A 40,694-nucleotide genomic window follows, 5' to 3' on the forward strand; every position below is an offset into this window, starting at 1 on the left:
TGAACGTCACCGTCGGGTATTTGTCGGCGTCGAGGAAGTCCGCCTCCTTCAGGTGCTTGTCCAGCGCCGGCACATGCGTGTCCAGATTGGCCAGCGGCAACGTCACCTCGACGCTGGACTGCGCCGGATGCTGCTCGTCGAACACCAGCGTGCCCTCGCCCAGGCCGAAATCGGCGGTGGGGTTGGAATAGCCGAAGTGGTTCCAGCTGAACAACACCATCGTATGGCTGGGATCGAGTTTGTAGGTGACCGGGGCGGCCTGCACCGACACGGCGGCGCCGAGGAGGCCGGCAAGAACGAGATACTTCAGTGCACGCATGGGATAGGTTCCTTGGAAAGTGGTGATGGGGGACACGGGTCAGGCGATCTTGCAGGCTTCGTCGAACGCAAGCCGGGGACTGCGCGGAAACAGGTTGCGACTGACATCGCCGTAACCGATGCTGATCACGAAATTCGACTTGATCGCGGTGCCTGCAAAGAACGCCGCGTCCACGCCGGCATTGTCGAAGCCGGACATCGGTCCGCAATCCAGCCCGAGCGCGCGCGCAGCCATCAGTACATAAGCGCCCTGTAGGGTGGCGTTGCGGAAGGCCGTGGTATCGATCAACGGCTGGTTGCCGACGAACCAGCTGCGCGCGTCGGCGTGCGGAAACAACTTCGGCAGCTGCTCGTAGAACTCATGGTCGGTGCCGATGATCGCGGTCACCGGCGCCTCCAGGGTCTTGGCCCGGTTGCCGTCGGACATCAGCGGCGCGAGCTTCGCTTTCGCTTCGGCGGATTTCACGAACACCACGCGCATCGGCGAGGAGTTCGCGCTGGTCGGGCCGAACTTGGCCAGCTCGTACAGCTGGTGCAGTTGCTCGTCGCTGACTTCCTTCGGCAACCAGGCATTGAGCGTGCGGGCACTGCGGAACAACTGATCCAGGGTGGCCTCGGAAAGCAACTCGCTCATGGGTATCCTTTGTTGAAAGACGCGCCGACGGTGGCGCCATAGTCCGCAAGTGTATAGGTGGGCGAACGCGAACAGACTCGGGCTGCGGAGAACGTACTGTGTTCATCTGGGAAACAATGCCGCGACGGCCGCGCTCATGTTGACGCCGCAGGGCGAATGCTGGGTCATCACCGATGCCGCCGCCGGCAACCAGCGGCAGGCGTTGGCGCTGGCCGAGCACCTACAGATGCCGATACGCCACCTGGTGCTGGAGCCGCGTGCGCCCTGGTCATGGTTTGCACCGCGCCTCACTCTCGGCGGTCGGCTCGCCCTGCCGGCCATCCAGCGCAAGCTGTTCTCTGCGCCGTGGCCTCGCGTCGCGATCGGTTGCGGCCGGGCGGCAGCGCTGTTCACCCGCATGCTGCGCGACCTGTCCGATGGCCAGTGCTACACCGTGCAGATCCTCGATCCGCGCATCGATCCTGCCTCTTGGGATACGGTGGTCGCGCCGCAGCACGACCGCGTCGCCGGCGCCAACGTGCTGCGACCGCTCGGTTCATTGAACACGGTCAACGACGAATGGCTGGCCGACGGCCGCGAAGCCTGCCCCGGTTTCGCCGAGCTGCCGCAGCCGCGCGTAGGTGTGCTGCTGGGCGGCCCGCGCCAGGGCATCGCACTGAATGCGGACTACGCCCGTCAACTGGCCACGCGCCTGCTGCAACGCCAGCGCCTTGAAGGCGGCAGCCTGCTGGTGCTGGCTTCGAGGCGCACCTCGCCGGCGTTGATCGAGGTTTTTCGCGATGCACTGAAAGGCGTGCCCGGCCTGCTATGGGCCGGTCGCGACGACGGCCGCAACCCCTACCCGGGCGTGCTCGGCTGGGCCGACCGCCTCGTGGTCACGCCCGATTCGGTCAACATGCTCAGCGAAGCCTGCGCGGTCGGCTGCCCGGTGCAGACCTTCGTCACCGCACCGTTGCCGGCGAAGATCGCGCGATTCCATCAGGCCTTGCGTGACGCAGACCGGTTGCATGATCTCGACAGCACGGCGACACCTTCATCCATGCCGCTGCGCGAGACCGCAACCATGGCCACCGAATTGCGCGCGCGAATCCTGCGGCGGCAATCGCAACAGGCGTTGAACTGAACCGCCTGCGCCGGACCCGCGGCGAAAGAACCGCGGTCAGTCGAATGCAAAACCCAGCGCCGCGGTGACCTCGCACACGCCGTCGCACAGCTGGTGCAATGCCGCGTCGCGCGGCGTGATGCGCGAGCGCAGGTCGAGCGTGCAGGCCAGGGCGCGTTGCAGCAGGTCGGCGTGCGCCACGGTCAGGATCGCTGCCTGATCGGCGTTGAGCAGGCCGGCGATGCGGCATGCCTCGATCAGGCCGGCGTTCGCGGTGACACCCAGAAGCTCCGGGCATCGCGCCGCATGCGCCAGCACCAGACCCTGCAGCGCGAATTCGATATCGAGCAGGCCGCCGCGGCCCTGCTTGAGATCGAGCTGGTGTTCGTCGGAGCGATCGCGCTCGGCGCGCCAGCGCTGGCGCATGCTGCTGACTTCGGCCAGCACGGCGAGGAGATTGCGCGGCACGGCAAGGATCTCGCGCCGCACTTCGGCCAGCTCGTGGTTGAGCGACGCGTCGCCGGCGACCGGCCGTGCGCGCAGCAGGGCCTGATGCTCCCACGTCCATGCGCGGCTTTTCTGATACGCGGCAAACGCGTCGAGGCTGCCGACCAGCAAACCCTTGGAGCCGTCCGGACGCAGTCGCGTATCGACCTCGTACATGCGCCCGGCCCGGGTCAGCACGGTGAGCCAGTTCATCACCCGCTGGGCGAGGCGCTGATACCAGCGTGCGCCTTCCAGCGGACGCGCGCCGTCACTCATCGCCTGCGCGCGGCGACCGTCGTAGACGAATACCAGATCCAGATCGGAAGCGAAGCCCAGCTCGCCGCCACCGAGACTGCCATAGCCAAGCACGGCGAAGCCGGAACCCACGCCGGGCAGCCGGCCGTGCTGGGCGATCAGTTCCCGTTCGGCCAGCGCCAGCACGGCACCGACCACCGACTCGGCCAGTGCGGCCAGTCGACGCGCCGTAGCCACCGCATCGGCGCGGCCATCATTGAAGGCCAGCCCCAGCCGGAACGCGGTGGAGGCGCGGAACTCGTTGATCCGCTCGAGCTCGGCTTCGGCTTCGCGCTCATCCAGCGTATTCAGCACGCGGGCGATTTCGGCGGTGATGTCGGCGCGCTTGAACGGCAATTGATCGATGCGTGGATCGAGCACATCGTCCAGCAGCAGCGGCTGCGTGATCACGCGCTCGGCCAGAAAGGCACTGTCGGCAAACAGCCGCACCAGGCGCTTGCGTGCAGCCGGCTGTTCCTCCAGCAGCGCCAGATACGACGAGCGCCGCGCCACCGCCTGCATCAGCCGGCACAGACGCAACAGGCTGGCTACCGGTGCAGCCGTGGCACGCGCGGCACTGAACAGCTGCGGCATCAGGTGATCGAGCCGTTCGCGCGAGCGGGCCGACATCGAGCGCACCGCCGCGGCCTGCGGCAGCTTCAGCAGCGTGTCGGCCAGTTCGGCAGCAGGCACGAAGCCGGATGCCTCGAGCGTGCCGGCATCGAGCGATTCGTCGCACGCCCGTTGCCACAACACCATGTCGGCCGCCGGCACGCTGGCGGCGCGACCACCTTGCGGCATCAGCACCGCGGCGAACTCCTCGCTGACGACGGCGCGATGTTTGCTCAGTGCCGATTCCAGGGCAGTCCAGTCGGGATAGTCCAGGCTCAGCGCGATGCGTTCGCGGCTCAGCGCATCGTCGGGGATGTCATGCGTCTGCGCGTCGCGCAGCATCTGCACGCGGTTCTCGACCCGGCGCAACAGCACGTAGGCCTCGCGCAGCATGCGTGCGCGCGCAGCGCCGATGTGACCACGCGCCTCGCACGCGGTCAGCGCCGGCAGCAGGCCGCGCACGCGCAGGCTCGGCTCGCGGCCGCCGCGGATCAACTGGGTCAGCTGCACGATGAACTCGATCTCACGGATGCCGCCGGGGCCGAGCTTGAGGTTGTCGGCCAGGTCCTTGCGCGCGACTTCCGCATCGATCAACGCCTTCATCTCGCGCAGGCCGGCGAACGCGGTGTAGTCGAGGTACTTGCGATAGACGAATGGCCGCAGCAATTCCTGCAGCTGCTTGCCGGCAGCGCGGTCGCCGGCCACCGGGCGCGCCTTGATCCAGGCGTAGCGCTCCCAGTCGCGCCCTTCGCTCTGGTAGTACTGCTCCATCGCGGCGAACGACAGCGCCAACCTACCCGCGTTGCCGAACGGGCGCAGGCGCAGGTCGACCCGTGCGCAGATGCCGTCCATGGTCGGCTCGTTCAGCAGCCGCACCAGCTGGCGACCGAGCCGGATGAAGTACTCGCTGTTGTCGAGCGGCCGCGCGCCATCGGTCTGGCCCGCGTGTGGGTACGCCAGCACCAGGTCGATGTCGGAGGAGAAGTTCAGCTCGCTGCCGCCGAGCTTGCCGAAGCCGATCACCAGCAGCCGTTGCAGCACACCGTCGTGGTCGCGGCTGTAGCCGTAGCGCGCGGCCAGCGCACGCTCGGACCAGCCCAATGCCACGCCGAGCAAGGCCTCGTACAACACGCTGGTGGCGGACAGGGTCTCGGGCAGTTCGTCCAGCCCGTTGACGTCGCGGAACACCAGTCGCAACGCCTCGGCGTGGCGAAACCGGCGCAGCGCGACCATGCACGCCGCTTCGTCGTCGGGCAGCTTGAGCGCTTCGATGCGCGCGCTGGCATCGCTGCCGGAACGCAACCGCTCCAGCCCGGCCGGCGCCAGCAGCTGCGGCTGGCGGCACCACACGTCGAACGCGAAGTCGCTGGCCAGCAGGGTGCGGCGAATCCGCTCGGCGACGCCGGCATCGTCATGCAGCGGCACGCCGGCGGCGCGACAACGGGCGGCAAGATCGCCGTAGCGATCGTCGATCAGCGCACGCAGCGCAGCGGATTCATGGGCAGGCATCGGCCCATTGTGCCGCAGCAGGGACAAACTGCCGACAAGGGTTTGCATCGGCAATCACCGTCGGTACACCGACACGGGTCGCATGCGTTTGATCAAGCTGTGAACAGGCCCGCCGCTCGCCGTTCGGCGCCTACCCACTGTTCATCTGCATCCCATTACATTTGAGTGTCTACACCATGACAGCGACCGCAGGACTGCCATGTCCCTGAATTCCGCAAACCCGCCCGGCCGCTGGCGCACGCTGGCGCCGCGCTTCGCACTGCTGCTGGTGCTGGCGCTGGCATTCGTGCTGCTGACCGGGCTGCTCGACGGCGGAGTCGGCGTCACCCCGCTGCGCATGCTCGACCAGCCACGCTATCCGCTGGCCAACGCGTGGCCGGGCCTGCTGCTGGCTGGCGTATTGCTGGCACTGAGCCGGCGTGCGCTGCTGTCATTCGGGCTGGCGTTCCTGTCACAGGGACTGGTCTACGGCGTCAATCTCTTGAAAGTCGCGAACCTCGGCACGCCGCTGTTGCCGGACGATTTCCGCATGGTCGGCCAGTTGCGCAAGGGCGGCATGCATCTGCTGGCTGGCTACCTGCCGCATAGCCCGTGGCCGTATCTTGGCCTGTTTGCCGCGCTGGCGCTGGTCGTGGTGGCGTGGCGGCTTGAGCCGCCGATATTCCCGCGGCGCACTCGCAGCCGGCGACTGCTGGCCGGCGGCGTGCTGGCGGTGGCGCTGGTCAGCATGCTGTTCGGTCTGCCCGCATGGGGGAAGATCTACAACGCGAAGGTGCTCTGGCTGGAGCCGTGGTCTGCCTCCACCACCACCGAACATTCCGGCCTGATCAGCTCGCTGATGCTGTTTCACCTGCAGTATGGCCGCAGCCAGCACAAGCCGGACCGCGCTGCGGCCGCCCAGTTGATCGAGCAGTCGACACCGGCCCTGCTGCAAACCATGCAGACATCGGTGGCCAGCGGCGACCTGCCGGACATCGTGGTGGTGCAGAGCGAGTCGTTGTTCGATCCGGCCATCATGCGCGGTTACGAACAAAGCGACTTCGCGCCGAACCTGCACCGGCTCGCCGCGCAGGGGGTCAGCGGCAAGCTGCACGTGCCCACGTTTGGCGGCGGCACCATCCGTACCGAATTCGAGGTACTCACCGGGCTGTCGTTGCGCTACTTCGACAACCTGCAATTTCCCTACCTGCAGATGAGCCACAAGGCCTTGCCGAGCCTGGTGCGCACACTGGGCGCGCACGGTTATTCGACGACCGCGCTGCACGGCAACGACCCGGCATTCTGGAACCGCATCACCGCATTCAAGGCGCTCGGCTTCGATCGCTTCGTCTCGCAATCGTCGTTCCCGGCAGGTGCGGCGATGGACGGCAAGTACATGGCCGACAGCGCGATGACGGACGAGATCATGGTGCAGTTGAAGGATGCCGGCCCGCCGCAGTTCATCTTCGCCATCAGCATCGAGGCACACGGTCCGTACGATGTGGAACCCGCCCACGTCGCCGAACGCGATGCCATCCCCGTACCCGACGGCATCACCGGCAGGGACAAGCTGGAGCTGCAGACCTATCTCTACCATCTGCAGCACGCCGACGCCGAACTGGGCCGGCTGGTAAAACTGCTGGCGCAGCGCAAGCGTCCCAGCCTGGTGCTGTTCTATGGCGACCACCTGCCCGCGTTGAGCAACAGCTATCAGACCACCGGTTTCGTCAACGGCGGCGACATGCTGAGCCAGGCCGGCACCTGGTTGCTGGTCGATCCGCAGCATCCGCGCAAGCCGACCCAGGCGGATACCGCCGCATGGCTGCTGCCTGGCAAGCTGCTGGCGCAAGCCGGCATTCACGACGATCCCTACTTCGCGTTGACCGAACTGGTCGGCCCGCAACTTGCCGCGCTGACCCAGGCACCCGGCGCGCCGCCGCCCGCCGAGGGTAGCGATCTGCAGAAACTCGACCAGGCCATGGCCAGCGTCAATCAACTGCGCATCAACGGCAAGCTGGACAAGCTGCTGCCGAGCCGGACGACGATGCCCAGCGGCATTGCCCATGGCGGCAGGGAGTCCGCGCCAGTACCGGCAGCCAACAAGCTGCCGTGATGAGTAGTGCGGACTTCGATTGGCCCGCTTGTGAACGCATCGTCATCGCCGCATGCCAGGCAATGTTGCGATTCAGCGAGCTGGCTGCCGGCTGAAGTGCGGATCGGTGTGTTCACGTCGCAGTGGGTTGTCGACACCTAGCTTCGACGATGCGTTGGAGCCGCGTGCTTCATGCACCCCGAAACTTCTGGAGATCCATAGCCATGCACAAGACCATGCTTGCCGCCCTCATCGTTGGCGCCAGCGCGCTCAGCATCCCTGCGTTCGCCCAGGTCAATCTCGGCGGTGCCGCACAGGTCGGCGCCGGGGCAAACGCCGGCACCGTCGTGCCCAGCACGATGCATACGGTCGGCCAAGCCGGTGCGCAGACCGTGCACCGCGCCGGCCACGAGACAAGACACCTGACCCACAAGGCCGTCGATAAAACCCGTTCGGCCGTAAACAATAACGGCAGAGCCAATGCCGGCGTCAATGCTGATGGCTCGGCCGGAGCTGGCGCAGGCAGTACGCACGCTGATGCGAACGCCAATGTCGATGCGGGCGCAGGCATCGATACCGCCAACACCGCCGGCCAGGCCGGTGCCGCTGGTCAGGGCGTGGGTGGCGACGTACGCGATGCCGCACATTCGGCGATCCAGGCCACCGACCGCAGCGCTGGCTCGGTCGGCGATGCAGTCAAGCAGACCGCCACCGGGCAATCGGTTGGCGCCGACGCCAAAGTGGTCGCCAGGGCGGCGCACGGGCACTGATCTTCCGCATTCCGCGCAATGTCGGGCCCCGGGAGGAAACTCCCGGGGCCTTTTGCTGGGCGACCCATCGCAAACCCTCCGTGGCACCTAAAAGAAAACCCCGCACGAGGCGGGGTTTTCTTCGATGCAGTTGCTGCGTGGGGACTTAGAAGTCCATACCGCCCATGCCGCCCATGCCGCCGCCCTGACCGCCGCCGTGGCTGTGGCCATCGTCCTTCTTCGGCAGCTCGGCGACGATCGCCTCGGTGGTGATCGCCAGGCCGGCAACCGACGCGGCGTGCTGCAGGGCCGAACGGGTCACCTTGGTCGGATCCAGGATGCCCATCTCGACCATGTCGCCGTACTCGCCGGTGGCCGCGTTGTAGCCGAAGTTGCCCTTGCCTTCCTTGACGCGCTGGACCACCACCGACGCTTCTTCACCAGCGTTGGTGACGATCGCACGCAGCGGGGATTCCAGTGCACGGCGGGTGATCGCGATGCCCAGATCCTGGTCGGTGTTGTCGCCCTTCAGGCCTTCGACGGCCTTCAGCGCGCGGATCAGCGCAACGCCGCCGCCGGGGACCACGCCTTCTTCGACGGCCGCACGGGTGGCATGCAGGGCGTCTTCGACGCGGGCCTTCTTTTCCTTCATCTCGATCTCGGTGCCGGCACCGACCTTGATCACCGCAACGCCGCCGGCCAGCTTGGCCACGCGCTCCTGCAGCTTCTCCTTGTCGTAGTCCGACGAGGTCTCCTCGATCTGCGCCTTGACCTGGCTGATGCGCGACTGGATCTTCTCCGCTTCGCCGGCACCGTCGATGATCGTGGTGTTTTCCTTGGTGATGACGATGCGCTTGGCGCGACCCAGATCGGCGATCGTGGTCTTCTCCAGCGACAGACCCACTTCCTCGGACACGACCTGGCCGTTGGTCAGGATCGCGATGTCTTCCAGGATCGCCTTGCGACGGTCACCGAAGCCCGGTGCCTTGACGGCGGCGACCTTGACGATGCCGCGGATGGTGTTGACCACCAGCGTGGCCAGCGCCTCGCCTTCGACTTCCTCGGCGACGATCAACAGCGGCTTGCCGGCCTTGGCAACGGCTTCCAGCACCGGCAGCAGCTCGCGCACGTTCGACACTTTCTTGTCGTGGATCAGGATGTACGGGTCGTCCAGCTCAACCTGCTGCGAAGCCTGGTTGTTGATGAAGTACGGCGACAGGTAGCCACGATCGAACTGCATGCCTTCGACCACGTCGAGCTCGTTCTCCAGACCCGAACCTTCCTCGACCGTGATCACGCCTTCCTTGCCGACTTTCTTCATCGCGGTGGCGATGATGTCGCCGATGTTGGTGTCGGAGTTCGCCGAGATCGTGCCGACCTGGGCAATTTCCTTGTCGTTCGCGGTCGGGTTGGAGAGCTTCTTCAGCTCGCCGACGGCGGCCGCGACGGCCTTGTCGATGCCGCGCTTCAGGTCCATCGGGTTGATGCCGGCGGCAACAGCCTTGAGGCCTTCCTGGATGAACGCCTGGGCCAGCACGGTCGCGGTGGTGGTGCCGTCACCGGCGACGTCGGAGGTCTTCGAAGCGGCTTCCTTGACGATCTGCGCGCCGAGGTTCTCGTAGCGGTCGGCCAGTTCGATCTCCTTCGCGACGGACACGCCGTCCTTGGTGATCGTCGGCGCGCCGAAGCTCTTCTCGAGCACGACATTGCGACCCTTCGGGCCCAGCGTGACCTTGACCGCATTGGCCAGCGTGTTGACGCCCTTCAGCATGCGGGCGCGGGCGTCTTCGCCGAAACGTACTTCTTTAGCTGCCATGATTTTTTTGCCTCAAAAAATTGAATTAGGAATGGGAACGTTGCGAAAGCGGTGCGGGAAGGAGCCGAAGGCGACTGGTGTGCGCGGTTTTGATACGCGCTCAACCCACCGGGGCCCCAGCCAATCAGCCTTCGATCACGGCCACGATGTCGTCTTCCTTCAGGAAGACCAGATCCTCGCCGTCGATCTTGATTTCCTGGCCGGCGTACTTGCCGAACAACACGGTGTCGCCAGCCTTCAGCGACATCGGACGCACCTTGCCATCGGCCATGATCAGGCCAGTGCCGGCGGCGACGACCTTGCCGCGGGTCGGCTTCTCGGTGGCGCTGTCGGGGATGACGATGCCGCCGGCGGAAACGCGCTCTTCTTCCAGACGCTTGACGATGACGCGATCATGCAACGGACGCAGTGTGCTCATGGATGGACTCCAGCTGACTATTGAGGTGGGACAAGGCTTTCAAGACCCGGATCGGCAGTCCTGTTAGCACTCAGGGTATATGAGTGCCAATTTTAGCGGTACAGAACGCCGCTGCAAGAACTTTTGAACCGGGAACGAACAGCTAATTGGGTGGGTGGAGGCCGGTTTCAAGGGCTGCGGGCCATTGAAGTCGCCATCCGGCGACAGGTGGCGGCTTCGTGGGACCGGGCACCACCCCACCGGCTCTTCGATCATGCCGGTGACGCAGATCAGTAGCGGTGAGCGGTGTCCGCCTTACCTAAAAACGAACCTCATGCGCTGCTAGGCTGGCAGGCATGCCCGAAACCGTCCTGCTCTGCTATTGCAGTTGCCCCGATGCCACCAGCGCCCAGGCCATCGCCGAGGCGCTGGTGGGCGAGCAGCTGGCCGCCTGCGTCAACCGCATACCCGGTATCCATTCCACCTATCGCTGGCAAGGTGCGGTGACTACCGACAACGAAGAATTGCTGCTGATCAAGACCACCGCCATCCGTTTCGAGGCACTCAGGGCACGCCTGCTTGAGCTGCACCCGTACGAACTGCCGGAGCTGATCGCCGTGCCGGTGGAGCATGGCCATGCGGCCTATCTGGATTGGGTGCGTGCGAACGCCACAGGCTGATCGGGGTTTGTGTCCCGGCGACTGAGCCATAATGCGGTTCTGCGTTTTTCCAGGAGTCCCGATGTCCCCGTTCCCCGCCGGCCGAATGGCCATCCGTCTGCTTGCCTGGCTGGGCCTGCTGCTGGCTGCGCTGCCCGCGTTCGCGCAGAGCACCGACGACCTGTTGCCCGTCACCGAAGCGTACAAGCTGAGCGCCGATGCTTCCACGCCCGGCATGCTGAAATTGCACTGGACCATCGCGCCGGACTATTACCTCTACCGCGGCCGCATGAAGTTCAAGGGTGGCGATGGAGTCACCCTCGGCGAAGCGCAACTGCCCGATGGCGAGAAGCACCATGATGAATACCTCGGCGACGTGGAGACCTACCACCACAGCGTCGACGCCAGCACCCCGTATACCGTGGTCGCCGGTACCACGCGCGTAAAGCTGAGCGTGCAGTACCAGGGCTGTCACGAGGTCGATCCGAAGATCTGCTACCCGCCACATACCGAGCAGATCGATCTGCCGCTGCAGGCCAGCGGTACGACGGCCGCCGCCGGCAACGCACTCGGCGCTGCGCTCAGCCAGCTCGGCGGCAACAAGAGCTCTACCGCCACGGCCATCGATACGGCGCCACTGCCGGCTGACCAGGCATTCCGCTTCGAGGCGCTGGCACAGAACCCGCATCAGCTGTTGCTGCGCTGGACGATGCCGAAGGGTTACTACCTGTATCGCGACCAGACCACGCTGAAGCTCAAGGATGCCACCGGGCTCAGCCTGAAACCCGTGTGGCCGGCCGGCACGGCACACCACGACGCGCATTACGGCGATGTCACCGTATTTTTCGACCAGGTCGAGCTGCCGGTGATGGTCGAAGGTAGCCTCGGCGATCGCAAACAGCTGTCCCTCGAGGCAAGCTTTCAAGGCTGCCAGGACGGTGGCTTGTGCTACCCGTTGATGACCCGAGCGGTAAACATCGATCTCGGCATCAATGTTGCCAGCGCCGGCCAGACCATTGAGACCGCGCCGGAATTGCCGCCGGCCGATGCCAGCCGGGGCCCACTGCAGATCAGCCTGATCGCCGCGTTGTTGCTCGCGCTTGGCGGCGGACTGATATTGAACCTGATGCCATGCGTGCTGCCGGTGCTGTCGATCAAGGCGGTCAGCGTGCTCGAAAGCGGCGAGAGCCGCACGACGGCGCGCCACCACGCCTTGTTCTATACCGCCGGCGTACTGTGCAGTTTCGCCGCGCTGGGGCTGGGCATCCTGGCCCTGCGTACAGCCGGCCACGCGCTGGGCTGGGGCTCGCAACTGCAGCAACCGCTGCTGGTCGGCGCACTGGCCTGCGTGATGCTGGCGGTCGGCTTGTCGATGTCGGGCGTGGTGCAGTTCGGCGCCTCGCTGGGCAATACCGGCGCCGGCCTGGCCGCACGCTCCGGCCCTGCTGGCGACTTTTTCACCGGCGTGCTGGCGGTGGTGGTCGCCAGTCCATGCACCGCGCCATTCATGGGCAGCGCGCTGGCTTACGCGTTTGCTGCGCCGATACTGGCCGCGCTGCTGGTATTCCTGGCGCTGGGCATCGGACTGGCGTTGCCGTTCCTGTTGATCGGTTTTGTGCCGGCACTGGCGCGTTTGCTGCCGCGGCCCGGACGCTGGATGGAAACGCTGAAACAGGTACTGGCGTTCCCGATGTACCTCACCACCGCCTGGCTGGTATGGGTGCTGGCGAACCAGCGTGGCGCCGATGCGGTCGGGCTGGTGCTGGTGGCGATGGTGTTGCTGGCGATGACGCTGTGGTGGTTCGAACGCAGCCGCTCGCGCGGCGCCCTCAGCCGGGTCGCGGTGGCAGTGCTGGCCGTGGCCACGCTGGTGCCGATGTATCTGCTGGCCCATGTGCCGCCGGCGTCCAGCGTTGCAGCAGCCGAGGAAGGCGTGGTGCCGTACAGCGCAGGGAAACTGGCCGAACTGCGCGCGGCAGACACCCCGGTTTTCGTCGACATGACCGCCGACTGGTGCGTCACCTGCAAGGCAAATGAACATACCGTGCTGAATACGCAGGCGTTCCGCGATCTGCTCCGGCGCACCGGCTCGGTCTACATGAAAGGCGACTGGACCGACGTCAACCCCGCTATCAGCGCATTCCTGCAGCAATACCACTCGCCCGGCGTGCCGCTGTACGTGGTGTTCCCGAAAAACGGTGGTCCCGGCAGGCAGCTGTCGACGGTACTGACACCCTCGATGGTCGATCAGGCGCTGACCGAGGCAGCACGCTGATGCTGAGTCGCAGCAACTGGTTGATCCTGGGCCTGGCCGTGCTGGCCGCTACCGCGGGCGGTTATGTCGATCATCGCAGTCAGCAGTCGCCACCCATGGATCCAATACTGATCGGCCAACCGTTGCCTGCACTCGCCTTGCCCGACCTCGATGGCAAGCTGCACCCGTTGAGCGATTACCGCGGCCACCGCGTGCTGCTGAATTTCTGGGCCAGCTGGTGCAAGCCGTGTCTGGAAGAGATGCCGGCACTGAATCAGGCACAGGCGAAGTTCGGCGAACTTGCACCGATCGTGATCGGTATTGCGATGGATGAGCCCGCTCACGCACGTGCCTTTCTGGCCGCGCATCCGGTGAGTTACCCGATTTTACTGGGCCGATTGACTCCGCCAAGCACCTCGCTGCAACTGGGTGATACTCGTGAAATGCTGCCATATAGCGTACTGATTGATGCGGATGGGCGCATTTTGGCGACACATGCCGGGACCCTGTCCACTTCACAGCTGGAACAGTGGCTCAGGCCGATTCACAGCACCCCCTGAGCAACGACCGACATACGCTTCCGCACGGAATCTTGCTCTTCTCCGTCAAACATCGTCGATCTGCGGTGAACTGGACAACATCCACGACTGCGCGCACACTGCGCCGGGTGCCGGAGCCTCCGGACGCAAGCTGGACGACTCGTGGCGAAAATCCTGGTCCTGCACGGACCCAACCTCAACCTGCTGGGTGCGCGCGAGCCGCAGATCTATGGCCGCGAGACGCTGGCCGACATCAATAGACAGCTGGCTGAGCAAGCGCAGGCGGCCGGGCACGAACTGGCCTGGTGCCAGTCCAATGCCGAGCATGAGCTGGTTGGGCGCGTCCATCAGGGCCGTGACGATCAGACTGCGATGATCCTGATCAACGCCGGCGCCTTCACCCATACCAGCATTGCCCTGCGCGATGCGCTGGCCGCGGTGGCGATTCCGTTCATCGAGGTGCACCTATCGAACGTGTTCGCCCGCGAGCCGTTTCGCCATCACTCGTATCTATCCGATATCGCGGTCGGCGTGATCTGCGGCTTCGGCGGCGACAGCTACCGGCTGGCGCTGGAAGCGGCTATCCAGCGGCTGCGGGCGTCAGCACCCGGCGCCGCATAACAACGAACACGGCCGCATGGCCAACTCCTCCACTCCGGCCACCCTCGGTGGCATGACTGACAAAGGCTGATCCGATGGATTTGCGCAAAATCAAGAAACTGATCGACTTGCTCGAGGAATCCAACCTCGCCGAACTGGAGATCAAGGAGGGCGAGGAAGTCGTCCGCCTGTCGCGCGTACCCAAGAGCACCGCGCCGGTCGCAGCAGCCCCGGTCGCCGTGGCTGCTGCACCCGCGCCGATCGCGGCCGCACCAGTGGCGGCTGTCGCCGAGGTCCCGGCCGCCGATGTGCTGCCCGCCGGTCACGTGGTGAAGGCACCGATGGTGGGCACGTTCTACGCCTCCGCCACGCCGGGCACGCCGGCCTTCGTCAAGGTCGGCCAGCAGGTCAAGGCCGGCGAAACGCTGGGCATCATCGAGGCGATGAAGATGTTCAACCAGATCGAGGCCGACGTGGCCGGCACCGTGCAGGCGATCCTGGTCGAGAACGGCCAGCCGGTGGAATTCGACGAACCCATGTTCGTGATTGCCTGAGGCCGCCCGGATGCTCGAGAAGGTCGTCATCGCCAATCGCGGCGAAATCGCGCTGCGTGTCTTGCGCGCCTGCCACAGTCTGGGCATCAAGACCGTGGCGGTGCACTCCACCGTGGATCGCAATCTGAAGCACGTCGGCCTGGCCGACGAGTCGATCTGCATCGGGCCGGGCCCGTCGGTCGACAGCTATCTCAATATCCCGCGCATCATCGCGGCAGCCGAGATCACCGACGCCCAGGCAATCCATCCGGGTTACGGCTTCCTGTCCGAACGCGCGGATTTCGCCGAACAGGTAGAGCAGTCCGGTTTCATCTTCATCGGCCCGACCGCCGAGGTGATCCGCCTGATGGGCGACAAGGTCGAGGCGATCCGCGCGATGAAGGCTGCCGGCGTGCCGTGTGTGCCCGGCTCCGGCGGCCCGCTCGGCGAGGACGTCGACACCAATATCAAGATCGCTCGCGAGATCGGCTATCCGGTGATCATCAAGGCCGCCGGCGGCGGCGGTGGCCGCGGCATGCGCGTGGTGCGCACCGAGGCGCATCTGGGTAATGCCGTCACGATGACCAAGGCCGAAGCCAAGGCCGCGTTCGGCAACGAACAGGTCTACATGGAGAAATTCCTGGAGAATCCGCGCCACGTGGAGATCCAGGTGCTGGCCGACGGTCAGGGCAATGCGATCCATCTGGGTGAACGCGACTGTTCGATGCAGCGCCGCCACCAGAAGGTCGTCGAGGAAGCACCGGCACCGGGCATCACCGACGATCAGCGCGCCGCGATCGGCAAGGTCTGCGTCGATGCCTGCATCCGCATCAACTACCGCGGCGCCGGCACGTTCGAGTTCCTGTACGAGAACGGCCGCTTCTACTTCATCGAGATGAACACCCGCATCCAGGTCGAGCACCCGGTGACCGAACTGATCACCGGTGTCGATCTGGTGCGCGAGCAGTTGCTGATCGCCGGCGGCGAGAAGCTCACGCTCCGGCAGGAAGACATCGTGATCCGCGGCCACGCGATCGAATGCCGCATCAACGCCGAGGATCCCGACACCTTCATGCCCAGCCCGGGCACGGTGAAACGCTTCGAGGCACCGGGCGGCCCCGGCGTGCGCGTCGACACGCACCTGTACGACGGCTACAAGATCCCGCCGAACTACGACTCGATGATCGGCAAGCTGATCGTGCATGGCCCCGATCGCGAGACCGCAATCGCGCGCATGCGCCTGGCGCTGGCCGAGACGGTGATCGAAGGCGTCAAATGCAACATCCCGCTGCAGCAGCGGATCATGGCCGACGTCGGCTTCCAGCACGGCGGCCAGAACATCCACTATCTGGAAAAGCGGATGGCGGAGCAGAAGGAACACCCCGCCACCGGCCACTGACCGGCGCGCCGCAAGAACCGTCCGCTGCGCGAGACATGATTCGCCGCGCAGCGGATGTCGCCTATCGTCACCGCTCACCCACGGACATCGCATGCCCTGGCTCGAACTCTCCCTAATTGTCCGCACCGAGCAGCAGCCCGGCACCGAAGAAGCACTGGACGACCTCGGCGCCTTGTCCATCACGCTGCGGGATGCCAATGCGGAGACGCCGGACGAGCAGGCGATCTTCGAGCCCGGCGTGGGCGAGTTGCCGCTGTGGCCGACGATCACGCTGAACGCTCTGTTCGATGAACACACCGATCGCCGCGGCCTCACCGAAGCGCTCGGCGAATTGCTGCCGTGGCTGGAGCCGGATCAACTGACGTTCCGCGACATCGCCGATCAGGACTGGGAGCGCGCATGGATGGATCAGTTCAAGCCGATGCCGTTCGGGCGGCGGCTGTGGATCTATCCGTGGAACATCGAACCGCCGGCCGATGATGAGCTGGTGGTGGTGCGACTGGATCCCGGACTTGCGTTCGGTAGCGGCACCCATCCGACCACCGCGCTGTGCCTGGAATGGCTGGACAGTCTCGACCTTGTCGGCAAGACATTGACCGACTTCGGCTGTGGCTCCGGCATCCTGGCGATCGCCGCGCTGAAGCTCGGCGTAGCCAGCGCGGTCGGTGTCGACAACGATCCACAGGCACTCACCGCATCCATCGACAATGCCGAGCGCAACGGCGTGGCGGATCGCCTCGTACTGTTCCTTCCGCAAGACGTCGATGCCGAACCCGCTGACATCTTCATCGCCAACATCCTCGCCGGCCCTCTCGGCGAACTCGCACCAACGTTCGCCGCCGCCGCGAAGCCCGGTGCACCGTTTGCCATCTCGGGCATTCTCATTGGCCAGCAGGACGAACTGCTGCAGCGTTACACCGAATGGTTCGACGACTTGCGTGTGGATACGCGCGAAGACTGGGTGCGCATCAGCGGCCGTCGACGCAGCTGAGTCGATCGCCCGGGTTGCCGGCGCGATCAGCCTGCTAAGCTTGCCCGATACCGATTCAAAACGGCCTGCATGTACACACAATGTCCCGAATGCCTGTCCGTGTTTTCGCTGGATGCGGCAACGCTCGCGAAGGCCCACGGTCATGTCGTGTGCGGGCATTGCGGGGCCGGTTTCGACAGCCTTGCCACACTCACCGAACAGCTGGTGCCCGAGCCGTTCGTCGAACTGCCGGTGAACGAGCCAGCGTTCGAGCCGCCATGCCTCGACCTGGTGGTGTACCGGCCACGGCCTGATCCACCGGTGGTCCTCCAGGAAGATGTCGTGGCAGTCGCGCCGACCGCCGCCGAGGATTTCTCGCAGCTGGTGTTCGCACCGCGCTTTGCGCGTGAGCCACGCGCGCGTCAGCCCGTGCGATTGCGCAAGCACGGACATCGAAGGCACGCACGCTTGTCCGGCGAGCGGCGCTGGCCATGGGTGCTCGCGTGCACCATGTTGCTGCTGCTGCTCGCCATCCAGTTGGCCTGGGCCCAGCGCGATACGCTGATCCGCAACCCCACCATCGGCCATTGGCTGCGCAGTAGCTGTGCGTTGCTCGGCTGCGACGTGCCACTGGTCGCCGCTCCGCAGCAACTGCACCTGCTCGCCAGCAACGTGCAGGCCCACCCCAGCGTGACTGGCGCGCTGATGATCAGCGCCAGCATGCGCAACGATGCGGCCTTCGCGCAGCCGTACCCGGTGCTGACGATCACCCTGTCAAACGCACAGGGCCAACGCATTGCGATGCGCCGGCTGCAGCCCCGCGAATACCTGGACGACAGCGCGATCCTGCAGCGCGGTCTCGCGCCGGACGCCAGCGCCGTGCTGCTGCTGGAGGTCGAGGATCCCAGCGACAAGGCGGTGGCATTCGAATTCAGCTTCGAATAGCGTCGTCCGGTACTTAAAATTATCGGCGTGCACGGGTAGACTCGACCCTTCGCGCAGACTGCCGAACAGCATTCGATACACGCCGCGACCTGCCAGACCAGTCATAACCACAGGCAGCGGCCCACGCAGCCGCCGCTTCGTACGTGAGGGAAGATGTCCGTGAACGCCGTAAGACTGCCTGTTGCCGAGGCCGCAAAACAGACCTCGTCGCAGAGTGCCGGCTCGCAAGGTGCCTGCCTGCAGAGTGCCGGCTCGAACAGTGCCAGCTCGAACAGTGCGTTGAGCGAATGCGTCAGCCGCACGGTACGCCGCTACCTTGCCGATATCGGCGATACCGAGTGCACCGAGGGCCTGCATGCCTTGGTGCTGCGCGAAGTCGAGGTGCCGTTGCTGCGTGAGGTGCTCGCCTTTCATGACGGCAACCAGAGTCGCGCCGCCAGCGCGCTGGGCATCAACCGTGCCACCTTGCGCAAGAAGCTGGCTACGCACGGCCTGCTGTAACTCCCGCCGAAACTGCCGACCATCCGGACGGCTATAATGAGCGGCTTTCCCCACCTGGAAACCCGCTCATGTCCACGCCCCAGCTCGTCCCGGTCCGTCGCGCCCTGCTCAGCGTTTCCGACAAGGCCGGCCTGATCGATCTGGGCCGACGCCTCGCTGCCAAAGGCATCGAGCTGCTCTCCACCGGCGGCAGCGCGAAAGCACTGCGCGAGGCCGGCATCAAGGTCACCGACGTCAGCGACGTCACCGGTTTTCCCGAGATCATGGACGGCCGCGTCAAGACGCTGCACCCGAAAGTGCATGGCGGCCTGCTCGGTCGGCGCGGCACCGACGACGCGGTGATGGCCGAACTTGGCATCGCACCGATCGACCTGCTGGTGCTGAACCTGTATCCGTTCGAAAGCACGGTGGCGAGGCCCGACTGCACGCTGGAGCAGGCGATCGAGAACATCGACATCGGCGGCCCGGCGATGTTGCGTTCGGCAGCGAAGAACTGGAACGATGTGGGCGTGCTCACCTCGCCCGATCAATACGAATCCGCGCTGACCGAGATCGAAAGCCAGGGCGGCCTCAGCCGCACCACCCGCTTCAAGCTGGCGGTCGCCGCGTTCAACAACGTGTCCAGCTACGACGGCGCGATCAGCGATTACCTGTCCGGCCTCGAACTCAACGACACGCAGGACACCATTGCCGGCCACGCTGCCTTCCCCGGCCAGGTCAACGGCCGCTTCGTCAAGCTGATGGACCTGCGCTACGGCGAGAACCCGCATCAGCAGGCCGCGTTCTACCGCGACCTGCATCCGGCGCCCGGCACGCTGGCCACGTTTCGCCAGTTGCAGGGCAAGGAGTTGTCGTTCAACAACATCGCCGACGCCGACGCTGCATGGGAATGCGTGCGCAGCTTCGTGAAACCGGCCTGCGTGATCGTCAAGCACGCCAACCCGTGTGGCGTGGCGGTGAGCCTGGACGGCATCGGCAAGGCGTACGACCTCGCGTTCCAGACCGACCCCACCTCCGCGTTCGGCGGCATCATCGCGTTCAACCGTGAAGTCGACGAAGCCACCGCGCGCGCCATCGTCGAGCGCCAGTTCGTCGAGGTGGTGCTGGCCCCGGGCTACGCGGATGAGGCGCTGAAGGCGTTCAGCAGGAAAGGCAACGTGCGCGTGCTGGTGATCCCGCTGCCGACCGACGGCAGCCTGCTGCATGCACATCCCGGCAACATTTCCAAACGCGTGGGCTCGGGCCTGCTGATCCAGAGCGCCGACACCGGCATGATCGGCGCGGACGATCTGAAGATCGTCACCCGCCGCGCGCCGACCGAGGCGCAGATCCACGACCTGATCTTCGCCTGGAAGGTGGCCAAGTTCGTCAAGAGCAACGCCATCGTCTATGCCCGCGACCGCCAGACCATCGGCATCGGCGCCGGCCAGATGAGCCGCGTCTACAGCGCGAAGATCGCCGGCATCAAGGCGGCCGACGAGAAGCTCGAGGTACGCGGCTCGGTAATGGCGTCCGACGCGTTCTTCCCGTTCCGCGACGGCATCGACGCGGCCGCTGCTGCCGGCATCAGCGCAGTGATCCAGCCGGGCGGTTCGATGCGCGACGCCGAAGTGATCGCCGCTGCCGACGAGCATGACATGGCGATGGTGTTCACCGGCATGCGCCACTTCCGGCACTGAGGCAACCCGCGAGAGCGGGAGCGCGCTCACCTCCCGTAGAAGTCACTCGTCCCAGCATGGAGGTCTTCGCTCCGGAGGCCGCCATGCATTACGAGCTGTATTACTGGACCGGCATCCAGGGTCGCGGCGAGTTCGTGCGCCTGGCGCTGGAAGACGCCGGCGCCAGCTACGACGACGTGGCCCGCGAGCAGGGTGACGACGCCATCGTGCGCTTCCTGGACGGCACCCATGAAGGCGCGTTGCCATTCGCGCCACCGTTTCTCAAGGCGGGCCGGCTGGTGATCGCACAGGTCGCGAACATCCTGCAGTATCTCGGCCCGACACTTGGCCTGGTGCCGGAAAGCGAAAGCCGGCGACTGTATGCACACCAGTTGCAGCTGACCATCTGCGACCTGGTGGCCGAAGTGCACGATGCACACCACCCGATCGCCAGCAGCCTGTATTACGAGGATCAACGCGCCGAAGCGCAACGGCGCGCGGCGGATCTGCGCGAAACGCGGCTGCCGAAATTCCTGGACTACTTCGAGCAGGTGCTGGAGCGCGGCGGTGGTCGCCATGCCTTGCGCGAACACTCCTATGTCGACCTTTCGCTGTTCCAGCTGATGGCTGGACTGGGCTACGCGTTCCCCCGTGCGATGCAGCGGCTGGGACATCAATTGCCACTGTTGCGCGCACTGAGCGGGCGAGTGGCTGAACGGCCGCACATCGCGGCGTACCTGGACTCATCGCGACGACTGCCGTTCAACGAGAACGGCATCTTCCGCCACTACCCGGAGCTCGATGATCCGCGCTGAGCGATGCCGCTCAGAACAGTGCGATCACCACCGCGCCAGCAACGATCAGCACGCCGCCGATCAGCAGCGGCCAGCTCGGCCGCTCGCCCAGAAACACCAGCCCCAGCACGATCGCCAGTGCCACGCTGAGCTTGTCGATCGGTGCCACCTTGCTCACCGGTCCCAGTTGCAGCGCGCGGTAATAGCACAGCCACGACAGCCCCGTGGCGATGCCGGATAGCACCAGGAACAGCCAGCTGTGCAGCGGCAGGCCGGTAGGCTTGGCCCATTCCTGGCGCAGGCTGAGGATGCCGGCGGTGACCAGCAGGATCACAATGGTGCGGATAAAGGTGGCGAGGTTGGAGTTGATGCCGACCACGCCGAGCTTGCCGAACAGTGCGGTCAACGCCGCGAACAGCGCCGAACCCAGCGCAAACAGCAACCAGCTTTCACGCAGTTGCATGGCACGGCCCTCCGTTCGACATCGATCCGGCGCCGTCACGGCGCAGGGCAGCGCCGACGGCATTCAGTGCACGACTCAGTTGCCGCCGTCGTCCTGCGCCGGCGTGGCCGAATCCTCAGCGGGCGGCTTGCTCTTGCCCCACTCCAGCACCTTGTACATCACCGGTCCCACCGGCTTCTTGCCATGCTCATCGACCAGCCGGCCCTCGGGGTCGACCATGTAGGTCTGCTCGATGCCGTTCTTCGGAGTCACCACCACCATGTAGACCCGGCCGTTGCGGCTGTATTCCTGGATGCTGTTGTCGCCGTCCTGGCGCACCCTGATCTGCGGCAGTGCCTTGTCCCTGCCGGCCGGCGCGGCGCCGTTATCCCGCATCGCCGGCAGCGCCTGCGGCTTCAGGTCAAGCGACTGGTGTTTCGGCGCGGTGGTGGCATGGGCAGCGTGCCTGACCGGCGGCGTCACGGCTGTCACGCCCGGATCGTGGATGCCGGGCGGCGGCGGCACGTTTGTCGAAGGGGATGATTGCGCGAACACACCTGATACGAACAGGGCGCTGGCGGCGACCAGCAGGACAGCGGTTTTCATGGTGGCAACCTCGATCGGGGAGCAGAGCATAACAGTGCATCAACGGACCTTCCGTGAAGCACGACGTCCCATGCTCGCATGCGAGAATGGCGCATGGCCAAATTAATCCTGATCGACGGCTCCTCCTACCTGTATCGCGCGTTCCATGCGCTGCCGCCGCTGAGCAACACCCATGGCGAGCCGACGGGTGCTCTGTTCGGCGTAGTCAACATGCTGCGCGCCACGCTTAAGGCGAAGCCGGACTATCTGGCCTTCGTCAGCGATGCGCCCGGGCCGACCTTCCGCGATACGCTGTACGCCCAATACAAGGCGAATCGCCCACCCATGCCGGACGATCTGCGTGCCCAGGTCGAGCCGATGCTGGCCATCGTCGGCGCGCTCGGCTTTCCGATCCTGCGCGTGCCCGGCGTCGAGGCCGATGACGTGATCGGCACGCTGGCGGTGCAGGCGCAGGCGCTGGGTATCGAGGTGCTGGTTTCCACCAGCGACAAGGACATGGCGCAGCTGGTCAGCCCGCACGTCACCCTGGTCAACACCATGAGCAATACCGTCATGGACAGCGCCGGCGTGATGGAGAAATTCGGCGTGCGGCCGGAGCAGATCATCGACTTCCTCGCACTCACCGGAGACATCGTCGACAACGTGCCGGGTGTGCCCAAGTGCGGGCCCAAGACCGCCGCCAAATGGCTGGCCGAATACCACACCCTAGACGGCGTGATCGCGAACGCCGACAAGATCGGCGGCAAGATCGGCGAAAGCCTGCGCGAGGCGTTGCCGCGACTTCCGTTGTCGCGTGAACTGGTGACGATCAAGATCGACGTGCCGCTGGAGTTCGGCCCCACCGACCTGGCCCAGCGCGATGCCGACACCGCGCAGTTGCGCGAGCTGTATGAACGCTACGAGTTCAAGGCGGCGCTGAAGGATCTGGACTCCGCCGAGCAGGCAACGGGGATCGTGGAACAGCAAGCAGGGGAAGCCAGAGCCGTCGAACCGGCCGTTCTGTCGGGGCCTGTCGCAGTCATTGATGCCGCCCTGTCCGCTCCGGGCGACTACGAGCTGGTCACCACGCAGGCGCAGGTCAACGCCTGGCTGGAAAGACTGCACCGCGCAGAGCTGATCGCGTTCGACACCGAGACCACCAGCATCGACGCGATGCGTGCGGACATCGTCGGCATCAGCTTTGCGGTGGAAGCCGGCAAGGCCTGTTACATCCCGCTCGGCCACGACTATCCCGGCGTGCCGAACCAGCTCGATCGCGACGAGGTACTGCGCGCACTGAAGCCGATCTTCGAGGATCCGGCCCGACCGAAGCTTGGCCAGCATGCGAAGTACGACATCAACATCCTGTCGAACTACGGCATCGTCGTGCAGGGTCTGAAACACGACTCGATGCTGGAATCCTACGTGTGGAACGCCACCGCGACACGCCACGACATGGACTCGCTGGCGAAGAAATATCTCGGCTACGAGACGATCAAGTACGAGCAGGTCGCGGGCAAGGGTGCCCGGCAGATCTCGTTTTCGCAGGTGGACCTGGACACCGCCTGCCGCTACGCCGCCGAGGATGCCGACATCACTTTGCGCCTGCACCTCGCGCTGTGGCCCAAGCTCGACAGCGTGCCGGCGTTGCGCAAGGTCTACGAGGAGATCGAGATTCCGCTGGTGCCGGTGCTGGCCGCGATGGAGCAGCGCGGCGTGCTGATCGACGGCGACGTGCTGCGCCGGCAGAGCCAGCAGCTGGGCAAGCGCATGCTGGAATTGCAGCAGCAGGCGCATGCCGTGGCCGGACACGAGTTCAACCTCGATTCGCCCAAGCAGCTGCAGGCCGTGCTGTTCGACGAACTCGGCCTGCAGGCGAAACTGAAGACGCCGACCGGCCAGCCGTCGACCAACGAGGAAGCGCTAGAAGCGATCGCCGACACCCACGAACTGCCACGGCTGATCCTCGATTACCGCAGCCTGGCGAAGTTGCGCTCCACCTATACCGACAAGCTGTCCAGCATCGTCAACCCTCGCACCGGCCGCGTGCATACCAGCTATCACCAGGGCTCGGTGGCGACCGGGCGGATCTCCTCGTCCGATCCGAACCTGCAGAACATCCCGGTGCGCACCGAAGAAGGCCGGCGCATCCGCCAGGCATTCATCGCGCCGCCGGGCTGGCAGGTGCTGGCGGCAGATTACTCGCAGATCGAGCTGCGCATCATGGCGCACCTGTCAGGTGACGAAGGGCTGCTGCGCGCGTTCCATTCCGGCGGCGACGTGCATCGCGCCACCGCGGCGGAAGTGTTCGGTGTGCCGCCGGAGGACATCACCACCAATCAGCGTCGCGCCGCCAAGGCGATCAACTTTGGCCTGATGTACGGCATGAGCGCGTTCGGGCTGGCGCGCCAGCTCGGCGTCGACCGCGGCGAGGCCAGCGATTACATGGGCCGCTATTTCTCGCGCTACCCGGGCGTGCGCGCCTTCATGGATGCGACGCGCGAACAGGCCCATCGCGACGGCTACGTCGAAACGATCTTCGGCCGTCGGCTGTATCTGGAAAACCTCACCTCGCGCAACCAGGGTTTGCGGCAAGGCGCCGAGCGCGCTGCGGTGAACGCGCCGATGCAGGGGAGCGCGGCCGACATCATCAAGCGCGCGATGATCGCGGTGGCAGCATGGCTGAAAGGCCGCGACGACGCCCACATGCTGATGCAGGTACACGATGAACTGGTGTTCGAGGTGCGCGCGGATGCGATCGACGAAGTACGCGCCGCAGTGGTCGAACGGATGTCCGGCGCCGCGGAACTGGCGGTGCCATTGCTGGTCGATGTGGGCGTGGGCGCGAACTGGGACGAGGCGCACTGAGACGGGTGGCCGGTGAATACCTTTATGCGCAACAACGACTTGGCGGTTAACTTTTCATGAGAATGAATCGTTTCTAAATTTCTTTGAAAATAATGCAACTTTCTCCGCCAATCACGCACTAACACTACGGATGCACGCAACGGCATCCACGGCTGGCTCACCTCCCTGAGCCGCCACAGGCACGAACCTCTCCCCTGGGTCTTCGTGTCTGCCCCCGCCCCGGAGGCTCCCCCTAGCCTCCGGGGCTTTTTTTGCCCGCAATACGCCACCCTGTACATTTCATGCACAGCGGCGCCGGGCATACTCGATCCACATCCACTCAAGGGGAACATCCATGCGCGCAGGACTTTTCATCGCCGGCATCATCCTGCTGATCGCCGGCATCTGGGTCGTCGCCGGCAACGGCAGCTACAAGCAGACCGACACCGTGGCGCAGCTCGGCCCGGCCAAGATCGAAGCCACCCACACAAAATCCGTGCCGCAGTGGATCGGCATCGCCGGCATCGTGATTGGCGGCCTGCTGGTCGTCGGCGGGATCGCCAGCAAGAATCGCTGAGTACGTCGTCGCCACCAAAAACCGCTGCTGATGGTCCATCCATTCGCGGCGGTTTTCTTTTGCGCCCACTACAATGGGTGCGATGGATGTCTCGTACCTGATCGACCCGCTCAACGAAGCGCAGCGCGAAGCTGTCTGCGCCCCACCCGGCCACTATCTGGTGCTGGCTGGCGCCGGCTCCGGCAAGACCCGCGTACTGACCCACCGCATCGGCTGGCTGACCCAGGCCGAACGGGTGCCGCCATGGGCGATCCTCGCCGTCACCTTCACCAACAAGGCCGCCGGCGAGATGCGCGCGCGGCTGGAAGCGCTGATTCCCGGCGGCACCCAGGGCCTCACCGTCGGCACCTTCCACGGCATCGCCCATCGGCTGCTGCGCCGGCACTGGCGCGAGGCGGGGCTGCCCGAAACCTTCCAGATCCTGGATTCGGACGACCAGCTGCGGCTGGTCAAGCGCGTCGTTGCCGGGCTGGGTCTGGACGACGCGAAATTTCCGCCACGCCAGGCCAGCTGGCAGATCAACAACTGGAAGGACGAGGGCAAGCGCCCGGACGGCATCGAGCACCGCGACCATCCGGTCACGCGCACCTTCGTGCAGATCTACCAGGCCTATGAGGACGCCTGCCGCCGCGCCGGCCTGGTCGACTTCGGCGAATTGCTGCTGCGCGCGCACGAGTTGTGGTTGAAGAACCCGGCCGTACTGGAACACTACCAGCAGCGCTGGCGGCATCTGCTGATCGACGAATTCCAGGACACCAACACGCTGCAGTACGCGTGGATCCGCGTGCTCGCCGGCAGCACCGGCAAAGTCTTTGCGGTCGGCGACGACGACCAGTCGATCTACGGCTGGCGCGGCGCCAAGGTCGAGAACATGGCGCAGTTCCTGCGCGACTTTCCCGGCGCCCGCACGATCAAGCTGGAGCAGAACTACCGCTCCACCTCGACCATCCTGAAGGCCGCCAACAGCGTGATCGAACGCAACGGCAGCCGCCTCGGCAAGCACTTGTGGACCGCCGGCGACGATGGCGAGCGCATCGCGCTGTATGCCGCCTACAACGAGCAGGACGAGGCGCGCTTCGTGATCGAGCGCATCCGCGAATACATCAACGAACATGGCCAGGCGAAGGACTGCGCCATCCTGTACCGCTCGAATGCGCAGTCACGCAATTTCGAGGAGCAGCTGATCCAGCGCGACCTTCCCTATCGCGTCTACGGTGGCCAGCGCTTCTTCGACCGCGCCGAGGTCAAGGACGCGCTGGCCTATCTGCGGCTCACCGCAAATCGGCATGACGACGCCGCGTTCGAGCGTGCCGTCAACACGCCCACGCGAGGCATCGGCGATCGCACGCTGGACGCCTTGCGTCGCCGCGCACGCGGCGAGGACATCTCGATGTGGGAAGCGGCACTGAACGAACTGAGCAGCGGCAGCGAACTCGCTGGTCGCGCGAAGAATGCGGTGAAGGCTTTCTTCGTGCTGATCGACGAGATGGCGCGCGCATTTCAGCCACCCGCTCCCGAAGGCGAAAAGGGTGGACTGACCCTCGCCGAACAGATCGACCACGCGATCACCCACACCGGCCTGCGCGACTTCTACGAAAAGGATTCGCGCGGCAACGCCGAGTCGCGGGTGGAGAACCTGGACGAACTGGTCAACGTGGCCAGTCGTTTCGAACGCACCGCCGAGGACATCGACTCGGGCCTGAGCGAACTGTCGGCGTTCCTGTCGCATGCCACGCTGGAAGCCGGCGAAAACCAGGGCGAGGCATGGGACGACTGCGTGCAGCTGATGACCCTGCATTCGGCCAAGGGGCTGGAGTTTCCGGTGGTGTTTCTGGTCGGCATGGAAGAAGGACTGTTCCCCAGCCAGCGTTCGGTCGACGACGAGGGCCGGCTGGAAGAGGAGCGCCGGCTCGCTTACGTCGGCATCACCCGCGCCCGCGAAAAACTCATCGTCACCCACGCCGAATCGCGCCGCATGCACGGCACCGAAATGCTGGCGCGACCGTCACGCTTCCTCGGCGAAATGCCGGCCGAGCTGATCGACGAAGTACGCCCGCGCGTGCACGTCACCCGTCCGCTCTATGCCGGCCGCCCTGTCGAAATATCGCCATCGCTCGAAGAAACCCTGCCGGTGAAACTGGGCCAGCGCGTCAGTCATCCCAGCTTCGGCGAGGGCGTGGTGATCAGCGCCGAAGGCAGCGGCTCGCATACCCGGCTGCAGGTGAATTTCGAAGCTGCCGGCAGCAAGTGGCTGGTGGCGGCGTACGCGAATCTGACGCCGCTGTAGCGTGGTACGGGGTACGGCTTGATTCGCCCCATCGCCGGGTATAGCTTGACCGGATAATCGTACAGGGCAGAACCGCATGGCCAACTTCCGTCACCCGTGGCCGGTCAATCCCCGCACCCTGTCGCCATGGCCAAATGGAAACGCGTTGATTCCTTACCCGGTATGGAATGCGCCAGCGCCGCTCCTGGATTCGCCACTTATCGCACCTTTCAGTGTCGCGGCCGGTCAGCCGGCGGCGGGCGCAGGCGTGAGCAGCACCACCATCGCGTTGACACCGCATTCGGCGCTCGAACGCAGCGGCGCGCAGTGGGTGGCCCGCTACCCGACCAGTACGAATCTGGGCGATCTCACCCCGGCGTTTTCCAAGGCGGTGACCAGCTTCATCGCAGCCATCGAAGCCGCGGGCGGGTCGGTCACCATCTCGGCAACCTATCGCCCACCGGAACGGGCGTATCTGATGCACTACGCATGGGCGATCGCGAAGGACGGTGCCTCGCCTGCGAGCATCGAGGCCAAGGCCGGCGTCAACATCGACTGGGCGCACCTCGATGCTACCGGCCAGAGCGACCCGAAGGCGGCGGTGAAGGCGGCGTCCGCCATGGTCAGCGGATACGCCATGGCTCACTCGGCCGTGCTGGTTTCGCGGCACACGCAGAAACGCGCCATCGACATGACGATCAGCGGGGTCGTGGGCAAATCGGTGAACGATGCGTCCGGCAAGGCGATGCCGATTCACTCACTCAAGGACCTTAACCCGGTGGGCAAGAGCTACGGCGTGATCAAGCTGGTCAGCGACGCGCCGCACTGGTCGGATGACGGGCACTGAGCGATGACATTCATGCATCGAATCCTCATCGTGCTGGCCTGCGCCACCGCCGCAGCCTGCGCCACCGGACAGACCAAGGACGCCGGAATCGAAACCGGTTTCGTGGCGACCGTCGACGGTGCGGCCTATCTCTACACCACCGATAGCCACCTTTCCGCGACGATTCCGATCCAGCTGCAATATCCCGGCGCCAAGGGCTCCGTGCAGTGCTGTCTCCGCCTGCAGGGCGACGCCCTGGAAGCGCCGAACGGATCGACCGGGCCGGTCAGCGACGCGTTGTTCGGCAATCCGGTATTCCGCTACCGGCTGAAACAGATGCCGGCCGCATTGAAGGGTGATCCGTTCATCGGAGCCGTCGTGATCGGTGCGCCAACAGCCACTGCCGATGCGACATCCGCCGGAACGATTCTGCGCATCGGAACAGCGCCGTCAGGCAACACATCCCGCGTGGAGACCTGTCTGGGCAGTGAAGGCAGCAACCTGTTCCTGATTGCCGACGGCAAGCTCAGGACACAGCTTTACTACGCGTTCGGCTACGACGTCACGGCAACCTGCGACCCGAAACTGTTCGACCTTCCGACGGCCCAGTGAAGGTCCGGCAGCCTGGGCCAGACGCGTCTATTCCCGCAACCGCGGCACGCCGTGGACGTCGCGTTCCTCGACTGCGATCGGGTGGGTATCGAGCTGGCCAGTACGCGCACTTTGCGCCAGCGGCGTGACTGCCTCGCCACGACCGAACACCAGCGCGTTGCGATAGCAGCGCTGCGCCTGCTCCGCGTCGCCCTGCCCGGCGAAGGTATCGCCCAGCGCTTCCCACGCGGCCGCTCCCGGCGCCAGCGCGAGCGAACGCTCGAGGTGCTGGCGCGCCTTGCCCCATAGCTTCAGCCGCACGCACATGCGACCCAGCGTGAGCAGCAGGTTGGCATCGTTGGGACGTGCATCGAGCCAGCCTTCGGCGCGGCGCAGGCGCGCTTCGACGTCGTCGCCGGCCAGCGTGCCGTAAGTTTCGATCAGCAGCGGCGACCACTCGCGGCGCAGCGCGGATTCCACTTCATCCATCGCCGGCAAGGTCAGGCCGAACGAGGCCGCGCGGCGGGCATACGCGTCGATCACCGCGGGCACGCGACGTTGCACCTTCGGCAGTTGCGACCACAGCATGTTGAGGCTGGCGCCATCCGCTGCCGCGTTGATGGTGGCGGTGAGCACCTGTGCCTCCAGCACCGCATAGGCGCGGCTGCCAAGTGCACCGCTTTTCTGCAGCGGATCGAGCGCGTCGCGCGCGCGCCGGATATCGCCGTTGGCCAGCGCCGCCAGGGCCAGCTCGCGCCAGCCGCCGGGGGTCAGCGTGCCCTTGTCCGATTCGGGAACCAGCAACGCCAGTGCCTCGGCCGGCTTGCCATCGCGACGCAGCACGCGGGCACGCAGCACGCGCGCGGCCTGCGGTGCGGAGTGCGCAGCCTGGTTCAGTGCTTCCAGTGCGCGGCCATGTTCGCCGCGGCGCGATGCCGCTTCGGCCGAAGCGAGCAGGGCCGGCCCACGCAGGCTGTCCAGCCGCGAGGCGCGGTTGAGATCACGTTCAGCATCGCCGTGGCGACCTTCGATCAGCGCGACCAGGCCTTCGCCGAGACGCTGCTGGCTGACCCGCCGATGCCGGCGCGAGAACGCGCCGAACGGCCAGCGCAGCAGACGCCACAGCACGGTGAGCAAGGCCCATGCCAGCAGCAGGATCAGCAGCGCCGCAACCACGGTGGTCTCCACCTGCCAGCCGCGCAGACGCAGCAGCACATAGCCGGGATCTTCCGCTACCCAGTGCCAGCCGAACGCGGCCAGCGCGGCGATGATCACCAGCAGCAGGATCCAGCGCCAAACCTTCATGGCCGGACTCCGCCCGCCGGCGCGACACTGCTGGCGGCGGCAGGGGCGGCGTTACTGGCGGCCGGGCTGAGTGCATGCACGGTGCGCAGATTGCGCAGCTCGGTCAGCGCAGCGCCGAGTTGCACCGGTGCGCTCGTCGGCAGCTGCGTGGCCAGTGCAGCAAGCGCCTTGCGCGCCTGCTGCACTGCCGGCGCATTGCTGTCGAACTGGGTCGACAGACTGCCGTCCACGCGTTGCAGCGCCGCCGCGTAGTCCTTGCTGTCGTAGGCCAGCAACGCGGCTTGCGCCTGGGCCAGATCGAGCGCAGCCAGTTCACGCGCGAAGCGCGCATCGGCTATCGCCAGCGGCGCGCCGTTGTCGCGCTGCACGCTGACCACACTGGCCAACGCGCGGCCGATCCGCGACCACGCATCGGTCGGTTGCGTGCTGTTCGCCGTGTCGAGCGATTTCAGCGGCAGGCTGGCCAGGCTGCCGCGCAGTTCGGTGAGCTGCTGCAGCGCGCTGGCCTGGCTGGCTGGCTGGCTCTTCGCCAGCGCCTCGCGTTCGGCACTGATGCTCTGGCGCAGGCCACCGAACGCGCTGTCGTTGACCGCAGCCAGGGTCTGGTCGGCCAGCGCATAGGCGGCGGCCGCGCCCTGCGCGTCGTGGAACAGCGTGTAGCGTTCGCTGGCCATGCGCAGCAGCGATTCGGTTTCGTCCAGCAGCATCGCGTCGTGCCCGGACAGGCTCTTCTCGGCCAGCTTCGCCACGGCGTCTTCGAGGTTGCGCGTACGTTCGGTCTGGCCGAGCAGTTCTTCGCGCAGCGACCGATTGACTGCCGCCGCATCGCTCAGGCGCTGGTTGAGGCTGTTGCGTTCGCCGCTGACACCGGCCAGCGTGGTTTCCAACGTGCCCACTCGCTGCTGTAGGCCGGCTACGCTCTGGCTGTCGGCGGCGTTACCCTGCTCCTGCAGCCACTGGCGCCAGCCGATGTAGCCACAGGCACCCACCGCGACCAGCGACAGCAGCACCGCCAGTGCCAGGCTGCCGCCAGCGTGTGGGCGCGGTGCGGATCGTGGCGCGGCATCGCGCATCGGGCGTATCGGCAGCGGATCGACCAGCATGGGGTCGGGACGGGCGCCCTCGGGCGCGGTGGGCTCGTTCGGCTTGTCTACGTTGCTCATTCGCGCATGCTAACAGCCCATGCGCCCGCGCCCGTAGCAAGGCCGCGTGAAGAAGCGTCAACGCGTGCACATCGCCGTATCGAGCAGATCGGCCGACAGCGCCGAGACGGCCAGCATCGTACGCGTGAAGCCGGCAGCGCGCGCCGCCGCGTCGAGGCGTTCGCTGCTGACCACGGCGGTTGCCGCACACAGCCGCGCCCATACTGGTGGCGGCAACAGCTGATGCAGATTCTGCAATGCCTCGGCACTGGACAGCAGTACCCGTGCCGACGCGGGCAACTGCAGCAATGCATCCACGTGACGGCGGTCCAGCCGTGGTGGCACCCGGTGGTAGACGTGCAGTTCGCGCAGTTGCGCCCCGCGCGCCGCGAGCTGTTCGCGCAACACACCGCGGCCGCCGGGTGCGCCGATCAGGGCGACGCGGCGACCACCCAGGTCATGCAGGACGGGATGTTCCAGCAGGCCTTCGCTGTCCTGTCGCTGCGGTGCCAGCGGCGCGGCGATGCCATGCCGTCGCAGTGCGCGCGCGGTACCCTGGCCCACCGCCAGCACGCTAGCCGTGGTCTGCAATGGCATCAGCGCCGCGGCATGACGTACCGCCGCGGGACTGGTGAAGATCACCAGTTCATCCGCCAGCGCGGCACGCAGGCCGGCGCGCGCGGCGACCTGATCGGCCACGCTGCGCAAGGCCAGGCCTGGCAGCAACAACGGCAGGCCGCCGCGGGCGCGTACCCGGCGCGCCAACGCCGTCGCCGTGCCGGCAGGACGGGTGATCACCACGATCCGGCCGCGCAGGTGGTCGTTGCTCGCTGGGGGTTGTCGCTGCATCCGCGCACCGCATCCGGTCACTGCCATGGCCGCAGTGTAACGGCCGCCCTACACTGGGAGGTCTTCCCTTCCCCATGGATCCCGATCAACGTGAGCACGACCGACGACACCACCGCGCAAGCGCAGCAGCTGATCCAGTTCATCCGCGACGAGATTCCGCTGGCCCATGCGATGGATCTGCAGCTGATCCACAGCGACGACGACATGCTCAGCCTGCTGGCGCCGCTGGCGCCGAATGTCAACGACAAGGGTTGCGCGTTCGGCGGCAGCCTGGTCAGCCTGATGACCTTGAGCGGCTGGGCGCTGGTGGAAATGGCGCTGCGCCGCTACGGCCACGATTGCGACGTGTTCGTGGCCGAATCCAGCGTGCGTTACCTGTCGCCGCTGTGGCAGGACTTTCGCAGCGAGGCGCGGCTGGCCGCCGCCGCCAACTGGACCACGTTCTTCAACACGCTGACCACACGCGGCCGGGCGCGCATCGAAGTCGCCTGCGTGGTGCCGGGCGACGACGGCAAGCCCGCTGCCACCTTGAGCGCGCGCTTCGTGGCCAAACGGCGCGACTGAGCTGCGGGTATCCGCTTGAGGCAGAATGGACGGATATCCACCGGGGGAGAACCACCCATGCGCCGCATTCCGAGCATTCTCGCCGTGCTGTCCGTGCTGTTGCTGGCCGGCTGCGCCACCAAGACGCGCAGCGACGCGCTGACCACCACGCTCAACGCCTACGGCAGCACGCTGCGCTGGGGCGATTTCCAGAGCGCCGCGCAATTCATCGACCCCGCGCTGCGCGCCGCCCATCCGCTGAACGCGCTGGACCTGGCGCGCTACCAGCAGGTGCGCGTAACCGAATACGACAACGGTGCCGGCCCGGTGCCGACCGGCGATTTCGATGTGCAGCAGACGGCGCAGATCAGCCTGGTCAATATCCATACCCAGTCCGAACGCACCGTCGTCGACCACCAGACCTGGCATTACGACGAAAAGACCAAGCACTGGTGGCTGACCAGCGGGCTGCCGGATATCACGCAGGACTGAGCTGGCCACGGCAGGCGCGCGCTACCCGTATAATCGACGGTTTACCCGAGTCGGTGCGATCAAAGCACCCGTGGACTGACGATGAACGATTTTCTGCACAAGCTGCCCGAATTTATCGGCAATCATGTGGCCTTGGCGGCCCTGTTCGTGGTGCTGCTGGTGGCGTTGATCGCCACCCAGCTCATGCAGCTCTTCAGCAAGACCCGCGAGCTGACCCCGGCCGGGCTGACCGGGCTGATCAACCGCGAAACCCCGCTGCTGATCGACCTGTCGTCGCTGGCCGACTTCGAGAAGATGCACGTGCCCGGCGCCCGGCATGTGGCGATGAGCCAGTTCGATCCGGAAAAGAAGGATCTGGCCAAGGCGAAGGACCTGCCGGTGGTGGTGATGGACAAGGACGGCCGCGGCAACTCGATCAAGGCCGCGCAGCGGCTGGTCAAGGCCGGCTTCACCAAGGTGCATACGCTGGGCGGCGGCGTGCTGGCATGGCACGCGGCGCAGTTGCCGGTTGCCAAAGGCAACAAATAAGCACGCGCTCGTGATCTTTGCCGAGGGATGCCTCGGCCCATGTTACGTGCAAGCAGCAGCTAAACCTCAGCCATGCAGGTCGTGGAAGCCGGCCCGCCCGGCGATGATCTGCGCCAGCACATCCGGCGCGTACTCGAACGAGTCGTAGTACAGCCGCTCTTCCGGCAACCCCGCATCGAGAAACCGCTGGTGCGCCGCGTCGATCATCGCTGGCGGGCCGCCCATGTATACGTCGTAGCCGGACAGGTCGGGGTGATCGACCAGTACGGCCTCATGCACCAGACCCGTGCGCAGACCCGTCGCCTGTTCGGCATGCACGGGCTCGGACACCACCGCGTGGAACTGCAGGTTCGGCAATTCGGCGGCCCAGCGTTCGGCCAGCGGACGCAGATACAGGTCCGCCGCCACGCGTGCGCCCCAGTACAGCTGCATCGGCCGGCGCGTACCCAGCGCGATGAAGTGCTCGACGATCGCCTTGACCGGTGCAAAGCCGGTGCCACCGGCGACGAACAGCATCGGTCGCTCCGAATCCTCGCGCGGCACGAAGGTACCCAGCGGTCCCTCTACGCGCAGGTGATCGCCCACCTTCAGCGCATCGTTGACCCATGACGTGAAGCCGCCGCCCGCGACGTGCCGCACATGCAGTTCGACCATGCCATCGGCCTGCGGGCCATTGGCGATCGAGAACGGTCGCCGCTTGCCGTCCTCCAGCAACACATCCAGGTATTGGCCCGGCAGGCGGTTGAGCCGGCGCTCGCCGTGCGACGGCAGCAGGCGCAGGCCAGTCACGTCCGACGCCAGCTGCCACTTCTCGGTCACCACCATGCCGAGCTGGCGTCGCGCGATGTCCTCCACCGAGGTCACTTCGCGCGCCTCCAGCAGCAGGTCGCTGGTCGGTACCGCCTGACACAACAGCACCGCGTGATGCGCCAGCGCGCTGGCACTCAGCGCCAGCGGCGGGTTGCGCGGGTACTCGCAATGCCCCTGCAGCAAGGTCGCCTTGCAGCTGCCGCAGACGCCGGCGCGACACGAATACGGCAACGCCACGCCCGCCCGCTGAGCCGCTTCCAGCACGGTTTCACCGGCTGCCACCGAAAACTGGCGGCCAGAGGATTTGAGAGTGACGTTAAACACGCATGCATTGTCGCGGCGATCGGAGCGGACAACAATGCGGGCTCGCACCGAAGGAATCAACGATGAGCATCTGGAAACAGCCCGCCGATCTGGCGCGCATCAACGCATGGAGCGCCAACACCATGATGGAGACGCTGGGCATCCGCATCAGTGCGATCGGCGACGACTGGCTGCAGGGCACGATGCCGGTCGACCATCGCACCCACCAGCCGTACGGACTGCTGCACGGTGGTGCCTCGGTGGTGCTGGCCGAGACCCTGGGCAGCACCGCCGCGATGCTCACGCTCGATCCGGAGAAGGAGCTGGCCGTCGGCCTGGACATCAATGCCAATCATCTTCGCGGCGTGCGCAGCGGCACCGTCACCGGCACCGCGCGTGCGCTGCACATCGGGCGCACCACCCAGGTGTGGGAGATCCGCATCGAGAACGAGGAAAGCTCGCTGGTATGCATCTCGCGCATCACCATGGCAGTGATTGCCGCGCGTACCGTGGGCCTGCGTTGAGCAACGACACGCCCTACGCCAGCCTCACTCCCGACCTGGTGCTCGACGCGGTCGCTGCCTGCGGTTTGTGGCCGGATGGCCGCCTGCTCGCGCTGAACAGTTACGAGAACCGCGTGTGGCAGGTCGGACTCGAAGACGCGTCACCGGTGATCGCGAAATTCTATCGACCCGGCCGCTGGAGCGATGCGGCGATCGTCGAAGAACACCGCTTCGCGCAGGAACTGGCCGACGCCGAATTGCCGGCGGTCGCGCCGCTGGCGTTCGATGGCCAGACCCTGCTGCGCCACGACGGCTTCCGCTACGCACTGACGCCACGTCGCGGCGGCCGCGCGCCCGAACTGGAAGCGCTCGATCAGTTGCAGTGGCTGGGCCGGTTGATTGCACGCATGCATGTGGTTGGCGCACGCGCGCCCTTCGTCCACCGCGGCCGGCTCGATCGCGTCACCATGGTGCAGCAGCCGATGCAGGCGGTGCTCGATTCGCTCCTGCTGCCGATCTCCCTGCAGACAAATTACCGTGCCGCCGCCAGCCGGCTCGATGGCGCCATCGCGGCGCGCCTCGAAGCGCTCGGTCCGCTGCGGCAACTGCGCCTGCATGGCGACTGCCATCCCGGCAACGTGCTGTGGACCGATGCCGGCCCGCACTTCGTCGATTTCGACGATGCGCGCACCGGGCCGGCCGTGCAGGATTTGTGGATGCTCGCCGGCGACGAGCGCGCGATGAAAGCCGTGCTCGAGGGCTATCAGCAATTTCGTGATTTCGACCATGCCGAGCTGGCGCTGATCCCGGCGCTGCGCGCCATGCGCCAGCTGCACTACGCCGGCTGGATCGCCGCACGCTGGCACGATCCGGCGTTCCCCGCCGCGTTCCCGTTCGCCGCCGAATCGCGCTGGTGGGAACAGCACATCGCCGATCTTCACGAGTTGGCGGACGAGCTCGAATAACCGTCAGCGGCGCGACTGTGGCGTTTGCGCACACCGGATCCGCAGGAACTTTCATCCGCACGGGCAAGCAGGCATGCTTGGGCTGATATCCCGCGCGAGTGTCCCCATGAAGCGATCCAAGACCGCCGCCCTGTTGCTGATGAGTGCGGCCCCGTTGCTGCTGACCGCCTGCGATCGCAGCGAGAGCGCGTCCCGCGAAGGGCTGTACACCTCGGTCGAGGCCTGCGTGGCGCAGACCAATGACAGCAGCACCTGCCAACAGGCGTTTGCCAAGGCGCAGAAGGATGCGGCAACCACCGCGCCACGTTTCGCCAATCGCGAGGCATGCGAGGCCAGCTACGGCAAGGAACAGTGCGCCGAGCGCAATGACGGCGCCAGCCATTCGTTCTTCGGCCCGCTGATGACTGGCTTCTTCCTGTCGCAGATGCTGCGCAACGGCTCGCCGATGAACGGCTTCAACAGCGCACCGGCGTTCCGCGACAACAGCGGTGGCTGGCAGCGGCCGGCCGCCGGCGGAGTTAGCGGCGGTGTCTATCGTGGCGGCGCCGCCACGGCGATGGTGCCAATCAATGCCGCACCGAACCGCGCCGTCACCAGCAGCCGCTCCGGCTTCGGCAGATTCGGCAACAGCCGCGGCATCGGCGGCTGATGCGCCGCGTCATCACGGCCGAGCGCCCCGACTGGCGCGCCAAGGCGGCCGAGTGCGGCTTCGGTTTCCACACTATCGACGATGCGCCGTACTGGGACGAGTCGGCGTACTACGCGTTCAGCCTGCGCGAGATCGAGCAGGATCTCGAAGCGCCCAGCGAAGAGCTGCACGTGATGGCGCTGGACATGGTCGAGCGCATCGTCGGCAGCGAGCAGCACATGCAGCAGTTGGCGATCCCCGAGCCGTACCGCGACTGGATCGCGCAGAGCTGGCGCGAGCGCCAGCCACACCTGTACGGCCGCATGGATTTTGCCTACGACGGCCACGGCCCGGCGAAACTGTACGAGCTGAACTACGACACGCCCACCTCGCTGTTCGAGGCCGCATTCTTCCAGTGGCAATGGCTGGAAGACCAGCTCGCGGGTGGCCAGCTGCCAGCCGGCAGCGATCAGTTCAACTCGATCTACGAGTCATTGGTGGAAGCGTTCGGCACCATCGCGCGCGGCATCGCCCGTCCGTTCCACTTCGCCGCCGTGCGCGATTCGGTGGAGGATCAGGGCACAATCGCCTACCTGCGCGATTGTGCCGTGCAGGCCGGCATCGATTGCGGCACGCTGGCGATCGAGGACATCGGCATCTCCAGCGATGGCCGTTTCACCGACCTCGACGACCGGGTGATCGGTTGCCTGTTCAAGCTGTATCCGCTGGAGGACATGTTCCGCGAAGCGTTCGGCGCGTATCTGCCGCGCTCCGGCCTGCAACTGATCGAGCCGCCGTGGAAGGCGCTGCTCAGCAACAAGGGCATTCTGCCGCTGCTGTGGGACGCCCACCGCGGCCACCCGAACCTGCTGCCGGCCGAGTTCGACGCCGGCGGTGAGTTGCCGCGCGGCTGGGTACGCAAGCCGCTGCATTCGCGCGAGGGCGCCAACATCGCGATGCACCTGGACGACGGCCGCGAGCTGCGCACCGACGGCCCGTACCGCGATGGGCCGTGCATCCGCCAGGCCTGCCATCCGCTGACAGCCTTCGACGGCCACTACCCGTTGATCGGCAGCTGGATCGTCGGCGACCGCGCCTGCGGCATCGGCATCCGCGAGGACAGCTCGCTGATCACCCAGGACAGCGCCCGCTTCGTGCCGCATGCGATCGTCGAGGAAACGCGCGGCATACTGATTGCCTGAGTCGCGTTGCCGCTTGCCAACGGCATCCGCATGAAAGATCACGACGCCCTGCGCAGTCGGCGCCGGCCACGCTCAGCTAAGCTTGCGCTTTTTGAGCGAGGCCACCCGTGCGCAACATTTTCTTTCGCCTGATCGGCATCCTCGAAATCGCCGGCGGCCTGTACGGCGTGGCGGCGATGCTGCATCGGCTGCTGCCGTTCGGTTCGGCCCACGACAGCGTGCTCGCGCTGATCGGCCTGGCGCTGTACGGCTTTGTGCTGGCCGCCGGCGTGCAATTGATCGACGGCAGCGAGCGCGGCGTGCGCATGTCGAGCTGGGCGCAGCTGTTGCAGCTGCCGCTGATCGCACTGCCGGTCTTCAGCTACGCACTGCACTGCGGTGCGTTCGTGAATGTGTTCGCCACGCTGCAGGCCGCGCCGCGGCTGGGCATCGACTGGCACTTCGGCAGCCAGGGTTTCGTGCTGGCGGTGGCCGGCCCGGCGGTGTCGCGGCTCGGCATCAACCTGCTGGCGCTGCTGTCGTGGCTGGTGCTGCGGCTGCGCTGACTACGATTCGCTCCCTGCCCTGCAAGGCGGGGAGGCGCCTCGGGCACCAGCTATCATGGCGGAATGAATACTCCCGCTACCCTGCCCGTCATCCGTCTGAAATCCGACCGCAACCCCGGCCATCCGTGGGTGTGGTCGGCGCAGATCTACAAGCCGGAATCGAAACTGCCGCCAGGCAGCGTGGTCGAAGTGCAGGACGCGAACGGCCGTTTCGTCGGCCGTGCATTCTGGAACGGCCATGCGCGGATCGCGCTGCGTCTGCTCGACAGTCATCCGGATCAGGCAATCGACACGGACTGGATCGCCGCGCGCATCGCTCGCGCGGTGCAGTTGCGTCGCGAGTGGCTGCAACTCGACAAGGTCAGCGACGCCTGGCGCGTGGTGCATAGCGAAGGCGACGACCTGTCCGGGCTGATCGTCGATCGCTATGCCGACATCCTGGTGATCGAATATTTCGCTGCCGGCATGTGGCGTTTCCGCGAGGCGATCCACGCTGCGCTGCTCAGCCACTTCCCCGGCGCCCGGCTGTACTGGTTCGCCGAATCGCACGTGCAGAAGCAGGAGTCGTTCGACTGCCGCAGCGGCGATGTGCCCGAAGCGGTCGAAGTACATGAGCACGGTCTGCGCTTCCACGCCGCGCCCGGCTCCGGCCACAAGACCGGCTTCTTCGCCGATCAGCGCGACAACCGCAAGCGCTTCGCCGAACTGGCCAAGGGCCGCCGCGTGCTCGATCTGTGCTGCAACGCCGGCGGCTTCGCGGTGCATGCAATGGCGGCCGGCGCGCGCGAAGCGGTCGGCGTCGATCTGGACGCGGGCATCCTGGACATCGCCCGCGCAAACGCCGCCGCGAATAACGTCGCGGTGACGTTCGAACAATCGGACATCTTCGACTGGGTGCGCGCCGCGGTGGCGCGCGGCGAGCAGTACGACGCGGTGATCCTCGATCCGGCCAAGCTCACCCGCGACCGCAGCAAGGTGATGGACGCGCTGAAGAAGTACTTCGCGATGAACCGCATGGCGCTGGACATCATCCCGCCCGGCGGCCTGCTGCTGACCTGCTCGTGCACCGGCCTGGTCGGCGAAAGCGAATTCCTGGAGATGCTGCGCCGCGTCGCGCTCAACGCCGGCCGCGAGATCCAGGTGCTGGAGGTGCGCGGCGCCGGTGCCGACCATCCATTCCGTACCGATGTGCCGGAAGGCCGCTATCTGAAGGCGGTGTACTGCCGGGTGGATTGAAGCCGCNTCCGGCCAAGCTCACCCGCGACCGCAGCAAGGTGATGGACGCGCTGAAGAAGTACTTCGCGATGAACCGCATGGCGCTGGACATCATCCCGCCCGGCGGCCTGCTGCTGACCTGCTCGTGCACCGGCCTGGTCGGCGAAAGCGAATTCCTGGAGATGCTGCGCCGCGTCGCGCTCAACGCCGGCCGCGAGATCCAGGTGCTGGAGGTGCGCGGCGCCGGTGCCGACCATCCATTCCGTACCGATGTGCCGGAAGGCCGCTATCTGAAGGCGGTGTACTGCCGGGTGGATTGAAGCCGCCAGCTTTTTCGTGGGAGCGGCTTCAGCCGCGATGTCTTTGCCGGCCATGATGAAAAGCATCGCGGCTGAAGCCGCTCCCACGACAACTGGCGCCTACGCCTTGCGCGACAGCCGTCCACGCAGCGATGCAGCATCGAACGGCCCCGACTCCGCGATCAGTTCGCGCGCGGCATCCACCTGATCCCATACGTTCCATAGCAGCACGCCGCGCACGCGGCCGCCGTCGAGGTAATACACCACGCCCTCGCGGTTCGGCTCGCGCCAGTCCTCGATCACCTGCAGCCGGGTATCGAGCAGGCCGACCGCTTCATAGCCAAGATCGAACAGGTCGGAATAGAAGAACGGCAGCGTGGTGTATGCCTCC

40 protein-coding genes and 1 pseudogene (1 of these 41 running past the window's edge) are annotated in these 40,694 nt (G+C 66.0%); 29 read left to right on the top strand and 12 right to left on the bottom strand.

Translation table 11 applies throughout. The features are described from left to right. Positions 1–319: the 5' portion of a YceI family protein gene (locus EAH75_RS19095; RefSeq protein WP_140655900.1), read on the bottom strand. 275 nt of this gene lie to the left of the window's left edge; 319 of the gene's 594 nt are visible here — the first part of the coding sequence; its start codon is at positions 317–319; the stop codon falls past the left edge of the window. Positions 320–358: 39 nt separating this feature from the next. After that, positions 359–952, bottom strand: a complete 594-nt coding sequence (locus EAH75_RS19100; RefSeq protein ID WP_140655897.1) for a malonic semialdehyde reductase — start codon at positions 950–952, stop codon at positions 359–361. 136 nt (positions 953–1,088) lie between these two features. Between EAH75_RS19100 and EAH75_RS19105 the strand changes: the two genes are divergently transcribed. After that, positions 1,089–2,075 carry a mitochondrial fission ELM1 family protein gene (locus tag EAH75_RS19105; RefSeq protein WP_140655893.1) on the top strand — a complete coding sequence of 329 codons (987 nt, stop codon included), beginning with the start codon at positions 1,089–1,091 and terminating at the stop codon, positions 2,073–2,075. Positions 2,076–2,111: 36 nt separating this feature from the next. Here EAH75_RS19105 and glnE read toward each other — a convergent pair whose 3' ends face one another. Continuing rightward, the gene (gene glnE, locus EAH75_RS19110) at positions 2,112–4,955 is read right to left on the bottom strand and encodes a bifunctional [glutamate--ammonia ligase]-adenylyl-L-tyrosine phosphorylase/[glutamate--ammonia-ligase] adenylyltransferase (protein WP_140806546.1); all 2,844 of its coding nucleotides are present in this window, start codon (positions 4,953–4,955) and stop codon (positions 2,112–2,114) included. 199 nt (positions 4,956–5,154) lie between these two features. On the opposite strand from glnE, the gene EAH75_RS19115 reads away from it, so the two are divergent. Then, entirely contained in the window at positions 5,155–7,047 is a 1,893-nt protein-coding gene (locus tag EAH75_RS19115) for an LTA synthase family protein (protein ID WP_140655889.1), read from the top strand. A 203-nt stretch (positions 7,048–7,250) separates the two neighbouring features. After that, a complete protein-coding gene (locus EAH75_RS19120) occupies positions 7,251–7,796 on the top strand; it encodes a hypothetical protein (RefSeq protein WP_240046343.1) in 546 nt (181 codons plus the stop codon). 145 nt (positions 7,797–7,941) lie between these two features. Here EAH75_RS19120 and groL read toward each other — a convergent pair whose 3' ends face one another. Both groL and EAH75_RS19130 read right to left on the bottom strand, forming a co-directional pair. Next, positions 7,942–9,591, bottom strand: a complete 1,650-nt coding sequence (gene groL / locus EAH75_RS19125) for a chaperonin GroEL (RefSeq protein WP_140655885.1) — start codon at positions 9,589–9,591, stop codon at positions 7,942–7,944. Between the two features lie 124 nt (positions 9,592–9,715). Next, entirely contained in the window at positions 9,716–10,009 is a 294-nt protein-coding gene (locus tag EAH75_RS19130; protein ID WP_007081521.1) for a co-chaperone GroES, read from the bottom strand. Positions 10,010–10,344: 335 nt separating this feature from the next. Here EAH75_RS19130 and cutA point away from each other — a divergent pair, with 335 nt between their 5' ends. From cutA to EAH75_RS19185, 11 genes are all read left to right on the top strand, one after another. Beyond that, positions 10,345–10,668: a divalent-cation tolerance protein CutA gene (cutA, locus tag EAH75_RS19135; protein WP_140655882.1), complete on the top strand. Its 324-nt coding sequence runs from the start codon at positions 10,345–10,347 to the stop codon at positions 10,666–10,668. 61 nt (positions 10,669–10,729) lie between these two features. Further along, the gene (locus tag EAH75_RS19140; RefSeq protein WP_140806535.1) at positions 10,730–12,922 is read left to right on the top strand and encodes a protein-disulfide reductase DsbD family protein; all 2,193 of its coding nucleotides are present in this window, start codon (positions 10,730–10,732) and stop codon (positions 12,920–12,922) included. Continuing rightward, on the top strand, positions 12,922–13,461 hold the full coding sequence (locus EAH75_RS19145; protein WP_140655875.1) for a TlpA family protein disulfide reductase: 540 nt from the start codon (positions 12,922–12,924) through the stop codon (positions 13,459–13,461). Before EAH75_RS19140 ends, EAH75_RS19145 begins: the two co-directional genes overlap by 1 nt. Before the next feature lie 141 nt (positions 13,462–13,602). Continuing rightward, the gene (gene aroQ, locus EAH75_RS19150; RefSeq protein ID WP_140655872.1) at positions 13,603–14,061 is read left to right on the top strand and encodes a type II 3-dehydroquinate dehydratase; all 459 of its coding nucleotides are present in this window, start codon (positions 13,603–13,605) and stop codon (positions 14,059–14,061) included. Positions 14,062–14,135: 74 nt separating this feature from the next. Further along, positions 14,136–14,594, top strand: a complete 459-nt coding sequence (gene accB / locus EAH75_RS19155) for an acetyl-CoA carboxylase biotin carboxyl carrier protein (protein ID WP_140806537.1) — start codon at positions 14,136–14,138, stop codon at positions 14,592–14,594. Positions 14,595–14,604: 10 nt separating this feature from the next. Next, positions 14,605–15,972, top strand: a complete 1,368-nt coding sequence (gene accC / locus EAH75_RS19160) for an acetyl-CoA carboxylase biotin carboxylase subunit (protein ID WP_140655866.1) — start codon at positions 14,605–14,607, stop codon at positions 15,970–15,972. Positions 15,973–16,063: 91 nt separating this feature from the next. Continuing rightward, positions 16,064–16,963, top strand: a complete 900-nt coding sequence (gene prmA, locus EAH75_RS19165; RefSeq protein WP_140655863.1) for a 50S ribosomal protein L11 methyltransferase — start codon at positions 16,064–16,066, stop codon at positions 16,961–16,963. Between the two features lie 69 nt (positions 16,964–17,032). After that, on the top strand, positions 17,033–17,887 hold the full coding sequence (locus EAH75_RS19170; RefSeq protein ID WP_140806538.1) for a zinc-ribbon and DUF3426 domain-containing protein: 855 nt from the start codon (positions 17,033–17,035) through the stop codon (positions 17,885–17,887). Between the two features lie 153 nt (positions 17,888–18,040). Beyond that, entirely contained in the window at positions 18,041–18,388 is a 348-nt protein-coding gene (locus EAH75_RS20000; protein ID WP_140655857.1) for a helix-turn-helix domain-containing protein, read from the top strand. 68 nt (positions 18,389–18,456) lie between these two features. Beyond that, complete coding sequence (gene purH, locus EAH75_RS19180) at positions 18,457–20,067, top strand: bifunctional phosphoribosylaminoimidazolecarboxamide formyltransferase/IMP cyclohydrolase (RefSeq protein WP_140655854.1); 1,611 nt, start codon at positions 18,457–18,459, stop codon at positions 20,065–20,067. A gap of 83 nt (positions 20,068–20,150) precedes the next feature. Next, on the top strand, positions 20,151–20,861 hold the full coding sequence (locus EAH75_RS19185; protein ID WP_140806539.1) for a glutathione S-transferase: 711 nt from the start codon (positions 20,151–20,153) through the stop codon (positions 20,859–20,861). A gap of 10 nt (positions 20,862–20,871) precedes the next feature. Here EAH75_RS19185 and EAH75_RS19190 read toward each other — a convergent pair whose 3' ends face one another. Continuing rightward, positions 20,872–21,303 carry an EamA family transporter gene (locus EAH75_RS19190; protein ID WP_140655848.1) on the bottom strand — a complete coding sequence of 144 codons (432 nt, stop codon included), beginning with the start codon at positions 21,301–21,303 and terminating at the stop codon, positions 20,872–20,874. 75 nt (positions 21,304–21,378) lie between these two features. Then, positions 21,379–21,888, bottom strand: coding sequence for a DUF2782 domain-containing protein (locus EAH75_RS19195; protein ID WP_140655845.1), 510 nt, complete (start codon positions 21,886–21,888; stop codon positions 21,379–21,381). A gap of 93 nt (positions 21,889–21,981) precedes the next feature. On the opposite strand from EAH75_RS19195, the gene polA reads away from it, so the two are divergent. From polA to EAH75_RS19220, 5 genes are all read left to right on the top strand, one after another. After that, complete coding sequence (polA, locus tag EAH75_RS19200; protein WP_140806540.1) at positions 21,982–24,735, top strand: DNA polymerase I; 2,754 nt, start codon at positions 21,982–21,984, stop codon at positions 24,733–24,735. A 334-nt stretch (positions 24,736–25,069) separates the two neighbouring features. Further along, positions 25,070–25,291 (top strand): hypothetical protein, encoded by a 222-nt coding sequence (locus EAH75_RS19205; RefSeq protein WP_140655839.1) that lies wholly within the window; start codon positions 25,070–25,072, stop codon positions 25,289–25,291. A gap of 82 nt (positions 25,292–25,373) precedes the next feature. Then, on the top strand, positions 25,374–27,578 hold the full coding sequence (gene uvrD, locus EAH75_RS19210; RefSeq protein ID WP_140655836.1) for a DNA helicase II: 2,205 nt from the start codon (positions 25,374–25,376) through the stop codon (positions 27,576–27,578). A gap of 247 nt (positions 27,579–27,825) precedes the next feature. Then, entirely contained in the window at positions 27,826–28,404 is a 579-nt protein-coding gene (locus tag EAH75_RS19215) for a hypothetical protein (RefSeq protein ID WP_140655832.1), read from the top strand. Between the two features lie 12 nt (positions 28,405–28,416). Further along, on the top strand, positions 28,417–28,995 hold the full coding sequence (locus EAH75_RS19220; RefSeq protein WP_140655829.1) for a hypothetical protein: 579 nt from the start codon (positions 28,417–28,419) through the stop codon (positions 28,993–28,995). 27 nt (positions 28,996–29,022) lie between these two features. On the opposite strand, the gene EAH75_RS19225 is transcribed toward EAH75_RS19220, so the two are convergent. The 3 genes from EAH75_RS19225 to EAH75_RS19235 are packed head-to-tail and all read right to left on the bottom strand — an operon-like array spanning position 29,023 to position 32,270. Next, the gene (locus EAH75_RS19225) at positions 29,023–30,279 is read right to left on the bottom strand and encodes a heme biosynthesis HemY N-terminal domain-containing protein (RefSeq protein WP_140655815.1); all 1,257 of its coding nucleotides are present in this window, start codon (positions 30,277–30,279) and stop codon (positions 29,023–29,025) included. Beyond that, entirely contained in the window at positions 30,276–31,442 is a 1,167-nt protein-coding gene (locus EAH75_RS19230) for a uroporphyrinogen-III C-methyltransferase (protein WP_140806541.1), read from the bottom strand. The genes EAH75_RS19225 and EAH75_RS19230 overlap by 4 nt, the downstream gene beginning before the upstream one ends. Positions 31,443–31,499: 57 nt before the next feature. Next, the gene (locus EAH75_RS19235) at positions 31,500–32,270 is read right to left on the bottom strand and encodes a uroporphyrinogen-III synthase (RefSeq protein WP_140655809.1); all 771 of its coding nucleotides are present in this window, start codon (positions 32,268–32,270) and stop codon (positions 31,500–31,502) included. Between the two features lie 90 nt (positions 32,271–32,360). Between EAH75_RS19235 and EAH75_RS19240 the strand changes: the two genes are divergently transcribed. The 3 genes from EAH75_RS19240 to EAH75_RS19250 all read left to right on the top strand — a co-directional run bounded on the left by EAH75_RS19240 (position 32,361) and on the right by EAH75_RS19250 (position 33,833). Beyond that, entirely contained in the window at positions 32,361–32,834 is a 474-nt protein-coding gene (locus EAH75_RS19240) for a YiiD C-terminal domain-containing protein (RefSeq protein ID WP_140655806.1), read from the top strand. A 57-nt stretch (positions 32,835–32,891) separates the two neighbouring features. Then, positions 32,892–33,305, top strand: a complete 414-nt coding sequence (locus EAH75_RS19245; protein WP_140655803.1) for a hypothetical protein — start codon at positions 32,892–32,894, stop codon at positions 33,303–33,305. Between the two features lie 81 nt (positions 33,306–33,386). Then, positions 33,387–33,833, top strand: a complete 447-nt coding sequence (locus EAH75_RS19250) for a rhodanese-like domain-containing protein (protein WP_140655800.1) — start codon at positions 33,387–33,389, stop codon at positions 33,831–33,833. Positions 33,834–33,899: 66 nt separating this feature from the next. Here the strand turns inward: EAH75_RS19250 and EAH75_RS19255 are convergent, their stop codons facing one another. Further along, the gene (locus EAH75_RS19255) at positions 33,900–34,967 is read right to left on the bottom strand and encodes a 2Fe-2S iron-sulfur cluster-binding protein (RefSeq protein WP_140806542.1); all 1,068 of its coding nucleotides are present in this window, start codon (positions 34,965–34,967) and stop codon (positions 33,900–33,902) included. Between the two features lie 62 nt (positions 34,968–35,029). Between EAH75_RS19255 and EAH75_RS19260 the strand changes: the two genes are divergently transcribed. From EAH75_RS19260 to EAH75_RS19290, 7 genes and pseudogenes are all read left to right on the top strand, one after another. Then, a complete protein-coding gene (locus tag EAH75_RS19260) occupies positions 35,030–35,470 on the top strand; it encodes a hotdog fold thioesterase (protein ID WP_140806544.1) in 441 nt (146 codons plus the stop codon). Further along, positions 35,467–36,414 carry a serine/threonine protein kinase gene (locus EAH75_RS19265; protein ID WP_140655791.1) on the top strand — a complete coding sequence of 316 codons (948 nt, stop codon included), beginning with the start codon at positions 35,467–35,469 and terminating at the stop codon, positions 36,412–36,414. The genes EAH75_RS19260 and EAH75_RS19265 overlap by 4 nt, the downstream gene beginning before the upstream one ends. 106 nt (positions 36,415–36,520) lie before the next feature. Continuing rightward, positions 36,521–37,063: a DUF1190 domain-containing protein gene (locus EAH75_RS19270; RefSeq protein ID WP_140655788.1), complete on the top strand. Its 543-nt coding sequence runs from the start codon at positions 36,521–36,523 to the stop codon at positions 37,061–37,063. After that, complete coding sequence (locus tag EAH75_RS19275) at positions 37,063–38,244, top strand: glutathionylspermidine synthase family protein (RefSeq protein WP_140655783.1); 1,182 nt, start codon at positions 37,063–37,065, stop codon at positions 38,242–38,244. The genes EAH75_RS19270 and EAH75_RS19275 overlap by 1 nt, the downstream gene beginning before the upstream one ends. 107 nt (positions 38,245–38,351) lie before the next feature. Beyond that, the gene (locus EAH75_RS19280; protein WP_140655779.1) at positions 38,352–38,789 is read left to right on the top strand and encodes a hypothetical protein; all 438 of its coding nucleotides are present in this window, start codon (positions 38,352–38,354) and stop codon (positions 38,787–38,789) included. Positions 38,790–38,852: 63 nt separating this feature from the next. Continuing rightward, positions 38,853–40,025: a class I SAM-dependent rRNA methyltransferase gene (locus EAH75_RS19285; protein ID WP_140655776.1), complete on the top strand. Its 1,173-nt coding sequence runs from the start codon at positions 38,853–38,855 to the stop codon at positions 40,023–40,025. An 8-nt stretch (positions 40,026–40,033) separates the two neighbouring features. After that, a pseudogene (locus EAH75_RS19290) lies at positions 40,034–40,324 on the top strand (RlmI/RlmK family 23S rRNA methyltransferase); the annotation flags it as partial. A gap of 99 nt (positions 40,325–40,423) precedes the next feature. On the opposite strand, the gene EAH75_RS19295 reads toward EAH75_RS19290, so the two are convergent. Continuing rightward, on the bottom strand, positions 40,424–40,694 hold a 271-nt coding region (locus EAH75_RS19295), incomplete at its 5' end, for an oxidoreductase C-terminal domain-containing protein (RefSeq protein WP_277752559.1).

It is taken from the genome of Rhodanobacter glycinis (genome assembly GCF_006438785.1).
GTDB classification, from domain to species: domain Bacteria; phylum Pseudomonadota; class Gammaproteobacteria; order Xanthomonadales; family Rhodanobacteraceae; genus Rhodanobacter; species Rhodanobacter glycinis_A.

Coding starts and splice junctions, on each gene's coding strand:
- EAH75_RS19190 (WP_140655848.1), bottom strand. CDS start 21,303: ATGCAACTGCGTGAAAGCTGGTTGCTGTTTGCGCTGGGTTCGGCGCTG.
- EAH75_RS19130 (WP_007081521.1), bottom strand. CDS start 10,009: ATGAGCACACTGCGTCCGTTGCATGATCGCGTCATCGTCAAGCGTCTG.
- EAH75_RS19220 (WP_140655829.1), top strand. CDS start 28,417: ATGCATCGAATCCTCATCGTGCTGGCCTGCGCCACCGCCGCAGCCTGC.
- EAH75_RS19170 (WP_140806538.1), top strand. CDS start 17,033: ATGTACACACAATGTCCCGAATGCCTGTCCGTGTTTTCGCTGGATGCG.
- EAH75_RS19275 (WP_140655783.1), top strand. CDS start 37,063: ATGCGCCGCGTCATCACGGCCGAGCGCCCCGACTGGCGCGCCAAGGCG.
- EAH75_RS19285 (WP_140655776.1), top strand. CDS start 38,853: ATGAATACTCCCGCTACCCTGCCCGTCATCCGTCTGAAATCCGACCGC.
- groL (WP_140655885.1), bottom strand. CDS start 9,591: ATGGCAGCTAAAGAAGTACGTTTCGGCGAAGACGCCCGCGCCCGCATG.
- polA (WP_140806540.1), top strand. CDS start 21,982: ATGGCCAAATTAATCCTGATCGACGGCTCCTCCTACCTGTATCGCGCG.
- EAH75_RS19260 (WP_140806544.1), top strand. CDS start 35,030: ATGAGCATCTGGAAACAGCCCGCCGATCTGGCGCGCATCAACGCATGG.
- EAH75_RS19250 (WP_140655800.1), top strand. CDS start 33,387: ATGAACGATTTTCTGCACAAGCTGCCCGAATTTATCGGCAATCATGTG.
- EAH75_RS19185 (WP_140806539.1), top strand. CDS start 20,151: ATGCATTACGAGCTGTATTACTGGACCGGCATCCAGGGTCGCGGCGAG.
- EAH75_RS19225 (WP_140655815.1), bottom strand. CDS start 30,279: ATGAAGGTTTGGCGCTGGATCCTGCTGCTGGTGATCATCGCCGCGCTG.
- accB (WP_140806537.1), top strand. CDS start 14,136: ATGGATTTGCGCAAAATCAAGAAACTGATCGACTTGCTCGAGGAATCC.
- EAH75_RS19100 (WP_140655897.1), bottom strand. CDS start 952: ATGAGCGAGTTGCTTTCCGAGGCCACCCTGGATCAGTTGTTCCGCAGT.
- EAH75_RS19105 (WP_140655893.1), top strand. CDS start 1,089: ATGTTGACGCCGCAGGGCGAATGCTGGGTCATCACCGATGCCGCCGCC.
- EAH75_RS19235 (WP_140655809.1), bottom strand. CDS start 32,270: ATGCAGCGACAACCCCCAGCGAGCAACGACCACCTGCGCGGCCGGATC.
- glnE (WP_140806546.1), bottom strand. CDS start 4,955: ATGCCTGCCCATGAATCCGCTGCGCTGCGTGCGCTGATCGACGATCGC.
- EAH75_RS19270 (WP_140655788.1), top strand. CDS start 36,521: ATGAAGCGATCCAAGACCGCCGCCCTGTTGCTGATGAGTGCGGCCCCG.
- EAH75_RS19120 (WP_240046343.1), top strand. CDS start 7,251: ATGCACAAGACCATGCTTGCCGCCCTCATCGTTGGCGCCAGCGCGCTC.
- EAH75_RS19145 (WP_140655875.1), top strand. CDS start 12,922: ATGCTGAGTCGCAGCAACTGGTTGATCCTGGGCCTGGCCGTGCTGGCC.
- EAH75_RS19230 (WP_140806541.1), bottom strand. CDS start 31,442: ATGAGCAACGTAGACAAGCCGAACGAGCCCACCGCGCCCGAGGGCGCC.
- purH (WP_140655854.1), top strand. CDS start 18,457: ATGTCCACGCCCCAGCTCGTCCCGGTCCGTCGCGCCCTGCTCAGCGTT.
- cutA (WP_140655882.1), top strand. CDS start 10,345: ATGCCCGAAACCGTCCTGCTCTGCTATTGCAGTTGCCCCGATGCCACC.
- uvrD (WP_140655836.1), top strand. CDS start 25,374: ATGGATGTCTCGTACCTGATCGACCCGCTCAACGAAGCGCAGCGCGAA.
- EAH75_RS19195 (WP_140655845.1), bottom strand. CDS start 21,888: ATGAAAACCGCTGTCCTGCTGGTCGCCGCCAGCGCCCTGTTCGTATCA.
- prmA (WP_140655863.1), top strand. CDS start 16,064: ATGCCCTGGCTCGAACTCTCCCTAATTGTCCGCACCGAGCAGCAGCCC.
- EAH75_RS19140 (WP_140806535.1), top strand. CDS start 10,730: ATGTCCCCGTTCCCCGCCGGCCGAATGGCCATCCGTCTGCTTGCCTGG.
- EAH75_RS19205 (WP_140655839.1), top strand. CDS start 25,070: ATGCGCGCAGGACTTTTCATCGCCGGCATCATCCTGCTGATCGCCGGC.
- EAH75_RS19245 (WP_140655803.1), top strand. CDS start 32,892: ATGCGCCGCATTCCGAGCATTCTCGCCGTGCTGTCCGTGCTGTTGCTG.
- EAH75_RS20000 (WP_140655857.1), top strand. CDS start 18,041: ATGTCCGTGAACGCCGTAAGACTGCCTGTTGCCGAGGCCGCAAAACAG.
- accC (WP_140655866.1), top strand. CDS start 14,605: ATGCTCGAGAAGGTCGTCATCGCCAATCGCGGCGAAATCGCGCTGCGT.
- EAH75_RS19115 (WP_140655889.1), top strand. CDS start 5,155: ATGTCCCTGAATTCCGCAAACCCGCCCGGCCGCTGGCGCACGCTGGCG.